Raw genomic sequence first — 50,286 nt, 5'->3', positions numbered from 1 at the left:
TCGCCGAGCTGCGCGCCCAGGCACGCGCTTCATTTGTGCGCCTGGGCTACCGTCACGATGTCCTCGCCGCCTTCTTCGATGACGCGGGCCTGCGCCTTACCGGACTTCCCTGAAGGGGTTTAGGCCCCCAGTCCCTCCGCCCACCTACAGTGTCGTCCGCTGTCCCCCTGTCGCTCAGCGGACAGCGGACCTACCCTGGGATCCGTCCAGGGAAATCTTGCGAGAACGGGCGCTTTTTCGTGGACGTGTTTAGATTCGTCCCGCCCCTCCCCTGCATGCGAGGCCTCTGCTCCATGAAGAACGCGGTCCTGACATCTCCAGAGGGTGAGCCAACCGCGAGCGGTGGGCCCGCTCCCGTGAACGCCAAGCAGCGCGTCCTCGTCGTCGACGACTTCGACGACGCCCGCGAAATGTACGCCGAATACCTGGAGTTCTGCGGGTTTGAGGTGGACACCGCCAAGAACGGCCTGGAGGCCGTGGAGAAGGCCCAGGAGGGGGATCCGGACATCATCCTCATGGACCTGTCCCTCCCCGTCATGGATGGCTGGGAGGCGACGCGGCGCATCAAGCAGGACACCCGCACGCGCGACATCCCCGTGATGGCCCTCACCGGCCACGTGCTCGCCGGCAACGCCGAGCACGCCCTCTCCGTGGGCGCGGACGAGTTCGTCGCCAAGCCCTGCCTGCCCCAGGACCTGGAGAACAAGATCCGCAACATGCTCAAACCCAGCAAGGCGAAGCCCCGCTCGGGTCAGGAGTAACCCCAGGTCCCACCTGGGAGTGTCCATGGATGGACACTCGGGTGCGGCAGCCTGCGCCAGGGCCGGCTCCCGCGGGCCCCCTGGTTGACCCCTGGACGCGGGAAACGTAGGCAACCCTGGTGGGCTCTCCCGCCTCGTCCTCTCCGCCCGATGCGTGGACTCCTCCCGAGGAGTTCGACGAGTACCGCATCGTGCGTCCGCTCGGACGGGGGCGCACGGGCCGGGTGTACCTGGCGCACGACACGCTCCTGGAGCGCCCCGTCGCGGTGAAGTTCATCCCGTCGCTGGGCTCCAACGCGCTGGCGCGCTTCCTGGTGGAGGCCCGCGCCGCCGCCCGCATCCAGCACCCCAACGTCGTCACCCTGTACCGGGTGGGGCAGCTGGAGGATCAGCCGTACCTCATCTCGGAGTTCATCCGGGGCGTCAGCCTGGACCGGCTGGCCCGGCCCGTGCCCTGGGAGCGCGCGCTGGGCATTGGACGGGACCTGGCCCGGGGGCTGGGCGCCGCCCACCGCCGGGGCGTGCTCCACCGCGACATCAAGCCGGGCAACGCCGTGCTCACGGAGAGCGGCGAGGTGAAGCTGCTCGACTTCGGCCTGGCCAAGCTGCTCGACCGCGCCGAAGCCGGCGAGTCCTCCGCGCCGCGCGCGCCCCTGCCGCCGCCGGAGCTGCCCGCGGACTGGGACCCGGAGTCCAGCCCCGCCCTGGGGGCCCGCTCGCTGGACGGCGTCTTCCTGCCGTCCCTGCCGCGCGGCGCGCTGGTGGGCACGCCCTACTACATGTCCCCGGAGGCCTGGGCCGGCGAGGAGCTCTCCGCGCGCAGCGACGTGTACTCGCTGGGCGTCGTGCTCTACGAGCTGTGCGCGGGCCGGGGCCCCTTCCGCGACGTGCCCTGGCGCGAGCTGTCAGAAGCCGTGCGCACCCGTGACGTGCGCCCCCTGCTGGAGGTGGCCCCGTCGGTGGACCCCGGGTTCGCCGCCGCCATCGACAAGTGCCTCCAGCGCGACCCGGCCCAGCGCCACGCGTCCGCCGCGCAGCTGCTCGACGCGCTGGAGGCGCTGACGCGCGAGGAGACGCCGGCCGCCGTGCCGGAGGGCAATCCCTACCGCGGCCTCCAGGCCTTCGAGGCCGAGCACCGCGCCCTCTTCTTCGGCCGCCGCCGCGAGCAGCGCTCCGTGCTGGAGCGGCTCAAGGCGGAGGCCTTCCTGCTGATGACGGGCGACTCCGGCGTGGGCAAGTCGTCCCTGTGCCTCGCGGGCATCCTCCCCGCCGTGGCGGACGGCGCGCTGGAGGACGGCCGGCGCTGGCGCACCGCGCGGCTGGTGCCCGGGCGCAGGCCCGTGTCCGCGCTCGCCGTGGCGCTCGCGCCGGTGCTGGAGGTGGACGAGGAGCCGCTCGCGGAGACGCTGCGCCAGGACCCCACGTCGCTCGGCCGCAGGCTGCGCGCGAAGCTGGGCACGCAGGGCGGGCTGCTCGTCTACATGGACCAGCTGGAGGAGCTGGTGACGCTGTCTCCTCCGGAGGAGGCCGCGCTCGCGGGCGCCGCGCTGGGGGCGCTCACGGAGGCAGCCGGGGGCCTGAGGCTGCTCGCCACCGGCCGCAGTGACTTCCTCACCCGCCTCACCGCCGTGCCCGGCCTGGGCCCGGAGGTGCCGCATGCGCTGTACCTCCTGCGCGCGCTCACCCCGGAGGAGACGCGCGAGGCCATCGTGGGCCCCGCCCGCGTGAAGGGCGTGCGCTTCGAGTCCGAGGGCGTGGTGGACGCGCTCGTCGCCTCCACGGCGGCCTCCGACGGCGGCCTGCCGCTGCTCCAGTTCGCGCTGGCGGAGCTGTGGGACGCGCGCGATGAATCCCGGGGCGTCATGACCCAGGCGGCGCTGGACTCGCTGGGCGGCGTGTCCGGCGCGCTCGCCCGCCATGCCGACGCCGCGGTGGCCCGCCTGCTGCCCGACCAGCGCTCGGCGGCGCGCGGGGTGATGCTGCGCCTGGTGACGGCGGACGGCACCCGCGCGCGCAAGACGGACCGCGAGCTCGTGGGGGACGACCCGCGCTACCGCGCCGCGCTGGAGGCCCTGGTGCGCGCGCGCCTGCTGGTGGCGCGCGAAGGGGAGGGCGGCACCGCGTACGAGCTGGCCCACGAGGCGCTCCTCACCGGCTGGGCCACGCTGGCCCGCTGGCTGGTGGAGGCGGGCGAGCGCCGCGAGGTGCAGGCCCGCCTGGAGGCCGCCGCCGCGCAGTGGGAGCGCCTGGGCCACGCGCGGGAATCGCTCTGGGGCCCGCGCCAGCTGGCGGAGACGGAGCTGCTGGAGCCGTCCGAGCTCACCCAGCGCGAGCAGTCCTTCCTCAGCACGTCCCGCCGCACCGGCGTGCGCAGCCGGCGCCTGAAGCTGGGGCTGGCGCTGGGCTTCCTCGCGTCGCTGGGGCTCGTGTACGCGGGCCTCCAGTGGCGCGAGCGCCACGTCCTCAACGCGCGCGTGCGCGGGGAGCTGGCCGCGGCCGGCTCGGAGCTGGACGCCGTGCGCCGCGAACGCGATGCGCTCCAGGCCGAGCGCGCGGAGGCCTTCCAGCTCTACGACACCGGCCACAAGGCGGACGGCGACCGGACCTGGGCGAAGGTGGCCGGGCAGGGGGCGCAGCTCTCCCACCACTTCGACGCCGTGGCGGACCGGCTGGAGCGCGCGCTGGCGCTGGCCCCCACCCGCACCGACGTGCGCGACGCGCTGGCGGACTTCCTCTACGAGCGCGCCCTGTGGGCCGAGAGCGAGCGCGAGCCCGTGCTGCCCGCGCTGCTCCAGCGCCTGCGCCTCTACGACGTCGACGGCGAGCGCTGGGGCCGCTGGAACACGCCCGCGCACCTGTCCCTCCAGGTGGACGCACCCGATGCCTCCGCGGAGCTGCGCCCCGTGTCGCGCGAGGCCGGCGGGCCGGACGTCCTGGGCGAACCCCTGCCCTCCCCGGGCGCGCTGCCCTGGGCCGACGTCACCGTGCCTCCGGGGGCTTATCAGCTCACCGTGCGCGCGCCGGGCCACGAGGACTCCGTGCAGCCGCTGCTCCTGACGCGCGGGGAGTCGCGGAGCGTCGTCGTGCCGCTCGTGCGCGCGGGCTCGCTCCCGCCGGGGTTCGCCTACGTGCCGCCGGGCGACGTGCGCTTCGGCAGCGCCGCCGAGTCCAGCGTGCGCGACTTCCTCAACGCCACCCCGCTGCACACGGTGCCCGTGCAGGGCTTCCTCATCGCCCGGCACGAGACGACGTACGCGGACTGGCTCCAGTTCCTGGAGGCCCTGCCCCCCGAGTCGCGCGCCCCGCGCCAGCCCCGCGTGGGCACGGGCGGCTACGCGGGGGGCCTGGCGCTGGAGCCGGACGGCGCCGGCTGGCGGCTGCGCTTCCAGCCCGGCGGCGTGCGCTACACGGCGCGGACGGGCGAGCCCGTGCGGTACGCCCGGCGCTCGCAGCGCATGGAGCAGGACTGGCGCCAGTTCCCCGTGAGCGGCATCAGCTTCGCGGACGCGGAGGCCTACGCGACGTGGCTGTCCACGTCCGGGCGGGTGCCGGGGGCGCGGCTGTGCTCGGAGCTGGAGTGGGAGCGGGCCGCGCGCGGCGTGGACGGCCGCGAGTACCCCCACGGCAGCCGGCTGGGCCCGGACGAGGCCAACGTGGACGTCACCTACGGCAAGGACCCGGGCGGCTTCGGCCCGGACGTCGTGGGCAGCCACCCCGCGTCCCGCAGCCCCTTCGGCGCGGACGACATGGCGGGCAACGTGTGGGAGTGGACGCGCTCGTGGCTGGAGCCCGGCCGCCCGGTGGCCCGGGGCGGCAGCTTCGCCTTCAACGTGACGAGCGCGCGGTCCTCCAACCGGGAGCTGCCGGAGCCCTCGCTGCGCGACGTCACGGTGGGCCTGCGCGTGTGCGCGGACGCGCCCGTGTCCGGCGGCTGAGCACCACCGGACACTGGAACCCCCCGGGAACCGTCGGGCTCGCCCCGGGGGCGCTCACAACTGGAAGCCACTGGACGCTGCAAGTGCCCGGACGGGCCTGGCGCGGTTGCCGCTCCCGCCCCCCGGTCTGACCTTGTGCCCTGGAAGACGGTGCGGGTCGGGGTCGGGGTCGGGAAGGGGCATCCAGATGAGGACGTTGCAGCGAGTGGTCGCGGCGTGTTTCGCCGTCGTGGCGGTGGGCTGTGGCACGGAATCGCCGGAGCTCGACGCTCCCTCCCTGCGCACGCAGGTGGCGGAGGTCGTGTCTCCCAACGGGCGCAACCTCAATGGCCGCAACCTCAATGGCCGCAACCTGAACAACAGCGAGCTGGGCGGCATGCTGGTGTCCGTGGCGTACGCGGGCGCCCACTCCGCCTCCGGCAAGCCGCTGAGCAACGTGCGGCTGCAGGGCTCGGCCTTCGTCGGCCTGGACGGCACCACCCCCGTGTCGGGCACGGACTTCACCGGTGCGCGCTTCGTCGGCAAGATGGGGGATGACAGCACCCTGCACCTGCGCGTGGACAGCATCACCCAGGGCAGCGGCGGCGACAGCGACCTGTGGTCCTACCAGGTCTCCTACGAGGGTTCGGACGGCAGCTGGCGCTCCGTGTGCCAGGACGCCAACGGCGCGGCGAACTCCGCCATCGCCGTGGCCGGGCGCTGGAACTACCTCCAGGGCGTGGCCGGCGGCGGTGAGAAGATTGAAGACGCCACCGCCTTCACCTTCGCCTGCGAGGGCGCCGCCATCGCGAAGTGCATGCACTTTGGCTACAAGCCCTGGGCCACCGCCGCCAACGGCGAGAGCCTCGCGGGCCACCACCAGGCCTGCACCCGCATGGTGCGCGCGGACTTCTGCGGCGACGGCGAGTCGCACACCATCGACGGCCAGTGGGTCAACCTCTACGACGGCGTGGGCGTCCAGGCCGACACCGAGTCCTGGAGCCTGGAGGCCGAGTGGAGCGAGGCCGGCGCCCGCTGCTTCACCTCGGAGACCCGCGCCCACGTGCCCGTGACGTGCTCGGGCTTCAACCCCATCCCGGACTGCGGCAGCACCAGCCACTTCGATTCCGGCACCCGCCTCATCAGCGAGTCGCCCTACGGCGCCAGCGGGTTGTAGCCAGACAGGTTACGGCAACCCCAGACTTGTAGCCGCTTAGGTTACAATATCTGGAAGTCGATAATTGTCGGTGTTTCATGTTATGAGAACGCCCCATTCGCCTCCGCGTCGCAAGGACCGGAGGGGGATGGGGCGTTTTCCGCATTCACGGAGGGGGACGGGACCGGGGTGGCCGGGGTCCCGCGAACGGTGAGGGGGAGGGCGCCCCATCGCGCGGCTGTCGCGGTACCCCCGTCGTGAGTGGAGCACACCCCATGAAGCCTGAGCTGTCTTTGCTGTGGAAGCATTCCGGGAAGCTGGGCCGGCGCCTGCCGTTCGCGCTCCTGGCCTCGTCGCTGGTGGTGGGCTGTGGCCAGCCGGCCCCGGAGACGTCCGAGCCCTCCGCGCCCGCGGCGGAGTCCTCCGCCCAGGCCGTGGGCCCGTCCGGCAACCTGGAGGCGGCGCTGAACTCGGTGACGGACGAGGACGACGCGGTGCCCGACCGCCCCGTGGTGGAGTCCCTGTTCGCCATCCCGCAGGGCACGGCCAGCAAGGCCACGGCCGCCGTGTTCGAGCTGAAGCTGGACGCGAAGCGCGCGCAGAACGAGGCGTTCCGGGGCAAGACGCTGACGATGCTGGACGGCACCCAGCAGCTGCTCTTCCGCGACGACGGCCAGGGCGGTGACGAGGTGGCGGGCGACCTGCTCTTCCTCGCCAGCGGCACCTTCGACTTCGTGGCGCTCCAGGCGGAGCAGGAGCGCATCACGCAGGCGCAGTCCCAGTCGCAGACGCAGCTGACGACCGCGGTGTTCGAGGGCCGTGAGCTGGTGCGCACCGTGCCGGTGGCGGCCCTGTCCACCCAGTTCCCGGTGGGGCAGCGCGTGCCCATCCGCCCCATTGGCCTGGCGACGCTGGTGGACCCGGCGCGCTCGCTCATCATCCGGGCGCCGTCCGTGGTGGGGGACCCGACGCGCACGTGGGACCCGTGCACCAACGTGGGCAACCCGAACGGCAAGTGGACGTTCAACTACCTGATGACGGAGATGGCCAACCAGCCGTTCACCGGCGTGGCCCCGTCCACCTTCGTGCGTGAGTGGGTGCGGCAGTGGGAGGCCGCGAAGACGGTCAACGGCTTCACCACCCCGCCGCGCACGAACATCGTGACGAAGCTCGTCAACCCGTGGCCGAAGGTGGGCGGCGCGCTGGACCTGACGAAGTCGCCCTTCAAGCTGGTGGCCATCGTCAACCGGCTGGACCTGGCGGGCAACAACCCCGCCTACGGCTCCGGGCGCGCGGGCGAGGGGCGCTTCATCTTCGCCGCCACCGAGGGCACGGGCACCTCGTGCCACACGGTGCCCTTCCTGGTCATCCTGGAGTACGGGGTGGACAAGAACGACTGCATGTCCATCAAGACGTACGCGCAGCAGTGGCAGGCCCTGTCGTCCATGGCGCTGGGCAGCGCGACGTACAACGCGGCGCTGGAGGCCCTCACCGAGCAGTTCGCCAAACGCGACCTGTCCCCGCGCAAGCCCAACCGCAGCTCCATCAACCAGGTGCGCACCAACGAACTCTGGCTGGGCTCGCCCTGGGAGCTGCGCGAGTTCCGCCTCTGGAACAGCACCATCAACCCGGCGTCGTTCGCCGCGCCGGGCCCCGCGCTGGGGCTGCTCAACAGCCACACCGTGGCCCAGACGCCGGACCGCGCGACGAAGAACACCCTGTTCCCGTCCTACGTGAACGGCAACGTGCCGGCCATCGTCGCCCTGCCGCCCACGTACACCGTCCCGCTCGCGTGGAGCACCGGCGCGTTCCGGGGCGGCCGCGCCGTCGTGACGTCCACGTTCGCCAGCCCGTCCAGCCCTCCGTTCTGGAGCCAGCCCGCGACGACCATCCCCAACCGTCAGGCCCGCCACGTCTTCTCGCTCAACACCTGCGACGGCTGCCACGGGGATGAGATTGGCACGCCCTTCACCCACGTGAGCCAGACGGGCGCCCTGTCGCCCTTCCTGAGCGGCGTGCTCACCGTGCCGGATCGCGCGGACGGTTCGCCCACCCGCACCTTCAACGAGGTGCTGGGGCGCCAGACGTTCCTGGATCAGGTGGCGAACCAGAGCTGCCTGACGCTGTCGTTCCTGAGCTCCAGCGCGGCGGTCCACTAAGCCCGGCCCACGTGCTGTCTTCCGCGGCCTCCGCCCCCAGCACTGGGGACGGAGGCCGTCGTCGTTCAGGGCTTCGTCCGCCCGGCTCCCCGCCCGCCATGGGGACGGGCTCGGGGTGTTCTCCAGGTTCACGCCCGGTGGTGGCATGACTTCCCCGGGCGGGGAGGCGGCACCACGTTTACCCGGCTCCGGAAGACGCCCCTGGGTTGGACCGGGGCAGGCAACGGGGGCCGTGGAGGCAGGCCGTGGGACGCACCGAAACGACAACGGGACGTCGTGCCTGGCGCAGGCGTGCGCGGCTGGGGGCCCTGCTGGCCGCCGGCTGGCTGGCTGGCGCCTGCGGACAGCGCTCCGAAGCGCCCGCCCCCGTCGCGCCCACGGTGGTGTCGCTGGGGCCCGAGAACGTGGTGCGCGTGGAGCCCCTGCGGCTGGAGAGCGGCCCCGTCATCTCCGGGTCGCTCCAGGCGCGACGGGTGGCCAGCGTCCGCGCGGAGGTGGGCGGCAGCATCCTGGACGTGAAGGCGGACCAGGGGCAGGCCGTGAAGGAGGGGGACCTGCTGGCGCGCGTGGACGAGGGCACCCTGCGCGAGCAGGTGCAGGCGGCCAGCTCCACCCTGCGCGTGGCGCGCAATGCCTTGCAGGTGGCGAAGGCGGATGAGCGGCGCAATCAAACCCTCGTCAAGCAGGGCGTCATCACCCGCCGCGACTTCGAACGCACGCAGCTGGCGCGGACGCAGGCGGAGGGCCAGCTGGCGGATGCGCAGGCCCGGCTGAAGCTGGCGCAGGACCAGTTGGGGCGCACGAAGGTGACCGCGCCCTTCACCGGCGTGGTGAGCGAGCGGCAGGTGCACACGGGCGACATCGTCCAGCCGGGCGCGCCCCTCTTCACGGTGGTGGACCCCGCCACGCTGCGGCTGGAGGCCTCCGTGCCCGCGGCGCAGCTCTCCCAGGTGAAGGTGGGCACGGCGGTGGACTTCCGCGTCAACGGCTACGCGGAGCAGGCCTTCAAGGGCGAGGTGGAGCGCATCAACCCGGCGGTGGATCCGGCCACGGGACAGGTGCGCATCTACGTGAGCATCCCCAACAGCGAGCAGATGCTCCTGTCCGGCCTGTTCGCGCAGGGGCGCGTGGCGTCCCAGGCGAAGGACGCGCTGGCCGTGCCGGTGGACGCGCTGGACACGCGCCAGGACCCGCCCACCGTGCAGCGCATCTCCGACGGCAAGGTGGAGCAGGTGGCGGTGACGCTGGGCCTGCGGGACGACGTGGCGCAGACCGTGGAGGTGCGCTCGGGGTTGAAGGCCGGGGACGTGGTGCTGCTGGGCTCCGCGCGCGACCTGACGAACGGCACGCCGGTGAAGCTCACCGCCGCGCCGGAGAGGCCGAAGAAGCAGCGGCCCGCCTCTCCACCGGAGGCCCAGCAGGGCGTGGGCGGCGCGGGCAACGCGTCCGGCGGCGGCGGCGGGCCCACCCAGGCTCCGGCGGCGGCTGGGGTTCCCACGCAGCCCGCCCAGGCTCCCGCGAAGTAGCGCCGGGCGTCTCCACTTCTTGAAGAAGCACCGCAGGAGTCGTCCGTGTTCATCTCCGACTTCGCCATCAAGCGCCCCATCATCACCATCACGGCGATGGTGGCGCTCGTCGTGTTCGGCATCGTCGCGCTGTTCAACCTGGAGACGGACGAGTTCCCGGACGTTCAGCAGCCGGTCATCAACGTCACCATCGCGTACCCAGGCGCATCACCAGACACGGTGGAGCGCGAAATCGTGGAGCCCATCGAGGACGCCATCTTCGCCATCTCCGGCGTGGACGGGAAGAAGACGACGTCCAGCTCCACGGACAGCCTGGCGAACTTCACGGTGTTCTTCGACTTCGAGAAGGACATCCAGGAGGCGTCCCAGGACATCCGCGACGCCATCTCCAGCAAGCGCGCGGACCTGCCGCAGGAGATGGAGGAGCCCATCCTCACGCGCTTCGACCCGTCGGACCAACCCATCGTGTCGCTGGTGCTGACGTCGAAAGCGCTGGACGTGCCCGCGCTGACGCTCATCGCGGACCCGCTGGTGGTGGGGGACTTGCGCTCGGTGCCCGGCGTGGCGCAGGCCACGGTGGTGGGCGGCGTGGACCGGGAGATGACGGTGCAGGTGCGGCCCGCGGCGCTCCAGGCGGCGGGCCTGTCGGTGGCGCAGGTGGTGGCGGCGCTCCAGGCGCAGAACCTGGCGGCGCCAGTGGGCCGGCTCAACACGGAGCTGCAGGAGCGCACCATCCGGCTCAAGGGCCGCCTGGAGACGCCGGAGGACTTCGCGCAGGTGCCCATCGCGGAGCGAGGCGGACGCACGCTGCGGCTGGGCGAGGTGGCGGACGTGTTCGCCGGCACCGAGGAGCCGCGCACCCTGTCGCTCTACAACGGCGCGCAGGCGGTGGGCATCGAGGTCATCAAGGCCAAGGGCCACAGCACCACGGAGGTCGCGGACGGCGTGCGCGAGCGCGTGAAGATGCTCCAGCAGCGGCTGCCCGCCAACGCGAAGCTCGAGATCGTCCGCGACGCGGGCACGCGCGTGGAGAACTCCGTCGTCAACGTGCAGCAGGCGCTGATTGAAGGCGCGCTGCTCACGGTGCTGGTGGTGTTCCTGTTCCTCAACTCGTGGCGCTCCACGGTCATCACCGGCCTGGCGCTGCCCGTGTCCGTGCTGGCGTCGTTCGTGAGCGTGTGGGCGTTCGGCTTCACGCTCAACACGATGTCGCTCCTGGGCCTGACGCTGGCCATCGGCATCCTCATCGACGACGCCATCGTGGTGCGCGAAAACATCGTGCGGCACGTGGAGATGGGGAAGGACCACTACACGGCGTCGCGCGAGGGCACGAGCGAGATTGGCCTCGCGGTGGCGGCGACGACGTTCTCCATCGTGGCGGTGTTCGTCCCGGTGGCGTTCATGTACGGCGTGGCGGGGCAGTGGTTCAAGCCGTTCGCGCTCACCATCGCGTGCTCGGTGCTGGTGTCGCTGTTCGTGAGCTTCTCGCTGGACCCCATGCTCAGCGCGTACTGGCCCGACCCGCAGGTGGAGAAGGGCGAGCGGCGCAACTTCATCTCGCGGGGGCTGGCGCGCTTCAACCACTGGTTCGACCGGCAGGCGGACCGCTACAAGGCCGTCATCGCCTGGGCGCTGGACCACCGGCTCGCGATGGTGTTGCTCGCGGTGGGGTCGCTGGTGGGCGCGGTGGCGCTGCAGGGCTTCTTCGGCGGCGCGGGCTTCGTGCCGGTGAGCGACCGCGCGGAGATCGAGATGCTGGTGGAGACGCCCGCCGGCTCCAGCCTGGACTACACGCGGCGCAAGGTGGAGGAGGTGTCCCGCCTCACGCGCCAGCACCCGGAGGTCGCGTACACGTACACGACCATCGGCGTGCCGCTGCCCCTGCGCTCGCCGGGCGTGGACCAGGCGCTGGTGTACGTGCGGCTCAAGCCGAAGACGGAGCGCAAGGCCAGTCAGGAGGTGCTGGGCAGGACGCTGCGTCAGGAGCTGCTCGCGGTGGGCGGCGCGAACGTGTCCGTGTTCACCAGCGGCTTCGGCGGCGCCATCAAGTCCATCCAGCTGGAGCTGCGCGGGCCGGAGTCCCAGGGGCTCAACCAGTTCGCGCAGCAGGTGATGAAGGAGGTCAAGCAGGTGCCGGGCGCGGTGGACGTGGGGCTGTCCACGCGCGGGGAGAAGCCGGAGCTGGAGGTGGAGCTGAACCGCGGCGTCGCGGGCCAGCTCAACGTGACGGTGGGGCAGGTGGCGCAGTCGCTGCGGCCGGCCTTCGCGGGCCTGGACTCCGGCGACTGGGTGGACCCCATTGGGGAGACGCGCGACGTGATGGTGCGCCTGGCGCCGCAGTTCCGCGAGAACCCGTCCGACCTGGCGCAGCTGCCGCTGGTGGTGGGCTCCACCGCCACGGGGGCTCCGGTGGTGGTGCCGCTGGGACAGGTGGCGAATGTGAAGCAGACCGTGGGCCCGGCGCAGATTGACCACCTGAACCGCGAGAAGGTCATCAACGTGCAGGCGAACGTGGCGGGGCGGTCGCTGTCGGAGGTGATGAACGACGTCCAGACGCGGCTCAAGGCGGTGAAGGTGCCGCCGGGCTACGAGGTCTCCACGGGCGGCGAGTCCGCGGATCAGCAGGAGGTGTTCGGCCGGGTGTTCCTGGCGCTGGGCGTGGCGGTGATGCTGATGTACCTCATCCTCGTCATCCAGTTCGGCTCGTTCATCGACCCGCTGGCCATCCTGGTGTCGCTGCCGCTGTCGCTGATAGGCGTGGTGCTGGCGCTGGTGGTGACGGGGGACACGCTGAACATCATGAGCCTCATCGGCGTCATCCTGCTGATGGGCATTGTCGCGAAGAACGCCATCCTGCTCATCGACTTCGCCAAATGGCAGCACGAGAAGGGGCTGCCCTTGCGCGAAGCGCTGATTGAAGCGGGGCGCATCCGCTTGCGGCCCATCATCATGACGACCCTCGCGCTCATCGCGGGCATGGTGCCGGTGGCGCTGGGGCACGGCGAGGGCGGCGACTTCCGGGCGCCGCTGGGCCGCGCGGTGATTGGCGGCGTCATCACGTCCACGCTGCTCACGCTGCTGGTGATTCCGACGGTGTACGAAATCCTCACGGATGCCCGCACGTGGATGACCGGCAAGCTGCGCCGGGTGTTCAAGTCGCACGGGCAGGCACACGGGCCGGCGCACGGGCCCGCGCAGGGCGGCGGCGAGCCCCGGCCGCAGCCGCAGGCCCGGCAGGACTGATGCGCGGAGGATGCTCGCGTCACCCTCAAGGAACGGTTGGCGCATCGGGCGGGGGGCCATAGGGTCAGGAGTGTGGAGCTCCCGTCCCCGCTGCCCGATTCGCACCGCTCGCTCGTCACCGAAGCCCTGGACGCACTGGGCGTCACCCGCTGGGTCCTGAGCATCCATGACCCCAGCTTCCCGGGCCTCCCCGGAGAAGACCTGGGGCGGGGCTCGCCGTACTCCGAGGGCGCCACGCGCTTCCTCGCCTTCGCCCGGGACCTGGGCTTCACCGGCATCCAGCTGGGGCCGCAGGGGCAGACCACCGCGCACAACCCGTCGCCGTATGACGGCACGTTGTTCTCACGCAACACGCTGAACGTGGCGCTCGCGCCGCTCGCGGATCCGCACGGGCCGTGGGGCGCGCTGCTGTCCTCCGACACGCTGGCCCGGCTCGTCTCCGAAGTGCCCGCGGAGGGTGGACCGGAGACCCGCTACCAGTCCGCGTGCCGGGGCCAGGCACTGGCGCTCCAGGAAGCATGGGACACCTTCCGCCGGGAGCGCGACCGTGCCGACGCTCCCGCGTCCATCCTCGCGCTCGTCCGGCGCTTCGCGGACTTCCGCGTGGAGCAGCGGGAGTGGCTGGAACGGGATGCGCTGTTCGACGTGCTCGCCACGCGGCATCACACGCCGGATGACTGGCGCGGTTGGGCGGATTCGCTGGAGGGGCGCCTGTTCGCGCCGCGCCTCGAAGAGGTGACGCAGGCGGAGGCGCGCGTCCGGGAGCTGCTCAACGTCGAAGCCGAGGCGGTGGAGCAGTACGCCTTCCGCCAGTTCCTCGTGCATGAACAGCACGGGCTCCTGCGCGAGCGCGTGGGGGCGTGGGGCCTCAAGCTGTACGGGGACCTCCAGATTGGTTTCTCGCCCCGGGACACATGGGCGCTGCAGGGGTTGTTCCTTCGCGCGTACCTCATGGGGGCTCCGCCCAGCCGCACCAACCCGGAGGGCCAGCCGTGGAACTACCCGGTGCTGGACCCCGAGCAGTACGTCGCGCCGGACGGCTCCGGCCCCGGACCGGTGCTGAGCTACCTGGACGCGCGGCTGGGCAAGATGCTCTCCGAGTACGACGGGCTGCGCATCGACCATCCGCACGGGCTCGTGTGTCCGTGGGTGTACCGCGCGGGCTCGGCGGATCCGCTGCGCGCGGTGCAGGGCGGGGCGCGGCTGTTCTCCTCGCCGGACCTGCCGGACCACCCGGAGCTGGCGCGGTACGCCATCGTGGCGCCGGAGCAACTGGACCGCTCGGTGCCGCGTCACGCGGATGGCTGGGTGAAGTGGCTCACGGAGGAGCAGGTGGGCCGCTACGCCATCCTGTTCGACTCGGTGGTGCGTACGGCGCGGGAGCACGGCCGGGCCCGTGAGGACGTGCTGTGCGAGGTGCTGAGCACGCTGCCCCATGAGCTGTCGCGGGTGATGGCTCGGGATGGCCTGGGCCGCTTCCGCGTCACCCAGAAGGCGGACCTCCACAACCCGGCGGACGTGTACCGCAGCGAGAACGCGGCCCCCGAGGACTGGGTGATGGTGGGCAACCACGACACGAAGTCGCTCTGGCGGCTCCTCTCCGAATGGCAGTGGAAGCATGCCCTGCGCGCCCAGGCGGACTACCTCGCCTGGCGGCTGCATCCCGAAGCGGAGGGGCGTGAGGACTTCGCGCGACAGCTCGAGCAAGACCCGGGGTTGCTCGCGCAGGCGAAGTTCGCGGACCTGTTCGCCAGCCGTGCGCGCAGCGTGATGGTGTTCTTCGCGGACCTGCTGGGCATGCCGGACACGTACAACGCGCCGGGCTCCGTGGACGCGCGCAACTGGTCGCTGCGCGTCCCTCACGACTGGGCCGCGCAGTATCAGCAGCGCCTGCGCGCGGGGGCCGCGCTCAACCTGCCGCGGGTGCTGGCCATGGCGCTGCGCGCGGGCGGAGCCGAGGCACGGGCCCGGCACTCGGGGTTGCTCGAACGACTGGAGCTCGCCGCCGCCCACCTGCGAAGCGGGGCGAGATGAGTTGCAGCATTCACGCCAGGACATCGCGAGCCCCAAGGGCGACTGCTTGTCCGGGGCGCACTGCACGAACCTGTCCGACAGTCGGACCGGTTTGGACCTTCGCGGCGGGCCCGGTGCTCAGGCGATGCGACGCATGTCGAAGCGTGACTGGAGATTCCACTGGCCGGCTTCGTCCTGCACTTCACCGCGCCAGGTGAAGCGGTCCGGCCCGATGTCGGAGAAGCTCCAGCGGATGGGCTTCCCTTGGTACTCGCCCAGCAGGATGAGCCGGTCCCCCTCGCGGCCACCGGCGAGCCGGTTGATGGCGCCTCCGGTCGGACTCACCCAGGTGATCTGCCACTTCCCCGTGGTCCGGTCGAACGTACGCACGGTGGTGCCGTAGCGCCTGTTCGCTCCGGGGCCTGACGGCGCCGGGGCGTTCCGCGACGGCACGATGAACACGTCCTGCAGGGCCCGCCCCTCCAGCACCCAGTGGAACCACCACTCGCCCTCGCTCTGGCGGAAGCTCCCATCCGCGTCGTGGTCCTGGATGGTCCCCGCCCAGCCTCCCACCAACCACCCGAAGGTGGCCGCCGCGTCGCCCAGCTCCTTCGAAGGTCCCGCGCTCATGAGGGCCTCCACGAACGTCTGAGACACGGACGCTGGCGCGGCGGGCCCTTCCGCGAGCCTGCGCCAGACGTTGGCGTACTCGATGGGCAGCCCCTCCGCGTCCACGTCCAGCAGCGCGTTGAAGCCGCTCTCCAGGCTCTCGTAGCGGTAGCGCGCGAGGCCCACGCGCGCGTACCCCTGCCGCGCGGGCACGACCTCCAGCGCGGGAAACCGCACCCACGCCGCGCGGAGCTCCGCGGTGGCGCCTTCCTGGAGCCGCAGCCGGTTGATGGGCAGCGCGTTGGTGGAAGGGCTCAGGCCCAGGTCCACGTCCGTGCAGCCCTCCAGCTCCTCCGCGGCCTGCCCGTCCTTGCGCCAGTGGCCGTCACCGTCATGCTCCAGCGCGAGCGTCCGGCGTTCGCCACGCCAGGACTGCGTCACGCTCACCCGGCGCGTGCGCCACGCGTCGTCACAGACGACCAGGTACTCCACCCGCAGCGGCGCACCCTGTTCCGCGACGAGAATCACGCCGGACAGCTCCACGCCCTCCTGGCCGCGCCGCACCCGTGCATGCTCGAAACCCAGCTCATCCATCACGCGCCGCCAGATGAGCTCGCGCGTGACTGTCGTTGCTTCCATCGCCATGATTCGGTCACCCCGTTGGAGATGCGGGGCAGGATGGAGGGACGGACCGTGGCCGACTTGGGGAAAGTGGACCTGACCACGGCGCGTCTGCTGGCCTCCGGGGACGGGTGGCGCGTGCGGGAGATTGTCTGCCGCTCCGGCCCCAAGGACCCCGTCTTCGAGGAACGGCACCCGGGGGTGTCCATCTCCGCCGTCCTGTCCGGCAGCTTCACCTACCGCTCCCGCAACGGACGCGTGCTGCTGACGCCCGGCTCGCTGCTGCTGGGGGAGCGGCACGCGTCCTTCTGCTGCGGTCACGAGCCCGGCGTGGGCGACCGCTGCGTCGCCTTCCACCTCGAGCCCGAGCTCATCGAGGAGGTGGCCGGAGGGCTGGCCGGCGTGAAGCGGACGGACTTCCCCGTGCACCGGCTTCCACCGCTCCAGCGCCTCGCGCCGCTGCTCGCGGACGTCCAGGCGCTCGCCGAGCAGCCAGGCTCACGCGGCGCGGAGGAGCTGGTGCTGCGGATGGCGGGCGCGGCGCTGAGCGGCGTCCACGAAGGCAGGGCCCGTCCCGTCACCGGCCAGGACGAACGCCGCATGGCGGACGCGGTGCGGTGGATGGAGGCGCACCTGGAGGAGCCCCTCTCCCTGGGGATGCTCGCGGAGGAGGTGGGCATGGGCCGCCACCACTTCCTGCGCACCTTCCGCAAGGTGGTGGGAGAGAGTCCCTACAGCTACATCCTGGGCAGACGCCTGACACTCGCCGCCGCGCGCCTGCGGACGGACTCCGAGCGCATCGCGGACGTCGCGTTCGCGTGTGGGTTTGGCGACCTGTCGGAGTTCGTCCGCCGCTTCCGTGCCCGCTTCGGCGTCACCCCTTCCGCGTACCGCGCCCGCGCACGACCCGGGTCATCAAGGACAGACGCCGTGGGTACGGCCAGTCTCCTTGGAAATCCTCGTTCTCGATGCTATCGGGTCTAGGCAATTCTTGATCTGGGTGAGGCACGGACCGCGTGGCGAATCATCGTGAGTGGGAGTTCGGAGCGCATCGCGCGTACTTTGAAGCGCCGGACCTGTTGGTGATGAAGTTCAACGGGCCCTCGAAGTTGGAGGACTCGAAGAAGGTGCTGGAAATCTGTCAGGAGGTGTCCGCGAAGGGGCCGGTGTTCGTCATCTCCGACGTGTCGAACTCCAGCATCGACAAGGAAGCGCGCGAGCTGCTGGTGGCGCAGGCGAAGGCCGAGTGGTTCCGCGGCCATGTCTACCTGGGCACGGGCCCGCTGCAGCGCGCGGGCGCCAAGGCGCTGATGCTCGCCCTGTACTTCACGGGCAAGTGGACGGTGGATGTGGACTTCGCGGACTCGGAGCGCGAAGCGCGCGACCTCATCGCGAAGAAGCGCCTGCAGCCGCCGAAGAAGTAGCCGTCACCTGCCGCCTCAGTGCTGGACGTCCAGCACGAGGCGCGTGGGGTTCGTCAGCTCCAGCACGCGGAACGGGGCGCGGCGCGCGGTGCCCAGCACCCACGTCACCTCGCCCTCGAAGTCGCACAGCCGCTCCAGCGCCAGCACGGACGGCAGCGCGGGCTTGAGGGTGCGCTGCGCAACCGTGGCCTGGCCCTGGTCGTCATGCGCGCGCGCCAGCGTGAAGCGCACCTCCAGCGCGGCCTGCCCCGGCGGCGTCACGTCCTCGCCGGAGCCGCACTGCTGCACCGGCGTCTTCACGTAGCCCAGGTGGTAGCCCGGCAGGCGCGGCCCGTCGAACTCGAACACCGTGCGGTCGTAGTCCGCGTGCGTCCCCGTGCGCACCGAGCGCAGCGTGATGGAGGGCGGCTCGCCGCGCGGCTTCTCCACCGCCGCCGTCGTCCACGCCGCGTCCGCCGCCACGTCGGCCGTCACCGTGGGCCTGCCCGCGTCCGTGGGGCCGCCCGCCTTCACGTCCAGCACCTGGTGCACCACGGGGGCGGTGGCCGCCGGGCCTTCGCGGGGCACGGCGTTGGTGGGCGGGGGCACGGCCGGCACGTCCATGGGGACGGTCGGGGGCTCCTGCTTCTGGCACCCCAGGCCCAGCAGTCCGCAAACCACTCCCAGCGCGTACAGCCCCTGTCGCAAGCGCATCCGGTTCCTCCCGTCAAACCCCGTCACCCGGGGACTTCCCGAGTCCTCGCACACCCCGCGCGCCAGGACCATGCCCGGGTGCCTGGAAGATGCGCCCTGCCAGGCCCGTTGCGTATAGGGTCCGGCCGGCCGCGTCCCCCCGGCCCCCCTTCGTGCACTGGAGAGTTCCGCACCATGGCCCTCGACCTGACCTCCCTCCCGCGTCCCTCTCGCGACGACACCACCGTGGGCTCCATGGTGCGCGGACTCGTGGGCAGCGAAATCCTCCGCATCGCCGCGGAGATCCGCGAGCTCGTGGCCAGGGGCACCAAGGTCTGCAACCTCACCGTGGGCGACTTCAGCCCGAAGGAGTTCCCCATCCCGGACGGCCTGCGCGACCAGATTGGCGTCGCGCTCCAGGCCGGTGAGACGAACTACCCGCCGTCCGACGGCGTGCTGGACCTGCGCCAGGCCGTGCAGCGCTTCTACGAGCGCTCCCTGGGGCTGAAGTACCCGCTGGAGGGCATCGTCATCGCGGGCGGCGCGCGGCCGGTCATCTACGCCACCTACCGCGCGGTGCTCGACCCGGGCGACGTCGTCGTCTACCCGGTGCCGTCGTGGAACAACAACCACTACGCCCACATGCTGGGCGCCCGGAGCGTGGTGGTGAAGACGGACGCGGCGGCGGGCTTCATGCCCACGCTGGCGCAGCTGGAGCCGCACCTGTCGTCCGCGCGCCTGCTGTGCCTGTGCAGCCCGCTCAACCCCACGGGCACCATGCTGGACCCGGAGGCCCTGCGCGCCATCTGCCAGCGCATCGTGGAGGAGAACCGCGCGCGCGAGGGCCGCGGCCAGAAGCCCCTCATCCTGATGTACGACCACATCTACTGGGTGCTGAACTTCGGCAAGAAGCACGTCACCCCCGTGGAGCTGGTGCCGGAGATGGCGCCGTACACCGTGTTCGTGGACGGCATCAGCAAGGCCTTCGCCTCCACCGGCGTGCGCGTGGGCTGGGGCGTGGGAGCGCCCACCATCATCTCCCGCATGCGCGACGTGCTGGGCCACGTGGGCGCCTGGGCCCCCAAGGCCGAACAGGTCGCCACCGCCCGCTACCTGGACGACACCCAGGCCACCGAGTCCTTCCTCCAGACCATGCGCCAGCGCGTGGATGCGCGCCTGGAGGCCCTCTACAAGGGCTTCCAGCGCATGAAGGACGCGGGCCTTCCGGTGGACGCCATCGCGCCGCAGGGCGCCATCTACCTCTCCGTGCGCTTCGACGTGGTGGGCAGGGGCGGCCTCGCCACCAATGACGCCATCCGCAAGCACCTCCTGGACAAGGCCCGCTTCGCGGTGGTGCCCTTCCAGGCGTTCGGCCTCGCGGACGACACCGGCTGGTTCCGCCTCTCCGTGGGCGCCACCTCGGTCGCCGAAATCGAGGAGGCCCTGCCCCGCGTCGAGGCCGCCGTGCGGGAAATCCTCGCGGCGAAATAGCCTGTTTCCTCCACAGACCGGCAGTCAGGGAATAGCCTGTCGCCGCGCACGTTGAGGGCGCCGCCATCATGCTCAAGCGCTTCGTGGACGTCCGTGACGAGGAGGTGGGGGCGGTCCTCGGGGCGTTCGTCTACTTCTTCACGCTGATGTGCGGCTACGCCATCCTGCGGCCCATCCGCAACGAGATGGGCACCGCGGGGGACGTGAAGCACCTGCCCTGGCTCTTCACCGTCACGTTCGTCGTGATGCTGCTGGCGGTGCCGGCCTTCTCCGCGCTGGTGGCGCGCTATCCCCGGCGGGTGGTGGTGCCGCGCGTCTACCGCTTCTTCCTGGTCAACCTGCTGGTCTTCTTTGCGCTGCTCAAGTGGGGCGTGGCGAAGGAGGGCGTGGCGCGGGCCTTCTACGTCTGGCTGAGCGTCTACAACCTGTTCGTCGTCTCCATCTTCTGGAGCTTCATGGCGGACGTGTTCGCCAGCGACCAGGGCAAGCGCCTCTTCGGCTTCATCGCCGCGGGCGGCACCACGGGGATGATTGTCGGCCCGTTCCTGGTGGGCCGGCTGGCGGAGCCGGTGGGGCCGGTGAACCTCATCCTCGTGTCCGCCGTGATGCTGGAGGTGAGCGCGCAGTGCGTGCGCCGCCTGGGCCACTGGGCCCGCGACGTGCAGCACCAGCCCGCCACGCGCGAGGGGCCGGTGGGCGGCGGGATGCTCGCGGGCCTGCGGCTGCTGGTGACGTCGCCGTTCCTGCTCGCGCTGGGGTTGCAAGTGCTGCTGTACGCGGCGACCTCCACGTTCCTGTACTACCAGGAGGTGCAGCTGGTCGCGTCCCTGGCGAAGGACGCGGCGGCGCGCACGGCGGCGTTCGCGGACATCGACTTCTGGGTGCAGGTGCTGACCCTGGGCATCCAGACGCTCGTCACCGGCCGGGTCATCTCCCGCCTGGGATTGGGCGTGGCCATGGCGGTGGCGCCGGTGCTGACGTTGGTAGGGTTTGGGGTGCTCGCGTTCGCGCCGGTGCTGACGGTACTCATCGGCGTGAAGTCGCTGCGGGGCGCCAGCCACTACGCGCTGGAGCGCCCGTCGCGTGAAATCCTGTTCACCACGGTGGACCGCGAGGCCCGCTACAAGTCCAAGAGCTTCATCGACACGGTGGTGTACCGCGGCAGCGACACGCTGAGCGCGTGGCTGCAGGGCGGACTCACGGCGCTGGGCCTGGGCATGACGGGCCTGTCGCTGGCGGCCGTGCCCGTGGCCGCGCTGTGGCTCGCGGTGGCCCTGTACCTGGCGCGCCAGCAGCGCACGCGCGCCGCTGAAGTCATTCCGCAGACGCAGACGACCCTACCCGGAGGAACCACGGCATGAAGCTGTCCCGAAGAGGCGTGATTCAAGCAGCGGCCGCGTTGGGCGCGGTCCAGGTGTTGGGCTGTGCCTCGTCCCCCAAGGCGGGCCCCGACGCGAGCAAGGGCGGGGACAACACCGCCCCGGGCAAGCCCCTGAACATCCTCATCCTGGGCGGCACCCGGTTCCTGGGCCCCGCGCTGGTGCAGGCGGCGCAGGCGCGCGGCCACACGCTCACGCTCTTCAACCGCGGCAAGTCCAACCCGGGCCTCTTCCCGGAGGTGGAGAAGCTCCAGGGCGACCGCGACCCCAACAAGGGCGAGGGCCTGAAGGCGCTGGCGGGCCGCAAGTGGGACGCGGTCATCGACACGTCCGGCTACGTGCCGCGCATCGTGAAGGCGTCCGCGGAGCTGCTCGCGCCCAACGTGGGGCAGTACGTCTTCATCTCCAGCGTGTCCGTCTACAAGGAGATGACGAAGAAGGACCTCAACGAGTCCGACGCCGTGGGCACCCTTCCCGACGAGACGGTGGAGGAGGTGGGCGAGACGAGCTACGGCCCGCTCAAGGCGCTCTGCGAGAAGGCCGCCGAGGCCGCGCTGCCCGGCCGCACGCTCAACATCCGCCCCGGCCTCATCGTGGGCCCGGATGACGGCTCCGACCGCTTCACCTACTGGCCGCTGCGCGTGGCGAAGGGCGGCGAGGTGCTGGCCCCCGGTGACGGCGAGGACCCGGTGCAGGTCATCGACGCGCGCGACCTGGCCGCGTTCATCATCCGCAACGTGGAGCGCCGCACCGCGGGCATCTTCAACGTCACCGGCCCGCTGAAGCCCATGAACATGAAGGGCATGCTGGAGGACATCCAGAAGGCGACGGGGAGCGACGCGCGCTTCACCTGGGTGGACACGGCGTTCCTGGATCAGCAGAAGGTGACGGCCTTCGCGGACATGCCCGCGTGGGTGCCGCGCACCGGCCCGGAGAGCGGCATCGGCGCGGTGAGCATCGCGCGCGCCACGCAGGCGGGGCTCGCCACCCGCCCGCTCGGGGACACCGTGCGCGACACGCTGACCTGGTTCCACGGCCTGCCGCCGGACCGCCAGGAGAAGCTGCGCTCGGGCCTGTCCGCGGACAGGGAGAAGGAAGTGCTCGCCGCCTGGCACCAGGCGAAGGGCACCGCCAAGGCGGGCTGAGCTTCAAGGTCGTGACCTTTCGCGCACGCCGGGCGGTCCGCTGGCGTGCGCGAGCACGGGATGGGAACGATGGGATGGCTCCACGACTGCGGCGCGGCCCCGGGCGGCCTCCACTGCGTGCGCGGCACGGTCCGCTCCGGGCGGCGTTGATGCTGGGCGCGCTCTGGAGCCTGCTGTCGGGCTGCAAGCCCGCGTCACCCTCGCTGGGCGTGGCGGCCACGCCGTTCAACCCGAACGCGGCGGGGTGCTACCAGCGCCTGGGGAAGGTGAACCCCGCGTTCCAGCAGGGCTACCGGGACCTGGCGGCGCTCCTGGCGCAGCCGGCGCCGCTCGTGTCGCTGTTGCCCGGCGTGGTGGCCGCGCACGAGCGCGTGCTCCAGGCGGGCCGCGCCGCGCCCCCAAGGTCCAAGCTGCCGGAAGAGGACGTCTACGTCTGCTGCCTGCGTGACACCCTGGAGGGCCGGGTGGCCCGCGAGGTGAAGGCCACGGTGGACGGCGACGCGGGCACCGGGGACCGGCGCGCCCGGCTGGAGGCGCTGCTGGAGGCGCTGCACGGCCTGCCCTGGTCCGGCCCCAGATGGACGGAGCAGGAGCGCCCCGCCATCGAGAAGCACGTGCGGGACGCGCTCGCGGCGCTGCCATGATGTGATGGGCGCGGCACTTCTTCCTCCTGGTGAATCCATGGCGAGCGGCGAGAACGTCGACCTGTCGGCCACCCGGCCGGCGGAGTACCTGCGCGAGGGGCTGCTGTCCCCGGAGGGCAAGCCGCGCGAGGGGCTCAACGGCATGCACTCGCTGGGCATGGCCCACCGGCTGAAGCTGGAGGGCACGAGGCCGGAGGCGGTGGCCGCGCTGCTGGCCAGCCTGGTGAAGGCCTCCGGGCGCTTCATCCCGAAGGACCCGCGCAACGTGGACCTGTCGGACGGCGCGCGGCAGGAGGTGGCCGCGGCGTGGAGCGCCACGGGGCCCACCGGCACGGGCGTCCTGGGGGAGCTGCGCGCGGCGGTGCTTCCGTGCGTGCGCGACACCGCGACCCTGGGCGCGATGCTGCTGCACGTGGAGCGCATCCACCGGCAGCTGCTGCTGGTGTCCGTGACGCCGCCGGCGGACCCCTGACGCCAGGCTGCCTGGCCGTGAGGCGGCCGGGCGTCCAGCGGCGGGGCGGCGAGCAGGCGAGGTACACCGGGCGCTGGCCGGGCGCGTCATGCGTCCGCACCTTCCCGCCATGGAACGCGACCGGGACAGCAGTCATCACGTGGTCATCGTGGGAGCGGGCTTCGGCGGGCTTCAGGCCGCGAAGACCCTGGGCAGGGCGGACAACGTGCGGGTGACGGTGGTGGACCGCTACAACCACCACCTCTTCCAGCCGCTGCTGTACCAGGTGGCGACGGCGGTGCTGAACCCGGCGGACATCTCCGCGCCCATCCGCAGCGTGCTGCACTCGCGCAACACGGAGGTGCTGCTGGCGGAGGCGAAGTCGGTGGATCCGCGCCGCAAGGTGCTCATCGTCGAGGGCGGGGAGATTCCCTACGACTCGCTGGTGCTGGCCACGGGCGCGACGCACTCGTACTTCAAGCACCCGGAGTGGGCGCAGGTGGCGCCCGGCCTGAAGACGCTGGAGGACGCGGTGCGCATCCGCGAGCGCGTGCTGACGGCCTTCGAGGCCGCGGAGCGCGAGTCCGACCCGGTGCGCCAGCGGCAGTGGATGACCTTCGTCATCATCGGCGCGGGGCCCACGGGCGTGGAGCTGGCGGGGGCGCTCTCGTACATGACGCGGCACGGGCTGCCGAAGGACTTCCGGCGCATCGACACGCGCGAGGCGCGGGTGGTGCTGCTGGAGGGGCTGCCGCGCGTGCTGAGCGCCTATCCGGAGGAGCTGTCGGAGGCCGCGAGGCGCGACCTGGAGAAGCTGCACGTCGAGGTGCGCACCGGCGCCCTGGTGACGGGCATCGACGGGGAGGGCGTCACGTTCGGGGACGAGCACATCGCGACGCGCACGGTGATGTGGGGCGCGGGCGTGGCGGCGTCGCCGCTGGTGCGCTCGCTGGACGTGCCCCTGGACCGCGCGGGGCGGGTGAAGGTGTCTCCGCGGCTCACGGCGCCGGGGCTGGACGACGTGTATGTGATTGGCGACGTGGCGGCGGCGGAGCACGACGGGAAGCCCGTGCCGGGCATCGCGCCGGCGGCGATGCAGATGGGGCGGCACGTGGGGAAGACCATCCGCGACCGGCTGGCGGGCCGGCCGCTGAAGGCGTTCCGCTACCACGACAAGGGCAGCTTCGCGGTGATTGGCCGCGGCTACGCGGTGGGCCTGCTCTACGACAAGTGGCGCATGAAGGGGCTGCCCGCGTGGATGGTCTGGGCGGGCGTGCACATCGCCTACCTCATCGGGTTCCGCAACCGTGCCTCCGTGATGCTCAACTGGGGCTACACGTTCTTCACCAAGGGTGGCCGGGACATGCGGCTCATCACCGGCAACGTGGTGAAGCGCATGCCCGCCCTGGCGCCATCCACGCAGGCGCCCGCCCTGCCTGCTCCCGCGCGTCCGGAGCCGCCGGCGTCGCGGCCCGCGCCGGTGCACTGAAGCCGTAGAACCTGCGAAGTGGTGGCGGTCGCCCCGGTGCCCTCTGGTGCCGGGGCGATTTCCGTTTTGATCGGGGCCCCCTGGCCGTTATCGATCCTGTCCGCCGGCTCCTCGGTGGGCATGCGGGCGTGACGGAGCGGGACAGGTGGGCCCTGGCCATGTCAGCCTGCCGCGATAGGGAAGGGTAGGGCTGCGCACTGCGGGGGGCCCGACCCCGCGGGTGGGCGGCCGGGGCGGGGAGGGGACAGGCCATGAGGTGGGATGAGATGGGCGAAGTGCCCGGATGGGACAGCACGGTGTCGCGGGACGGGAGCGTGGACGGTGGGACGGCTCGCGGTGGACGGGGGTCCGTCCTCGCGGTGGTGGCGGAGAAGCCCGCCGTGGCGCGCGACATCGCCCGGGTGCTGGGCGCCACCGAGCGCGGCGAGGGCTTCCTTCGCGGCAACGGCTACGTCGTGACGTGGGCCATCGGGCACCTGGTGGGCCTGGCCCAGCCGCATGAAATCCGGCCCGAATGGAAGAAGTGGCACCGCTCGCACCTGCCCATGCTGCCGGAGGACTGGCCGCTGGTGGTGTCGGACTCCACGAAGGACCAGTTCCAGGTCGTCCGCCGGGTGATGAACGCGCCAGAGGTGTCCGCCGTGGTGTGCGCCACGGACGCGGGGCGCGAGGGCGAGCTCATCTTCCGCTACATCTACGACGCCGCCGGGTGCCGCAAGCCGGTGCGGCGGCTGTGGGTGTCGTCGCTGACGGAGCGCGCCATCCGCGACGGCTTCCAGCAGCTCAAGGACGGCAAGGCCTACGCGCCGCTGGCGGACGCCGCCATGGGGCGCAGCCGCGCGGACTGGCTCGTGGGCATGAACCTGTCGCGCCTCTACACGCTGGCGAGCGGGACCTACGGCAGCATGCTGTCCGTGGGGCGCGTGCAGACGCCCACGCTGGCCATGGTGGTGGAGCGCGAGCTGGCCATCCGCGACTTCGTGCCCCGGGACTACCTGGAGGTCGTGGCCACCTTCGTGCCTCGCGGCAAGGGCGCGCCGCAGGGGGCGCGCTACCAGGGCACGTGGTTCCGCTCGGGGCCGGACGGCAAGCCGGTGATTCCGCCGGGCCATGAGTCCGTGCGCGAGGCGCGCCGCCTGGACGCGGACGGCGTGGAGGCGGGCCGCGTCATCGACCGCGTGCGCGGCGGCAGCGCGGCGGTGGAGTCGCTGGACGCGGAGACGAAGCGGATGCCGCCGCCGCTGCTCTACGACCTGACGGAGCTGCAGCGCCACGCGAACCGGCTGTTCGGCTTCAGCGCGAAGCACACCCTGGAGGTGGCGCAGGCGCTCTATGAGAAGCACAAGCTGCTGAGCTATCCGCGCACGGCGAGCCGGCACCTGTCCGCGACGGTGGCGGACACGCTGCCGGAGGTGGTGCGCGCCATCCAGGCCCCGTACCAGGAGGACCTGGCGCCGGGCACGGGCGAGCGCCCCCTGGGCAAGCGCTACGTGGACGACGCGAAGGTGACGGACCACCACGCCATCATCCCCACGCCCATGCCCGCCTCCGGCGTGCGGCTGTCCCCGGACGAGCAGCGCCTCTATGACCTGGTGTGCCGCCGGCTGCTCCAGGCGTGGCACGAGGACCACGTCTGGAAGGTGACCACGGTCATCACCGCGGTGACGTCGAAGGGGGACGCGGGGCCGGTGGTGGACCGCTTCCACAGCGCGGGCACGCAGGTGGAGAAGGTGGGCTGGAAGGTCCTGGACGTGGGGGGCGGGCAGAAGGCGCCGCGCCTCAAGTCCGAAGGCCGCAAGGGCGCGGACAAGGACAAGGAAGAAGAGCCGGACGACGAGCCGCAGGACCTGCCGCCGGGGCTCGCGCGCGGGCAGCCGCAGACGGTGGCGGACGTGGAGGCGGTGAAGAAGCGCACGCGTCCCCCCCCGCGCTTCACGGAGGCGACGCTGCTGACGGCGATGGAGTCCGCGGGGCGCACGCTGGATGAGAAGGAGCTGATGGACGCGATGCGCGACACGGGGCTGGGCACGCCCGCCACGCGCGCCGCGACCATCGAGCTCCTGCTGGAGCGCGAGTACCTGACCCGCGAGGGCAAGCGCCTGGTGGCCACGGAGAAGGGCATCCACCTCATCGGGGTGGTGCACCCGGACGTGAAGTCCCCCGTGATGACCGGCCAGTGGGAGGCGTGGCTCCAGCGCATCGAGCGCGGACAGGGGGCGCTGGACGCGTTCATGAGCGGCATCGAGGCCTATGTGCGGGAGGTCGTGGGGCAGGCGCCCACGTCGCTGCCGCCCACGCCGGCACAGGCTGGACCGGGGCCCCGGAGTGTGTCCGCGCCCGCGAGCGGACGCTTTGAGACCACCCGGCCGCATCCCGCGCAGGGCCCCGCCGAGGAGCTCTTCCGGACCCGTGAGGCCGCGACCGCCGTCGCGCGGAGCGCGGCCCTTGCCAACACCGCGCGCAATGAGGTCGGCGCCTCCGCGCGCATGTCGCACGGGGGCGCGGGCTCCGGGGCCGCGTTCAGCCAGGGCGCGGGAGGCGACGCACGCCATGCAACGGGCGCGTCTGGAGCAGGAGTCCCCATCGGCGACGCACGTCACGCGGGGCTTTCGACCCACGGTGCCCACGGCGGTGCGGCCCATTTCGGTGATGCACGTCACGCGGGGACCTCCCTCCAGGGTTCCTCGGGTGGCGCCGACGTCCAGGGTTCCTCGCGGTTCGCTCCGGGCGCTCCGGCTCACGGCCTCCACGGGGCCGCGGGCCGCTGGCCTGAGCCGGCCGCCGGGAACACCGCCCGGCCCGCGTCGCTGCGCGGCCAGGAGGCTCCCCCCAACATTCCCCCCGCGGAGGTCCGCTCCGCGTTCGTGCAGGCCTCCTCCGAAGGCTTCGGCCGGGCGAAGCGTCAGCCCCAGGCCGTGAACATGGGCACGGGCCGGCCGGAGCGCGTGCACCGCGCCCCCACGCCTCCGGACAAGCTGCGCGGCCTCCTCAAGGAGGCCTTCGGCTTCAACGACTTCCGCCCGTACCAGGAAGAGGTCTGCCGCGCGGCCACGTCCGGCGAGGACCTGCTGCTCGTCATGCCCACGGGCGCGGGCAAGTCCCTCTGCTACCAGCTCCCCGGCCTCGCTCGCGCGGGCACCACCGTCGTCGTCAGCCCGCTCATCGCGCTGATGGAGGACCAGGTGCTGCGGCTCCAGTCGCTGGGCTTCGCCGCGGACCGCATCCACTCCGGCCGGGACCGCTCCACCTCCCGGCAGGTCTGCGCCGAGTACCTCGAAGGCCGCCTGGACTTCCTCTTCATCGCCCCGGAGCGCCTGGGCGTCCCCGGCTTCGTGGAGCTGCTCGCCCGCCGCACCCCGTCGCTCATCGCCATCGACGAGGCGCACTGCATCTCGCAGTGGGGGCATGACTTCCGTCCGGACTACCGGCTCCTGGGCTCGCGCCTGCCGCTCTTGCGTCCCGCCCCCGTGGTGGCCCTCACCGCCACGGCCACGCCGGACGTACAGAAGGACATCGTCCAGCAGCTGGGCCTGCGCGGCTCCCGGGGCGGCGCCGCGCACACCTTCATCCACGGCTTCCGCCGCACCAACATCGCCATCGAGGTGCGCGAGCTGAACCCGGGCGCTCGCGGCGACGCCATCCTGTCGCTGCTGAAGAACCCGGAGCACCGGCCCGCCATCGTCTACGCGTCCACGCGCAAGCACGCGGAGCAGTACGCGGACCTGCTCGCGCACGACTTCCACACCGCGCCGTACCACGCGGGCCTCCAGCCCCAGGAGCGTGACCGCATCCAGGCCGCGTTCCTCAAGGGCCACCTGGAGGTCATCGTCGCGACGACGGCGTTCGGCATGGGCATCGACAAGCCGGACGTGCGCACCGTCATCCACGCGGCGCTGCCGGCCAGCCTGGAGGGCTACTACCAGGAGCTGGGGCGCGCGGGGCGCGACGGCAAGGACTCGCGCGCGGTGCTGCTCCACGCCTTCGTGGACCGGCGCACCCACGAGTTCTTCCACCGCCGTGACTACCCGGACCCCTCCGTCCTGGAACGCATCTACCAGGCCACCTCCAACGAGCTGGAGCCCAAGGCCTCCATCCAGGCCCGCGTGCGAGGCGACCCCGAAATCTTCGACAAGGCGCTCGAGCAGCTGTGGATCCACGGCGGCGTGGAGATGACGCCGGATGAAGACGTGCGGCGCGGCCGCGCGGCCTGGGCCGTGGCGTACATCGCGCAGCGCGAGCGCAAGCAGCTGCACCTGGAGCAGATGGGCCGGTACGCGGAGGCGCACGACTGCCGCATGCGGCACCTCGTCGCGCACTTCGGCGACGTGCAGGACTCCGGCGCGGCCTGCGGCCTGTGCGACGTCTGCGCCCCCGAGTCCTGCGAGGTGGTCCGCTTCGAGGAGCCCTCCGCCATGGAGGCGCACGCGCTGGGCCGCATCCTGGAGGCCCTGCACGCCCGCGACGGCCAGGCCACCGGACGGCTCCACCGCGAGCTCTTCGGAGAGCAACTCCACCGCCGTGACTTCGAGCGGCTCGTGGGCGGACTCGTGCGCTCGGGGCTGGTGCGCCTGGACTCGGACTCCTTCGACAAGGACGGCCAGGTCATCCTCTTCCAGCGGCTGTCCCTGACGGACACCGGCCGCCGCGCGCGCGTCATCGCCCCCGGACAGGTGGTGCTGCCCCAGGCGCGCGAGGTGCCCTCCAAGAAGCGCAAGGGCCGCACCGCGGCCGGTGGCACGAAGCGCACGTCCCGCAAGCGCGCGGCCAGCACGGAGGCCGCGCCCCGGGGACGCGGCAAGAGCCGCCGCGGTACCGACTCCTGGACGCCGCGCGAGCCCGCGGTCGACGCGGACTTCCACCAGGAAGCCTTCCCCACGGACGCCCCCCCTCCGGCCCGGAGCGGCTGGCGGGCACGCACCGCGTCCGAGTCGTCGCCGGGCCCAGGGCCCCGGGCGTCGTGGAACGCGTCCCGCAACGCGCCGCCGGAGCCGGGCTATTCGGCGCCACCGGCGTCCCCCGCCCTGGTGGAGTCCCTCAAGGCCTGGCGCCTCACCGAGGCCCGCAAGCGCAAGGTGCCTGCCTTCCGCATCCTCACCGACCGCGTGCTGGACGCCATCGCCAGCGCCCGGCCCTCCAGCGGCGCGGAGCTGATGTCCATCCACGGCGTGGGGCCCACCCTCACGGAGCGCTACGGTCCGCAGATCCTCTCGCTCGTGTCCCGCCGCTGACGGCCGCCCCGTGTCTCGCGGCGGACAGGGGACAGGCGGATCCCCAGTCCAGGCCGCGACACGGCCTCGCGGATCCGCCCGGAACCGCCTGACAAGGGAAAGCCTTTTCCTGGGCCGCAGGCGCGGAGGGCATGCGGCCGGGCGTGAAGCTTGTTTCCCAAGCTTGTAGGCAAAAGTCCGGGTGCCACCTTCTCACCCACACGCGCATTGGGAGCAGCGTGGGGGTTCAAGGGGGCGCGCACAATGGAACTGGGTTTCGAGACGATCGGCAACGCCACACTCATCTGTCACGACAACGGGCCGGTGCTGGTGACCGACCCCTGGACGGACGGAGACGCCTACTTCGGCAGCTGGACGCTGTCCCACGAGGTTCCCGAGGAGCAGCGCCAGGCCATCCTCGACTGCCCCTTCGTGTGGCTGTCGCACGGCCACCCGGACCACCTGAGCATGGCGTCGCTGGAGAAGCTTCGCTCGCGCACCCTCCTGGTCCCCAACCACTTCGGCGGCCGCATCCGCGATGATCTGCGCGAGGCCGGCTTCCGCGTCCAGGTGCTCGCGGACCGTCAGTGGACGCGCCTGTCCCCGCGCATCCGCGTGCTGTGCCTGCCGGACGTGAACCAGGACGCGGTGCTGCTGGTGGAGGTGGGCGGCCGGCTCATCGTCAACCTCAACGACGCCGGGGACCGCGGCCAGGGCCGCTTCGTGCGCCGGGTCATCAAGGAGTACAGCGAGACGTACCTCCTGGCCCTGTCCGGCTACGGCGACGCGGACATGATGAACTTCTTCACCGAGGACGGGAACCGCATCCTCCCGTACGCGGCGGCGAAGACGCCCGTGGGGCAGACCATCGCGCGCATGGCGGAGACGTACGGCGTCCGCTACTTCGTGCCCTTCAGCTCCATGCACAAGTACCAGCGCGCGGACAGCGTCTGGTGCTCCGAGTACACCACCACGCTGCCGGACTACGCGCGGGGCTTCGCCTCCAACACCTGCGAGATGCTCCCGGCCTTCCTGCGCCACGACTTCACCAACGACTCCTCCGTCTCCATCAACCCGAAGGAGCGCGCCATCAAGCCGGTGGACCCCAAGGACTACGGCGATGACTGGAGCGAGTGCCTGGACGCGGACGAGGCGAAGCAGCTGGACCAGTACTTCCGCGCCGTCGAGCACCTGGGCACCGTGCTGGACTTCGTGCGCTTCCGCGTGGGCGGCAAGGACCACGTCATCGATTTCAACACGCGCCGCTTCCACAAGGGCATCACCTTCGAGGCGCCCCGCGGCTCGCTGATGACCGCCGTGAAGTACCAGGTGTTCGACGACCTGCTCATCGGCAACTTCATGAAGACCACCGTGCACGGCGGCTTCGGCAAGGGCAGCCTCTACCCGGACTTCAGCCCCTACGTGGCCAAGTACGCGGACAACGGCAAGGCCCGCACGGCCGCGGAGCTGCGCAACTACTTCAACGAGTACCGCGGCCGCGACATGGTGGGCTACCTGCGCCACCAGCTGGATGCCCACTGCGTGCGCCCCCTCCAGACCCAGTCCGCGGAGCTGCTGCGCACCCTGCTGCCCCCGGGCTCCAACACCTTCCGCATGGCCAAGGAGACCTACTGGAAGATGCGCCGCGCCATCCTCTAGGGGCTCCAGAAGCTGACTGGAATCAGGACATCTCGCTGTCCCTTTCTCGGACAGCGGGAATCCCCAGGTAAAACATTTGTGTTTCCAGGGATTTACCGTTGTGAACGTCACGTGAAGTGACGGTTGACGAGGGAAGGGCTGGAGCGGGAGCGCTCCAGATATCCCCGCGTTTCCTGTTTTTCTCCTCGGGAGCCCCGTTGGCCCGGCAGTTGCTGAATGGCCCGGCGCGCGGCTGGCCGCGGCTGGCGGGAAGGCCAGGCGGTGGCCGCGCATCCCCCGAAGGACACAGGAAGAGTTCCCCGATGCTCAAGTTCCGCTCTGTTGCGATGCTGGCCGGTGTCTCGCTGCTCGGTGCCGCGTGTGGTGGTCCCGAGACGGCGCAGGAGTCCGAGGCGAAGCCCACGTGGGAGGAGTTCCAGGCGAACGCCTACCGCGAGCCGTGGGCGGGCGGGAAGATCATCGTCAACGGTGACGAGGCGCTGGAGTCCGAGGACGAGCTCAAGGCCTACTTCCAGAACGTCGTCGAGGCGCAGCTGGGCAAGTCGCAGGACGGGCTGGCCGTCTATTACATCGGCGGCGACATCAAGTGGAGCAGCACCCAGAAGCTGAACCTCACCTACTGCATCAGCGACAGCTTCGGCTCCAACAAGACGAAGATGGTGAACGCGATGGCGAGCGCGACGGCGGCCTGGGAGGCCACCGCGAGCGTCAACTTCACCTACCTGTCCCAGTACGACGCGTCCTGCACCGCGTCCCAGACGGGCGTGCTGTTCGACATCCGTCCGGTGAGCGGCCAGTCCTACGTGGCGCGCGCGTTCTTCCCGAACTCCAGCCGCTCCGGCCGCAACGTCCTCGTGGACAGCAGCGCCTTCGGCAACCTGGGCGCCTGGACGCTCACGGGCGTGCTGCGCCACGAGCTGGGCCACACGCTGGGCTTCCGCCACGAGCACACCCGCTCCACCGCGAGCGGCTGCTACGAGGACAACCAGTGGCGCGCGCTGACCTCCACCTACGACCGCGCGTCCGTGATGCACTACCCGCAGTGCAACGGCACCCAGACGGGCGACCTCGTGCTGACCACCCTGGACAAGCAGGGTGCCCGCGCGCTGTACCCGTGAGCTGAGCGTCACCCTTGAGGGGGCAGGGGCTGGTGGGAGCGTCCGTGGGACGCCCCCGCTGGCCCCGTGCCGTTTCTAGAAGCGGGCGGACACTTCCTCGGCCTCGGTGGGGCGCTCGAAGAAGATGAGCGTCTTGCCGCCGCGCTCGCCAATCTCCAGGCACTCCAGCGCGCCGCTCTGGCTGTCCACCTCCGCGACGAGCAGGTCCGGTTCGAGGATGCGGTGGGTGATGCGTCCGTCCTCGCGGCCCACGATGATCTGCACCGCGCCGGAGTCGCTGCCCTTCGTCTCCAGGGAGATGTCCACCAGGGGCAGGCGGTCGGCCAGGGGCTGGTCGCCGCTCTCCGCGTCGATGGACTCCACGCGCACCCACTGGGTGGCGTCCTGCTTGCTGATGCCGGCGAGGTAGCTCGCCCACTGCTCCCGGGGGATTTCCTGGTTGATGTGTGCCATGGGCCGCCTCCGCGCGCCTGTCGTGTGCCTCAACCGTAAGGCGTCTGACTCGCGGGTGAAGAACGGGCCCGGCTGAACGACGCCCCGGGGACCCCGCGGACCGGGCCCCGGCACGTCGGCCGCCCTGCGTCAGCCGCGCTCGGCGTGCACGGCGTCGTCCTTCAGCACCAGGCGCACCGTGGCGGCCTTCCCGTGGCCGAAGTGCTCGTAGGCGGCCTGCTCCAGCACGGGGGCCAGGGCGGTGCGCAGGCCGCGGGCGCCCGTCTCGCGCTTGATGGCGCGGGCGACAATCCACTCGCGCACGCCAGCGTCCACGGTGAGCTGCAGCCCCTCGTGGGCGAACTCGCGCTCCCAGGTGCGCAGCACGTTGTCCTGGAGGATGTCCCCCAGCGTGGCCGCGTCCAGCGGCGCGAAGGACACCAGCCGGTTGAAGCGGCCGATGAGCTCCGGGATGAAGCCGTAGCGGGAGAACGCGGTGGTGTTCTCCAGGTGCTCCTCGGTGATGCGCGTGGCGATGGACTCCAGGTCCTTCAGGCCGCCCTTGCCCGGCTCGCGGCCGAAGCCCACGCGCTCCACGTGGGCCATGGTCTCCGCGGTGCCCCGGAAGCCGCTGAAGGCGCCGCAGGCGATGAAGGTGATGCAGCCCATGTCCAGGGATTCGGAGCGGATGCGGCTGGTGAAGCCGAAGTCCGGCGGGAAGGTGGCCTGGGCCGCGGAGAGCAGGTGCAGCAGGCTGCGCTGCACGCCGAAGCCGCTCACGTCCTTGGTGGTCTGCTGGCCGGAGAAGCGGCTGTCGGAGCGGCTGGTGGCGAGCTTGTCGAACTCGTCCATGCAGATGACGCCGCAAGAGGCCCACTCCGCGTCGCGCTCCGCGGCCTCGTAGAGGCGGGACAGGAGCGTGCTGACGTCGTCGCCCACGTAGCCCGTCTCGGAGAACTGGGTGGCGTCCGCGAGCACGGTGGGCACGCCCAGGATTTCGCGGAACATCAGCTCCACGAGGAACGTCTTGCCGGAGCCGGTGGGGCCCAGGAACAGGGCGTTCTCGCGGGTGCCGGGCTCCGGCTCCAGCCCCTCCAGGTACAGCCGGCGGATGCGGCGCAGGTGCCGGTACGCGAGCACGGACGCGGCGCGGCGGGCCTCGGGCTGGCCCCGGTAGCCCAGGTCGCCCAGGCGCGCGTCGATCTCCTTCGGCGACAGCACCTCCAGCGCGGCCACGCGCTCCTGGATGGGCGGGCCTTCGGGGAAGGCGGAGGGTTCGACGCCGGAACGGGGAGACATCGCGGTGGGCTCCAGGAGGGGGCGGGCTTTGGCGGGGCGCCCCATCATCCGGGACGTGCGCGAGCGCGACAAGCCATCCCCTCGCGGCCCCAGGGCGTGCGGCCCTCCGTCCGCCGGTCCGCACTCGTGGGCCCCCGGAGGTCGGCCCGTGAACAGCGGTGTCCCGGTGTCGCACGGGGTGCTCCCCGTGTCCCTGCTGGCGCATTAACAGGGACACGACATGGCTCATACGACTGAAGCACGGTCCCAGGCGCCCCGGCTGGGCGCGTGGGTGGAGGGTGGTTCCACGGTGCGCTGGCGCGTCTGGGCGCCGGGCCACCAGGGCGTGGACGTGGTGCTCTACGACGCGGAGGACCGCGTCCTGCGCAGGCTGCCGCTCACCCCGGAGGCGGACGGCTGCTTCGGCGGCGCGCTGCCGGACCTGGGCGAGGGCGCGCGCTACAAGCTCAGCGTGGACGGCGGAGACCCCTTCCCCGACCCGTGGTCGCGCTCGCAGCCCGGGGGCGTGCACGGCCCGTCGGAGGTCGTCAGCTCCGACCACGGCTGGACGGACTCGCACTGGAAGGGGCCGGATCCGCAAGCGCTGGTCATCTACGAGGTGCACGTGGGCACCGCCACGCCGGAGGGCACCTTCGAGGCGTTCATCCCGAAGCTCGCCCACCTGCGCGAGCTGGGCGTGAACACGCTGGAGCTGCTGCCGGTGGCCAGCTTCCCGGGCGCCCGCAACTGGGGCTACGACGGCGTGGACCTCTTCGCGCCGCAGGCCACCTACGGCGGGCCGAAGGGGCTGCGCAGGCTCATCGACGCGGCGCACGCGCACGGGCTCGCGGTGCTCATCGACGCCGTCTACAACCACTTCGGGCCGGACGGGAACTACCTGCGCGCGTACTCGCCGCACTACTTCACCGGCAAGCACCACACGCCCTGGGGCGACGCGGTGAACTACGACAGCGAGGGCAGCCGCTTCGTGCGCTCGCTGGTGCTCTCCAACGTGGAGATGTGGATCCGCGACTACCACGCGGACGGCCTGCGCCTGGACGCCGCGCACGCCCTGGTGGATGACGGCCAGCCGCACCTGCTGGCGGAGATCGTCGAGCGCGCCCACGCCGCCGCGTCCGGCCGCCGCGTCGTCGTCATCGCGGAGGACGAGCGCAACGAGCGCAAGCTCGTCACCCCCGCGTCCGAGGGCGGCTACGGCCTGGACGGCGTCTGGGCGGATGACCTGCACCACCAGCTGCGGCGCGCCTTCGCGGGCGACCACGAGGGCTACTACCAGGACTACACCGGCAGCGCGGAGGACCTGGCCGCGACGCTGCGTCAGGGCTGGTTCTACACGGGCCAGAAGTCCAGGAACCTGGGCCACGCGCGCGGCACGGACCCGAAGGGGCTGGGGCCGTGGCACTTCGTCCACTGCATCCAGAACCACGACCAGGTGGGCAACCGGCCCTTCGGCAACCGCCTGTCGGAGGACGTGTCCCCGGCCGCCTACCGCGCCATGAGCACGCTCCTGCTCCTGTCGCCCTTCACGCCGCTGCTCTTCATGGGCCAGGAGTGGAACGCGCGCACGCCGTTCCTCTACTTCACGGACCACAACGCGGAGCTGGGCAAGCTCGTCACCGAGGGGCGCCGCAAGGAGTTCTCCGGCTTCTCCCGCTTCAAGGGCGAGCAGGTCCCGGATCCGCAGGACCGCGACACCTTCACCCGCTCCACGCTGGACTGGGATGAGCTGGACGGCGCGGACGCCCGGGGCGTGCACACGCTCTACAAGGAGCTCTTGCGGCTGCGCGCCACGGAGCCCGTACTCACCAGCCGGCAGGGCACGCACGACGCGCGCGCCCTGGGCCCGGACGCGTTCGTGCTGGAGCGCCGCGCGGAAGGGGACACGCTGCTCGTCATCGTGAACGTCCGGGGCTCGCTGGTGCACACGCTGCCCCCGCACGCGAGCGCGGGCATCGTCGCGTGGAGTGAGAACCCGCGCTACGGCGGCACCGTGGAGGGCTCCCCGCTCACTGGCAACGTCGTGCGGCTGGAGGGCCCCTCCGCCGCGGTGGTGAGGCTGCGCGAGTAGCCCGCACGCAAAGGCAGACATGATTTCACGCGCGGCCCGTCACCTTGGAAGCAAGGGGGCGGGCCGCCGCTGCTTCCCTCCGTGAAACATGCAACGACAAGGAATGCCCTCGGGGGCGAGCCGGTACTCGGCCGCCAGGAGGAAACACCTTGTCCCAATCCCATACGTCGCCGTCGTCCCGGGGGGGATGGAAGCGTCACGTCACCACCACGAGCGCGCTGCTGCTGCTCGGGGCCGCAACACCGGCGCTCGCCGCGTCGGGCTTCACCGCCGTCACCGCCAGTGGGAACGACGGCAACCCGCCGTCCGCCACCATCGACGGCAACCTCACCACCCGCTGGTCCAGCGACGGCGTGGGGCAGTGGCTCCGGGGCGACCTGGGCAGCGTGAAGTCGCTGTCCGCGGTGGACATCGCCTGGCACCGGGGCGACGAGCGCACCAACACGTTCGTCATCGCCACGTCCACGGACGGCGCCACCTGGTCCACCGCCGTCTCCAAAACGTCGTCCGGCACCACCGCCAACTTCGAGCGCTACGCCTTCACCGCGCGCGACGCCCGCTACGTGCGCGTCACCGTCAACGGCAACTCCGTCAACACGTGGGCCAGCATCGCGGAGTGGGCCGCCATCACCTCCGCCGCCACGCCCACGGCGGGCAAGGACCGCTTCGGCGTCACCCAGCTCTACCCCTCGAAGTCCGGGGGCGAGGCGTGGACGCTGGCGGACAACGCGCTGGCGGATGCGCGCTTCGACCCGCAGGACACGATTACCCGCAACAGCGACGGCTCCTGGAAGATGCGGGACTCGGCGGTGCGGATGAGCGTCTTCACGTCCACGGGCTACGACGACCGGAAGATTCCCACCTACGACCGGGACGTGCTCGCGAGCCGCGGCTACATGCAGGCGGCCAACGACTGGAAGAACATCGAGATGACCGGCTTCGTGAAGGTCAACGCCGTGTCCGACGTGAAGGACAACTTCGCGTGGTACGCCCGCGGCGGGAAGCACAACAACGACCACTCCGGCTGCGAGGGCAGCAGCTACAAGGCGGGCCTGCACTACGACGGCCGCGCGCGCTGGGAGAAGGAGACGTGGCACGTCTCCTACGATCAGACGCCCTACGTCACGGCCACCGCCGCGCTCAAGGGCCGCTGGGTGGGCTTCAAGGCCGTCATGCGCAACGTCACCGTCAGCGGCCAGCAAGCCGTGAAGCTGGAGCTGTACGTCAACGAGAACGCGGACAAGGTGACGTGGAAGAAGGCCTACGACTACACCGACGCGGGCAAGTGGGGCGGCGACGCCGGGCACTGCGGCGGCGCCGTGGCGGGCATGCCCATCACCTGGGGCGGCCCCATCGCGGTGTTCCGCTGGGACAACGCCACGGACGTGGACTTCAAGTGGCTGAGCGTCCGCGAAATCCAGCCCTGAACCCCGCGTGAAATCCCACCCGCACGCGGCCTGACGCAGGACGGCAGGCCGCGCGCCGGGCGGGCGGGGAGGCCCGGGGCGGGGTGCCCCGGGCCTTCGGACGCGGGGCTTTCCATCGACAGCGAGCGCCGGGGTGGGCAGCATGGCGCCGCCATGAACGTCGACCAAGCCCTCGCCTCGTCCGAGCGCATCTGGGAGCAGGAGATCCTCCCGGCGCTGGAGCGCTACATCCGCATCCCCAACAAGTCGCCCTCGTTCGATCCGGACTGGGTGAAGACCGGCCACATGGAGCAGGCCGTGCAGCTCATCTCGGACTGGTGCCGCGCGCAGGCCGCGCACCTGCCGGGGCTCACGGTGGAGGTGGTGCGGCTGAAGACGGCGGACGGCAAGGACCGCACGCCAGTCATCTACATGGAGGTGCCGGGCACGCGCGCCGACGACACCGTGCTCTTGTACGGCCACCTGGACAAGCAGCCGGAGATGACCGGCTGGCGCGAGGGCCTGACGCCGTGGACCCCCGTGCGCGAGGGCGACAAGCTCTACGGGCGCGGCGGCGCGGATGACGGCTACTCCGCGTTCGCGTCGCTGTCCGCGCTGCGGCTGCTCAAGGAGCAGGGCGTGCCGCACGCGCGCTGCGCCATCGTCATCGAGGCGTGCGAGGAGAGCGGCAGCTACGACCTGCCCGCGTACATCGAGGCGCTGGCGCCGCGCATCGGCAAGCCATCGCTGGTGGTGTGCCTGGACTCCGGCTGCGCGAACTATGACCAGCTCTGGATGACCACCAGCCTGCGCGGCATGGTGGCCGGCAACCTGCGCGTGGACATCCTCACGGAGGGCGTGCACTCCGGCGACGCGACGGGCGTGGTGGCCTCCTCCATGCGCATCATGCGGCAGCTGCTGTCGCGCGTGGAGGACGAGGCCACGGGCCACATCAAGGTCCAGGCGCTGCACACGGAGATCCCGGAGGGCCGGCGCGAGCAGGCGAAGGCCGCGGCCCGGACGCTGGGCGACGAGCTGTACACGAAGTTCCCCTGGGTGGAGGGCGCGCGCCCGGTGACGACGGACGGCGCGGAGCTGGTGCTCAACCGCACCTGGCGTCCGGCGCTGGCGCTGACGGCCGTGGACGGCGTGCCGGGGCTGGCGAGCGCGGGCAACGTGCTGCGCCCCTTCACGACGTGGAAGCTGTCCATGCGCATCCCGCCGCGCGTGGACCCCAAGGCGGCCGCGACGGCGCTGAAGGAGACGCTGGAGAAGGATCCGCCGTACGGCGCGAAGGTGACGTTCGACGGGGACAAGGCGTCGGTGGGCTGGGACGCGCCGCCGCTGGCTGGCTGGCTGTCGCGCGCGGTGGAGTCCGCGTCCAAGTCCTGCTTCGGCAATCCCGCGATGGCGATGGGCGAGGGTGGCACCATCCCGTTCATGGGCATGCTGGGCGAGCGCTTCCCGGAGGCGCAGTTCCTCATCACGGGCCTGCTGGGGCCGGGCAGCAACGCGCACGGGCCCAACGAGTTCCTGCACATCCCCACGGGCAAGAAGCTGACCGCGGCGGTGGCGAGCGTCGTCGCGGATCACTTCAAGCGGTAGTGCCTCACCGGAAGGACGGGGCCTTCGGGTGCCCCGTCCTTCTTGGAGCTTGGCTCCCGGAGCGTCCCATGCCCAGCAAGCCCCGCCGCACAGGCCACGTCCGGGCGCAGCCCCTCATCGCGGTGCGCGACGTCGAGGCGAGCAGCCGGTGGTACCAGGCGGTGCTCGGCTGCGAGAGCGGGCACGGCGGGCCCGAGTACGAGATGCTGCTGAACAACGGCGAGCTCGTGCTCCAGCTCCACGCGTGGGACCTGGACGAGCACGCCAACCTGATGGGGCCGGACGCGGCGCCGCGAGGCCACGGCGTGCTGCTGTGGTTCGAGACCACGGACTTCGACGCGTGCGTGGACGCGGCGCGGGCGCTGAAGGTGGAGTGGGTGGAGGCGCCGCACGTGAACCCGAACTCGCGCCGCTGGGAGTTCTGGGCGAAGGACCCGGACGGCTACGTGGTCGTCGTGGCGGCGGAGTCGCGGGCCAAACGCTCCTGAGGAGGCTTCAGCCTGGCGCGGGCGGTCGCTGCGGGTCCGCCGGACCGGCGGCACGGGGAGGCGCCTCAGCGCCCCGTCTTGATGCCCAGCGAGGCCCCGGACGGCGGCTTCTTCGGCTGCGTCGCCGGCCGCGTCGCCCGGCGCTGCAACGCCACCGCCACCCCGGGCGCGTCCGCCGCGGACACCTGCCGCGTCACCGGCTCATAGCCGTTGAGCGCGAGCGTCAATGCCACCGACGGCTCCCCGGGCACCAGCGGCAGGGCCACCGGCGTGACGCCGCGCTCCTCGCCCGCCACCTGCACCGTGGCGCCGGGCGGCTCGCTCGTCACCATCAGGTGCACCGGCTGGGGCGCGGCGCTCTGCGCGGGCGGCTCCGGCGGCGTGGGGCGCGTGGCCGTCTCCGGCGTGCGGCCCTGCAGGTCCTCCGGGGGGCGCGTGGCCACGACCGCGGGCGGCGTCACCGTCTCGGTGCCACCGCGCACCAGCACCACCGCCGCGCCACCCACCACCAGCGCCACGCCGCCCACGACAAAGGGCAGCCACGCGCGACGCTTCGGAGGCTCCGGCGCCAGGGCCGCGGTGTTGCGCGTCTTCTCCGGCCCCACGCGCGTGGGCGGGCGGGACGGCGGCCCCACCAGCTGCGACGCGCGCGACGAGGCCTGTCCCCGCGCCCCCGACGTGGGCATCCCATCCCGCGAGGAGTTGGACTGCGAGTCCAGGTCCACGTCCTCGGCCAGCTGGTCCAGCTTCGTCGGATCCGCTTCCGTGGCGATGCGGTCCGCGTACAGCTCCCGCAGGTACGCGGCCAGGTGCGCGCTGCTCGAAGGCAGGCGCAGGTTGAGCGCCCAGTCCTCCAGCGCCAGCCGGAACGCGGCGCAGTCCGGATAGCGGCCCTCCGGCGTCGGCGCGAGCGCCTTGAGCACGATTTCGTCCAGGCCCGGCGGCAGCTTCGGGTTCAGCTGCGACGGCGGCGGCACCTGGCAGTCCCGCACCAGCCGCAGCGTCATCAGGTCCGTGTCGCCCTTGAAGAGGCGCTTGCCCGTGAGCAGCTCCCACATCACGACGCCCAGCGCGAACTGGTCGCTCCGGCCGTCCACCGCCATCCCGTTGGCCTGCTCCGGCGACATGTACGGGTACTTGCCCTTGAGCACGCCCGTCGCCGTCTGCTGCCCGCTGGTGGCCGCCTTCGCCACGCCGAAGTCGATGACCTTCACGCCGCCGTCGAACCCGACGAGCACGTTCTGCGGCGACACGTCGCGGTGCACCAGCTTCAGCGGCTGGCCGTGCCCGTCCCGCGCGCCGTGCGCGTAGGACAGCCCCGCCGCCGCGTCCGCGATGATGCGCACCACCAGCCCCACCGGCAGCGGGCGCTCCTGCTTGCGCGCGAAGCGGTCCAGCCGGCGCACGTCCTCGCCCTGCACGTACTCCATGGCCAGGCAGTGCCGGCCCTCAATCTCCGTGAGGTCCAGGATGGTGATGAGGTTCGGGTGGGAGAGCCGCGCCACCAGCCGCGCCTCGTCCAGGAACATCTCCAGGAACTCTTCGTCCTCGGCGAGGTGCGGAAGGATGAGCTTGAGGACGACCAGCCGCTCGAAGCCCGTCCCGTGCTCCCGGGCGAGGAACACCTGTCCCATTCCGCCCGACGCGATTTTTCGAAGCAGCTCGTATTTCCCGAAGACCACCGCCATGGGTGTCCGGGAGGATACCGCGCTTTCTCAGCGGGCGGGAAACAGCCGACTTCCAAAAAGACAGAGGTTCTGTCTAGCAGGGAGGAGCCCGCCTCCCTACCCGTGAAGGAGGCAGGCGGGCTACTGAGGCCTAGGCCTTCATCTTGTAGCCGGAGCGCAGCACCACGTACGTGACGCCCGTCGCGACCGCGGCGGTGACGGCGAGGATGGCGCCGCCCACCCACGGTGAGAACAGGCTGCTGCCGAGCATGCCGTAGCGAAGCCCCTCCACCATGTAGACCATGGGGTTGAAGAGGCTGACCTGGCTCCACGGCGAGGGCAGCTCGCGCACCGAGTAGAAGACGCCGCCCAGGAACGTGAGCGGCAGCATCACGAAGGTGGGGAAGAAGTTGATCTGCTCGAACTTCTCCGCCCACACGGCGGCGAGCATGCCCAGCACGCTGAACACGTAGCTGGACAGCAAGAGGAAGTAGAGCGTCGCCAGCGGGTGCTCCAGGCTGAAGCCGGAGAACACCGCCGCCACAATCCACGTGAGCAGGCCCACCACCAGGCCGCGCACCATGGCGCCGCCGATGAAGCCCACCATCAGCTCACCGGGCCCCAGCGGCGCCACCAGCAGGTCCACCACCGTGCCTTGAATCTTGGTGATGAACAGCGACGAGGAGCTGTTGAGGAACGCGTTGTTGGCGATGCCCAGGAACACGAGGCCCGGCACGATGAAGTGCAGGTACGGGTGGCCCTCCACCTCGTGGATGCGGCCGGAAATCGAGTAGCCGAAGACGATGAAGTACAGCGTGGTGCTGATGAGGGGCGACAGGACGGTCTGGCCCGGCACGCGCATGAAGCGCCGGACCTCCTTCGCGAACAGCGTCTGCATCCCGAGGACGTTCATGGGGTGTTTTTCGAGGAGGCGGGGGTTCAGGCGGCCTGCGAGGGGCGGCCACGGAGGATTTCGATGAGCACGTCTTCCAGGCGCGACCGCCGCGTCTCCACCTCGGAGATGGGCAGCCCGTCGGCGTAGAGCGAGCGGAGCAGCTCACCGGACGGGGCGCAGTTGTCGCGCTCCACGTAGGTGAGCGTGCGGCCGTCGGCGGAGAGGCTCGCGGCGAAGCGCACGCCCGCGGCGGGCATGGCGGCCTGCGGTTCGGAGAAGGTGACGACCAGGCGCTTCTCGCCGAAGCGGCGCAGCAGCGCGGCCTTGTCCTCCGTCATGAGCAGGCGGCCCTCGTTGATGATGCCCACGCGGTCCGCCAGCTCCTCCGCCTCCTCCAGGTAGTGCGTGGTGAGGACGATGGTGGTGCCCTCGCTGGCGATCTTCTTCACGTACGTCCACAGGTCGCGGCGCAGCTCCACGTCCACGCCCGCGGTGGGCTCGTCCAGGAACACCAGCTTCGGCTTGTGCACCAGCGCCTTGGCGATGAGCAGCCGGCGCTTCATGCCGCCGGACAGCGCGCGCGTGAGCGAGTCCTTCTTGGCCTGGAGGTTGAGCGCGGTGAGGACTTCATCGATGCGCGCGTCGTCGCGGGGCTGGCCGTAGTAGCCCTGCTGGATGCGCAGGGACTCCGCGACGGAGAAGAACGGGTCGAAGTTGATCTCCTGCGGCACCAGGCCCACCTGATAGCGGGGCCCGGTGGGGTCCTGGTCCAGGTCCTTGCCGAAGACCTTCATGGTGCCGGCGGACTTCTTCACCAGGCCGCACACGCTGCCGATGAGGGTCGTCTTGCCTGCGCCGTTGGGGCCCAGGAGGGCGAAGATTTCGCCGGGGCGGATGGTGAGGTCCACCGCGTGCAGGGCGGTGAACTTGCCGTAGGCCTTGGAGAGGCCCTTCAGCTCCAGGGCAGGGGTCGTGGGCTCGGACATGGGGCGCTTCCTCTAACACCTTCGAAATGGGTTCGCAGGTCAGCGAGCAGGCGTTTTCGCTCCTGGACGCGTGACGCGCCCCGTCCAACCGGACACGGGCCCGGTGCAGGCGCCTTGAGCCGGATGGGGCTCCCTGCTATCCGCTGGCACCGCTTACGTTTCAGCGAATCCCGAGGAGGCCGCCATGGCCCAGAATTTCATCTTCACGATGCAGGACCTGCGCAAGGTCAAGAACGGCAAGGACATCCTCAAGGGCATCTACCTGTCCTTCTTCCCGGGCGCGAAGATTGGCGTGATTGGCCCCAACGGCTCCGGCAAGTCCACGCTCCTGCGCATCATGGCGGGGGTGGACACGGAGTTCTTCGGCATCGCGAAGCCGGACCCCACGGTGAAGGTGGGCTACCTGGCGCAGGAGCCGCAGCTGGACACGACCCTGGACGTGAAGGGGAACGTGGAGCTGGGCCTGAAGGAGATCCGCCAGGCGCTGGACCGCTTCAACGAGGTCAGCGCGAAGTTCGGGGAGCCCCTGGACGACGCGCAGATGGAGAAGCTGCTCGCCGAGCAGGGCAGGCTGCAGGACTTCATCGACTCCACGAACGGCTGGGAGCTGGACCGCACGCTGGAGATGGCGATGGACGCCCTGCGGCTGCCGCCGGGTGACGCGGACGTGACGAAGCTGTCCGGCGGTGAGAAGCGCCGCGTGGCGCTCTGCCGCATCCTCTTGGAGAAGCCGGACCTGCTCTTGCTGGACGAGCCCACCAACCACCTGGACGCGGAGAGCGTCGCGTGGCTGGAGCAGGCGCTGAAGGAATACAAGGGCACCATCGTGTGCATCACGCACGACCGGTACTTCCTGGACAACGTGGCGGAGTGGATCCTGGAGCTGGACCGCGGCGAGGGGGTGCCCTGGAAGGGGAACTACTCCAGCTGGCTGGACCAGAAGCAGAAGCGGTTGGAGTTGGAGGAGAAGTCGGAGAGCCACCGTCAGAAGACGCTCAAGCGCGAGCTGGAGTGGGTGCGGGCGTCTCCGAAGGCGCGTCAGGCGAAGAGCAAGGCGCGCATCTCCGCGTACGAGGACTTGCTCAACCAGTCGCAGGAGAAGCGCGAGCCGACGGGCGAAGTGGTGATTCCGCCGGGCCCGAAGCTGGGCGGTCTGGTGGTGGAGGCGAAGGGGCTGCGCAAGGCCTATGGGGACCGGCTGCTCGTCGACGACCTGAACTTCAAGCTGCCGCCGGGCGGCATCGTGGGCGTGATTGGTCCGAACGGCGCGGGCAAGACGACGCTGTTCCGGATGCTGACGGGCGTGGAGAAGCCGGACGCGGGCGAGCTGCGCGTGGGCGAGACGGTGAAGATGGCGTACGTGGACCAGAGCCGCGACGCGCTGAACGGCGAGCAGTCGGTGTTCCAGGAGGTGAGCGGCGGGTTGGATCACCTGGACCTGGGCAGTGCGGGCCAGATGCCCAGCCGCGCGTACCTGGCGGGCTTCGCGTTCAAGGGGCAGGACCAGCAGAAGCGGGTGAAGGACCTGTCGGGCGGCGAGCGCAACCGGGTGCACCTGGCGAAGATGTTGAAGGCGGGCGGCAACCTGCTGCTCCTGGACGAGCCCACGAACGACCTGGACGTGGAGACGCTGCGGAGCCTGGAGGACGCGCTGCTCAACTTCGCGGGCTGCGCGGTGGTCATCAGCCACGACCGCTGGTTCCTGGACCGCATCGCCACGCACATCCTGGCGTTCGAGGGTGACAGCAAGGCGTTCTTCTTCGAGGGCAACTTCGAGGACTACGAGGCGGACAAGAAGAAGCGCCTGGGCCCGGACGCGCTGGAGCCGCACCGGATCCGGTACCGCCCGCTGCAGAAGAACTGAGTCACGGTGTGCTGTGCTCCGCCCTGTGAGTGATTCCGGGGCGGAGGTGTCGTCGGGAGGAGGGTGCACGCGTGATCGAGAAGGTGCAGTTCCGCAACTTCAAGGCGTACCGCTCGCTGGACCTGGAGCTGGAGCCGTTCACGGTGCTGGTGGGGCCGAATGCTTCGGGAAAGACGACGCTGCTGGATGGCTTGCGGATGCTGGCCATGCTTGAACGACACCAGACACACACCATCCCAGCGCAGTATCGCTCATTTGGAACGAGTCAATCAGCTAGCTTGGTTTTTCAGGGGCACCTGGAAGGGATATCTGCTGAGGTGATTCTCAGCTCTGGTGCGCAAAACCTTTCCAATAATATATATGCAGAAGTAGATCAGGAGACTCGTCAAAAAATCTTGAGAGCCAATAGGGCATTGTATCAGTGGCTGCTTGATGCGAGTTTGTTGAGGCTCGAATCAAGAAAGCTGGCGGATGCCTCGTATAGCGAGGAGCAGGTGCCCACGGTAGCGAGTGACGGCTCGGGATTGGCTTCCACGATTGCATTCCTCAAGTTGAGTCACGAGGATCTATTCGGAGAGATTGAATCCGCGCTGAAGCAGGTCGTGCCGTCCGTACGGAAGATTCGTGTCGAGCGTGCGGCAGTCGAGCAGAGCAATATGCGAACGATTGCTCTCGATGATCAGACGACTCATGTGTCCGAGAAACGGACGCTCTGGGGAAATCGAGTTGTGCTGGACATGCAAGGGGCGAAGGGAGTGCCAGCGGACTCTGTAGGGGAGGGCACCCTGATGGCGCTGGGCCTTCTTACCGTGCTACTCGGCCCCCAGCGACCTAAGCTTCTTCTTCTTGATGATATCGAGCTGGCGCTCCATCCCGTAGCTCAGGGGAAGCTCATTGATGTTCTGCGCGCCATCCAGAAGAACGATCCCGAACTTCAGATCGTGGCGACCAGCCACTCTCCCTTCATTCTGAACTACCTGAAGCCAGAGGAGATCCGGATGACCTTCCTGGCCGAGAACGGGTTCGCTCGCTGCGAGAAACTCACGGCGCATCCCGAGTTCGAAAAGTGGAAGGACCTGATGAGCCCTGGAGAATTCTGGAGCACCGTGGGCGAGAGCTGGATTGGCAAGGTGCCCGCGTCCGCGCCGCATGAGTGAGCCCGCGTACGACTTTGGCGTGGTCTGCGAGGCCCGTGCGGACCGGGACACGGCCTGCGTACTTGCGGACCGTGTACTGGTGGATGCCATCGATTGGCTCGACGAGGAGTTGCTCGACACCCAGCGCCGCTGGCGCGGGCTGACGCCTTCGGAGCCCTTCCTTCGGTGGGCCTCCGTACGAGAAGAAGCAAAGAAGGCCGGGCTCAAGGGCCTCTTTGGACACTTTGGAGACAAGCCTGGTGAGCCTGATGCTCTTGTGGCTCGACGCGCCCTCTTGCTGTTCGTGGATTCGGACACAAAGCCGCAAGCGGTGATGCTGGTTCGCGACAGTGATGCGGACGACCGTCGGCGCATCGGGTTGGAGCAGGCTCGCGGAGACAAGCCCTGGCCCTTCGAAGTCGTCATCGGTGTCGCCGAGCCCAAGCGGGAGTGCTGGGTTCTTACCGGCTTCGAGGCGAAAGCCCACGAAGAAGAAGCACTCCACGACCTTGAGCAGCGGCTCTCCTTCCATCCTATTCGCGATGCACACCGGCTGACGGCGAGTGAGCACGGTGCGAAGAACGACGCCAAGAGGGCGCTGGAAGAACTCACCTCGGGGAACCTGGAGCGTGAGCGCGAATGTCTGCGCGAGACTCCATTGGAAACTCTGCGGCAACGCGGTGAACGGGTCGGACTGACGCAGTTCCTGTCCGAAATCAGCGAACGACTGGTCCCCGTGATGGACGGCTCCCGGCACGGTGGAAAGTAGACTTCAGGGTTTCCATCCACTGCCGTCCCGAGAAGCGAAGTCCCATGAGCCTCCCACCCAGCCTTGAGAGCACAGCCAGCCTGGTCCACAGAGCCTTCCCTGAAGGTGTGACGGAGGCTGATTATCTCCCCCTGCTGACCGTGCTGTACCCACATATGTCGGACAGGGGCCTTGCGATGGTTGTCGGCCACTTCGTGGGGCAGGATTATCCGCTCGTCCTGAATGACATCTACGGCGTAGGGGGCGGTTATGCAGCTGCAAGCCCAGATGCAGTTGCCGCCGTTCAAGCCCGGCTTGTTGCCGCGGGTCTTGAAGAGTGGATCAAGGAAGACTGAGCCGTGCGGCAGCTGGAATGCGGGAGGCTGGAGCCTGAATCATGGCGCGCTGGACGCTAACGGTTCCGCTGGACTCGCGGTCACCGACGCCGCGCTTCGTGCAGATCGCGCGGGCGCTGGCGGAGGACGTGCGGCGCGGACGGCTGCGTCCCGGAGAGCCGCTTCCCGGGAGCCGCGCGCTCGCGGTGTCGCTGGGCGTGCATCGCAACACCGTGCTCGCGGCGTATCAGGAGCTGGAGGCCCAGGGGTGGATCGTCACCACTCCGGGGCTGGGCACCTTCGTCGCGGAGGTGGCTCCGGAGGATGCGTCCGCCGTGCCTTCCGCGCAGGCGGCTCCGGACGTGGGCTTCGTGATGCCTCCCGCCGTGGAGACCCGTGCGCTGCCTCGCGGAGCCTCTGCGCCTCGCGGCATGTTGTCGTTGCTGACCGGCAGCCCGGATGTGCGGCTTCTTCCTTCGGAGGTGCTCGCGCGCGCGTACCGGCGTGCGCTGAAGCGCGGGGGACAGCGGCTGCTCGACTATGCCGCGCCCCTGGGCCATGCAGGGCTGCGTGAGGCATTGGCCGGGATGTTGGCTTCGCTTCGCGGCATGGCCGTCACCGCCGATACGCTGCTCATCACCCGGGGCAGTCAGGGGGCGCTGGACCTCGCGGCGCGCACGCTGCTCCGCCCTGGTGACACCGTGGCCGTGGAGTCCCCGGGCTACCTTCCCGCGTGGGATGCCTTCCGTCTCACCGGCGCGAACGTGGTCCCCGTGCCCGTGGACGCAGAGGGCCTTCGCGTGGACGTGCTGGAGCAACTGGGCCCGGTGCGCGCCGTCTATCTCACGCCGCATCACCAGTACCCCACCACCGTCACGCTCTCCGCTGAGCGCCGCCAGCGGCTTCTCGCGTGGGCTCGGGCCTCGCTCGTCGCGCTCATCGAGGACGACTACGACCACGAGTTCCACTTTGACGGTCCTCCCGTGCTGCCGCTCGCGAGCCAGGACCGCGACGGGCTCGTGCTCTACGTGGGCACGCTGTCCAAGGTGCTCGCGCCTGGACTGCGGCTGGGCTTCCTCGCCGCGCCTGCGTCGTTCATCAGCCGCGCGGCCTCTGTGCGCGCCGCCGTGGATCGTCAGGGCGACGGAGTCACCGAGGCCGCTGTCGCCGAATTGCTCGAAGAGGGTGAGGTCCAGCGCCACGTCCGCAAGATGCGCTCCGTGTACCGCTCCCGCCGCGATGCGCTGGTGGAGGCGCTGCGCACGTCCCTGGGCTCCGCGCTCGATTTCACCGTGCCCGCGGGCGGCATGACCCTGTGGGCTCGCTGCGCTCCCGGCGTGGACGCCGCCCTCTGGGCTGAACGGGGCCTCCGCGAGGGCGTCGGCTTCGTGCACGGCGGCCACTACACCTTCGACCGCGCGCCCCTGAACGCGCTGCGGCTGTGCTTTACTTCGCTCCAGGAGGATGAGTTGTGCGAAGCCGTGAGACGCATGGCCCGCGCGCTTCCTCGTTAGAGACTCTTGCACTCACCCGAGATGTGACGAACAGGAGAGAGCCATGCGAGAGCGTTTGCTCATTCGTGCAGTGGTCAGGCTCTTGACGCCTGAAGAGAGAGGCTCCCAGGGACCGCTGGGAAAAGAGTTCAGGCCATCCTGGAACATTGGAAGCCGAGCCGAAGATGGCCGGATGGCATTGGATGGGGGCTCTGTCACGTTGGACGACGCAGGACCGCTGGTGCCGGGACAAGAGAAGGAGGCCGTCATCGAGCCGTTTCTGTCCGAGCCTTGGCAGCACGTGGCTCAAGGGATGGAAATTCCGATGCATGCTGGGGACCGAGTCATCGGTTCTGCTCGAATCTTGGAGATCATTCGGCTTTGACTCATGAATGACGTGAGTCAGGGGGCTCTTGGGCTCGTGTGACTGAATGCCTTGCAGCCCCGGTCTTTTGCTCTCAGCCTGACGAACTACTTCCTGCCCGGGCCGAATCACCCTCCTTCCCGGGCGGGAACGACTCATGGCCTTCAATCGGTCGAACCGGCGCACACCTGGTCGCGGATCAACTCACGCTCGAACTCCACTAGAGGCTGTAATGACGACCATCATGTTCCGAGTACTCCATGTGCAGAGGCTGCCCACCCTGGGGTTGACGATTGCAGCGGTGGAGATCCTGTCTGGAGTGGTGGAGCCCGGCGCGCGTGCCTACGGGACGGTCTCCGGTAGGCCTGTGGAGATACTTGTGCGCTCCGTCGCGCTTGAAGGTGGACGCTCTCACCTGGACGGAACGGGAACGCTTCAGATCGAGTTGATCGGAGCAGAGCCGCCCGAAGCTGTGGAAGGAGTGGTCTTCGAAGTTCGCTAGCAGCGGCTACCTCAGGCCCGCTCGCCCCAGCGCTTCTTGAACGTGTCCCGGTGCGCGGTCCACCAGCCGCGCCACTCCTTCACCGCGGCCTCCCTTTCTTCCCGCGGACCCGCGGGCTGGAAGTGGAGTCAGGTGGACGTCGCGTCCCTCAGGCACATCTCCGCCAGGAACCGGGTGCGGACGTCCTCGCTCTCCAGCAGGTCGATGAGCTCCGGGATGGTGTGCCTTCCCATCGCCTCCCTCGCCTGTGTGAACCCCTTGGAATCCTCCGCCATGGCGCGAGTGTTCCCAGGCCAGGCCCCCGGCGCGAGCCCCGC

At 70.7% G+C, this 50,286-nt stretch carries 35 protein-coding genes; 28 read left to right on the top strand and 7 right to left on the bottom strand.

Features of this window, described 5'->3' with window-relative positions; genetic code table 11:
• Positions 1-293: 293 nt before the first annotated feature.
• The 7 genes from AABA78_RS24300 to AABA78_RS24270 all read left to right on the top strand — a co-directional run bounded on the left by AABA78_RS24300 (position 294) and on the right by AABA78_RS24270 (position 14,793).
• Positions 294-761, top strand: coding sequence for a response regulator (locus tag AABA78_RS24300; protein WP_338266224.1), 468 nt, complete (start codon positions 294-296; stop codon positions 759-761).
• A gap of 119 nt (positions 762-880) precedes the next feature.
• The gene (locus tag AABA78_RS24295) at positions 881-4,696 is read left to right on the top strand and encodes an nSTAND1 domain-containing NTPase (protein WP_338266222.1); all 3,816 of its coding nucleotides are present in this window, start codon (positions 881-883) and stop codon (positions 4,694-4,696) included.
• 187 nt (positions 4,697-4,883) lie between these two features.
• Positions 4,884-5,852 (top strand): ADYC domain-containing protein, encoded by a 969-nt coding sequence (locus AABA78_RS24290; protein ID WP_338266220.1) that lies wholly within the window; start codon positions 4,884-4,886, stop codon positions 5,850-5,852.
• A 254-nt stretch (positions 5,853-6,106) separates the two neighbouring features.
• Positions 6,107-7,990, top strand: coding sequence for a hypothetical protein (locus tag AABA78_RS24285; RefSeq protein WP_338266217.1), 1,884 nt, complete (start codon positions 6,107-6,109; stop codon positions 7,988-7,990).
• A gap of 245 nt (positions 7,991-8,235) precedes the next feature.
• A complete protein-coding gene (locus AABA78_RS24280) occupies positions 8,236-9,516 on the top strand; it encodes an efflux RND transporter periplasmic adaptor subunit (protein WP_338266215.1) in 1,281 nt (426 codons plus the stop codon).
• Between the two features lie 45 nt (positions 9,517-9,561).
• On the top strand, positions 9,562-12,759 hold the full coding sequence (locus tag AABA78_RS24275; protein WP_338266214.1) for an efflux RND transporter permease subunit: 3,198 nt from the start codon (positions 9,562-9,564) through the stop codon (positions 12,757-12,759).
• 72 nt (positions 12,760-12,831) lie between these two features.
• Entirely contained in the window at positions 12,832-14,793 is a 1,962-nt protein-coding gene (locus AABA78_RS24270; protein WP_338266213.1) for a 4-alpha-glucanotransferase, read from the top strand.
• A 117-nt stretch (positions 14,794-14,910) separates the two neighbouring features.
• On the opposite strand, the gene AABA78_RS24265 is transcribed toward AABA78_RS24270, so the two are convergent.
• Positions 14,911-16,026 carry a putative glycolipid-binding domain-containing protein gene (locus tag AABA78_RS24265; protein WP_338266211.1) on the bottom strand — a complete coding sequence of 372 codons (1,116 nt, stop codon included), beginning with the start codon at positions 16,024-16,026 and terminating at the stop codon, positions 14,911-14,913.
• Between the two features lie 48 nt (positions 16,027-16,074).
• On the opposite strand from AABA78_RS24265, the gene AABA78_RS24260 reads away from it, so the two are divergent.
• On the top strand, positions 16,075-16,986 hold the full coding sequence (locus tag AABA78_RS24260) for an AraC family transcriptional regulator (protein WP_338266209.1): 912 nt from the start codon (positions 16,075-16,077) through the stop codon (positions 16,984-16,986).
• A gap of 32 nt (positions 16,987-17,018) precedes the next feature.
• The gene (locus AABA78_RS24255) at positions 17,019-17,426 is read left to right on the top strand and encodes a hypothetical protein (protein WP_338266208.1); all 408 of its coding nucleotides are present in this window, start codon (positions 17,019-17,021) and stop codon (positions 17,424-17,426) included.
• Positions 17,427-17,441: 15 nt separating this feature from the next.
• Here the strand turns inward: AABA78_RS24255 and AABA78_RS24250 are convergent, their stop codons facing one another.
• Positions 17,442-18,119 carry an AMIN-like domain-containing (lipo)protein gene (locus AABA78_RS24250; RefSeq protein WP_338266206.1) on the bottom strand — a complete coding sequence of 226 codons (678 nt, stop codon included), beginning with the start codon at positions 18,117-18,119 and terminating at the stop codon, positions 17,442-17,444.
• A gap of 174 nt (positions 18,120-18,293) precedes the next feature.
• On the opposite strand from AABA78_RS24250, the gene AABA78_RS24245 reads away from it, so the two are divergent.
• The 9 genes from AABA78_RS24245 to AABA78_RS24205 all read left to right on the top strand — a co-directional run bounded on the left by AABA78_RS24245 (position 18,294) and on the right by AABA78_RS24205 (position 32,681).
• Positions 18,294-19,589, top strand: a complete 1,296-nt coding sequence (locus AABA78_RS24245) for a pyridoxal phosphate-dependent aminotransferase (protein WP_338266204.1) — start codon at positions 18,294-18,296, stop codon at positions 19,587-19,589.
• 68 nt (positions 19,590-19,657) lie between these two features.
• Positions 19,658-20,950 carry an NTP/NDP exchange transporter gene (locus AABA78_RS24240; RefSeq protein ID WP_338266202.1) on the top strand — a complete coding sequence of 431 codons (1,293 nt, stop codon included), beginning with the start codon at positions 19,658-19,660 and terminating at the stop codon, positions 20,948-20,950.
• Positions 20,947-22,113: an NAD-dependent epimerase/dehydratase family protein gene (locus AABA78_RS24235; protein ID WP_338266200.1), complete on the top strand. Its 1,167-nt coding sequence runs from the start codon at positions 20,947-20,949 to the stop codon at positions 22,111-22,113. The genes AABA78_RS24240 and AABA78_RS24235 overlap by 4 nt, the downstream gene beginning before the upstream one ends.
• A 74-nt stretch (positions 22,114-22,187) precedes the next feature.
• The gene (locus AABA78_RS24230; protein ID WP_338266199.1) at positions 22,188-22,757 is read left to right on the top strand and encodes a hypothetical protein; all 570 of its coding nucleotides are present in this window, start codon (positions 22,188-22,190) and stop codon (positions 22,755-22,757) included.
• 37 nt (positions 22,758-22,794) lie between these two features.
• Positions 22,795-23,229, top strand: a complete 435-nt coding sequence (locus AABA78_RS24225) for a hypothetical protein (protein ID WP_338266198.1) — start codon at positions 22,795-22,797, stop codon at positions 23,227-23,229.
• 88 nt (positions 23,230-23,317) lie between these two features.
• Positions 23,318-24,697, top strand: coding sequence for an NAD(P)/FAD-dependent oxidoreductase (locus AABA78_RS24220; RefSeq protein WP_370469481.1), 1,380 nt, complete (start codon positions 23,318-23,320; stop codon positions 24,695-24,697).
• 251 nt (positions 24,698-24,948) lie between these two features.
• Positions 24,949-29,925 carry a DNA topoisomerase 3 gene (locus AABA78_RS24215; RefSeq protein WP_338266194.1) on the top strand — a complete coding sequence of 1,659 codons (4,977 nt, stop codon included), beginning with the start codon at positions 24,949-24,951 and terminating at the stop codon, positions 29,923-29,925.
• 243 nt (positions 29,926-30,168) lie between these two features.
• Positions 30,169-31,563 carry an MBL fold metallo-hydrolase gene (locus AABA78_RS24210; RefSeq protein WP_338266193.1) on the top strand — a complete coding sequence of 465 codons (1,395 nt, stop codon included), beginning with the start codon at positions 30,169-30,171 and terminating at the stop codon, positions 31,561-31,563.
• Positions 31,564-31,865: 302 nt separating this feature from the next.
• A complete protein-coding gene (locus AABA78_RS24205) occupies positions 31,866-32,681 on the top strand; it encodes a matrixin family metalloprotease (RefSeq protein ID WP_338266191.1) in 816 nt (271 codons plus the stop codon).
• A 75-nt stretch (positions 32,682-32,756) separates the two neighbouring features.
• Here the strand turns inward: AABA78_RS24205 and AABA78_RS24200 are convergent, their stop codons facing one another.
• Together AABA78_RS24200 and AABA78_RS24195 are read right to left on the bottom strand one after the other, a co-directional pair.
• On the bottom strand, positions 32,757-33,134 hold the full coding sequence (locus AABA78_RS24200; protein WP_120526272.1) for a DUF5335 family protein: 378 nt from the start codon (positions 33,132-33,134) through the stop codon (positions 32,757-32,759).
• A gap of 129 nt (positions 33,135-33,263) precedes the next feature.
• Positions 33,264-34,412, bottom strand: a complete 1,149-nt coding sequence (locus AABA78_RS24195) for an AAA family ATPase (protein WP_338266189.1) — start codon at positions 34,410-34,412, stop codon at positions 33,264-33,266.
• A 220-nt stretch (positions 34,413-34,632) separates the two neighbouring features.
• Here AABA78_RS24195 and treZ point away from each other — a divergent pair, with 220 nt between their 5' ends.
• The 4 genes from treZ (at position 34,633) to AABA78_RS24175 (ending at position 39,979) form a co-directional block, all read left to right on the top strand.
• Positions 34,633-36,480: a malto-oligosyltrehalose trehalohydrolase gene (gene treZ, locus AABA78_RS24190; RefSeq protein WP_338266186.1), complete on the top strand. Its 1,848-nt coding sequence runs from the start codon at positions 34,633-34,635 to the stop codon at positions 36,478-36,480.
• Positions 36,481-36,629: 149 nt separating this feature from the next.
• A complete protein-coding gene (locus AABA78_RS24185; RefSeq protein WP_338266184.1) occupies positions 36,630-37,907 on the top strand; it encodes a discoidin domain-containing protein in 1,278 nt (425 codons plus the stop codon).
• Between the two features lie 153 nt (positions 37,908-38,060).
• Positions 38,061-39,491 carry a M20 family metallopeptidase gene (locus tag AABA78_RS24180; protein WP_338266181.1) on the top strand — a complete coding sequence of 477 codons (1,431 nt, stop codon included), beginning with the start codon at positions 38,061-38,063 and terminating at the stop codon, positions 39,489-39,491.
• 68 nt (positions 39,492-39,559) lie between these two features.
• Positions 39,560-39,979 (top strand): VOC family protein, encoded by a 420-nt coding sequence (locus tag AABA78_RS24175; protein WP_338266179.1) that lies wholly within the window; start codon positions 39,560-39,562, stop codon positions 39,977-39,979.
• A 65-nt stretch (positions 39,980-40,044) separates the two neighbouring features.
• Here the strand turns inward: AABA78_RS24175 and AABA78_RS24170 are convergent, their stop codons facing one another.
• The 3 genes from AABA78_RS24170 to AABA78_RS24160 all read right to left on the bottom strand — a co-directional run bounded on the left by AABA78_RS24170 (position 40,045) and on the right by AABA78_RS24160 (position 43,527).
• The gene (locus tag AABA78_RS24170; protein WP_338266177.1) at positions 40,045-41,667 is read right to left on the bottom strand and encodes a serine/threonine protein kinase; all 1,623 of its coding nucleotides are present in this window, start codon (positions 41,665-41,667) and stop codon (positions 40,045-40,047) included.
• Positions 41,668-41,797: 130 nt separating this feature from the next.
• The gene (locus tag AABA78_RS24165; RefSeq protein WP_338266175.1) at positions 41,798-42,559 is read right to left on the bottom strand and encodes an ABC transporter permease; all 762 of its coding nucleotides are present in this window, start codon (positions 42,557-42,559) and stop codon (positions 41,798-41,800) included.
• Between the two features lie 26 nt (positions 42,560-42,585).
• Positions 42,586-43,527: an ABC transporter ATP-binding protein gene (locus AABA78_RS24160; protein ID WP_171414166.1), complete on the bottom strand. Its 942-nt coding sequence runs from the start codon at positions 43,525-43,527 to the stop codon at positions 42,586-42,588.
• A gap of 184 nt (positions 43,528-43,711) precedes the next feature.
• Between AABA78_RS24160 and ettA the strand changes: the two genes are divergently transcribed.
• The 6 genes from ettA (at position 43,712) to AABA78_RS24130 (ending at position 49,969) form a co-directional block, all read left to right on the top strand.
• Entirely contained in the window at positions 43,712-45,391 is a 1,680-nt protein-coding gene (ettA, locus tag AABA78_RS24155; RefSeq protein WP_338266173.1) for an energy-dependent translational throttle protein EttA, read from the top strand.
• Between the two features lie 71 nt (positions 45,392-45,462).
• Positions 45,463-46,548 (top strand): AAA family ATPase, encoded by a 1,086-nt coding sequence (locus AABA78_RS24150; RefSeq protein ID WP_338266170.1) that lies wholly within the window; start codon positions 45,463-45,465, stop codon positions 46,546-46,548.
• A complete protein-coding gene (locus AABA78_RS24145) occupies positions 46,541-47,296 on the top strand; it encodes a hypothetical protein (RefSeq protein ID WP_338266167.1) in 756 nt (251 codons plus the stop codon). The genes AABA78_RS24150 and AABA78_RS24145 overlap by 8 nt, the downstream gene beginning before the upstream one ends.
• Positions 47,297-47,340: 44 nt before the next feature.
• Positions 47,341-47,631, top strand: a complete 291-nt coding sequence (locus AABA78_RS24140) for a hypothetical protein (protein WP_338266166.1) — start codon at positions 47,341-47,343, stop codon at positions 47,629-47,631.
• Between the two features lie 41 nt (positions 47,632-47,672).
• Positions 47,673-49,124 carry a MocR-like pyridoxine biosynthesis transcription factor PdxR gene (gene pdxR / locus AABA78_RS24135; RefSeq protein ID WP_338266162.1) on the top strand — a complete coding sequence of 484 codons (1,452 nt, stop codon included), beginning with the start codon at positions 47,673-47,675 and terminating at the stop codon, positions 49,122-49,124.
• 575 nt (positions 49,125-49,699) lie between these two features.
• On the top strand, positions 49,700-49,969 hold the full coding sequence (locus AABA78_RS24130) for a hypothetical protein (RefSeq protein ID WP_338266161.1): 270 nt from the start codon (positions 49,700-49,702) through the stop codon (positions 49,967-49,969).
• The last annotated feature ends 317 nt before the right edge of the window (positions 49,970-50,286 follow it).

The organism is Corallococcus caeni (genome assembly GCF_036245865.1).
Lineage (GTDB): Bacteria > Myxococcota > Myxococcia > Myxococcales > Myxococcaceae > Corallococcus > Corallococcus caeni.
The sequence above is the reverse complement of the archived record's forward strand: the minus strand, read 5'-3'. Positions and strand labels throughout refer to the sequence as shown.

Coding starts and splice junctions, on each gene's coding strand:
- AABA78_RS24240 (WP_338266202.1), top strand. CDS start 19,658: ATGCTCAAGCGCTTCGTGGACGTCCGTGACGAGGAGGTGGGGGCGGTC.
- ettA (WP_338266173.1), top strand. CDS start 43,712: ATGGCCCAGAATTTCATCTTCACGATGCAGGACCTGCGCAAGGTCAAG.
- AABA78_RS24165 (WP_338266175.1), bottom strand. CDS start 42,559: ATGAACGTCCTCGGGATGCAGACGCTGTTCGCGAAGGAGGTCCGGCGC.
- AABA78_RS24290 (WP_338266220.1), top strand. CDS start 4,884: ATGAGGACGTTGCAGCGAGTGGTCGCGGCGTGTTTCGCCGTCGTGGCG.
- AABA78_RS24230 (WP_338266199.1), top strand. CDS start 22,188: ATGGCTCCACGACTGCGGCGCGGCCCCGGGCGGCCTCCACTGCGTGCG.
- AABA78_RS24180 (WP_338266181.1), top strand. CDS start 38,061: ATGAACGTCGACCAAGCCCTCGCCTCGTCCGAGCGCATCTGGGAGCAG.
- AABA78_RS24215 (WP_338266194.1), top strand. CDS start 24,949: ATGAGGTGGGATGAGATGGGCGAAGTGCCCGGATGGGACAGCACGGTG.
- AABA78_RS24220 (WP_370469481.1), top strand. CDS start 23,318: ATGCGTCCGCACCTTCCCGCCATGGAACGCGACCGGGACAGCAGTCAT.
- pdxR (WP_338266162.1), top strand. CDS start 47,673: ATGGCGCGCTGGACGCTAACGGTTCCGCTGGACTCGCGGTCACCGACG.
- AABA78_RS24170 (WP_338266177.1), bottom strand. CDS start 41,667: ATGGCGGTGGTCTTCGGGAAATACGAGCTGCTTCGAAAAATCGCGTCG.
- AABA78_RS24265 (WP_338266211.1), bottom strand. CDS start 16,026: ATGGCGATGGAAGCAACGACAGTCACGCGCGAGCTCATCTGGCGGCGC.
- AABA78_RS24200 (WP_120526272.1), bottom strand. CDS start 33,134: ATGGCACACATCAACCAGGAAATCCCCCGGGAGCAGTGGGCGAGCTAC.
- AABA78_RS24250 (WP_338266206.1), bottom strand. CDS start 18,119: ATGCGCTTGCGACAGGGGCTGTACGCGCTGGGAGTGGTTTGCGGACTG.
- AABA78_RS24245 (WP_338266204.1), top strand. CDS start 18,294: ATGGCCCTCGACCTGACCTCCCTCCCGCGTCCCTCTCGCGACGACACC.
- AABA78_RS24145 (WP_338266167.1), top strand. CDS start 46,541: ATGAGTGAGCCCGCGTACGACTTTGGCGTGGTCTGCGAGGCCCGTGCG.
- AABA78_RS24130 (WP_338266161.1), top strand. CDS start 49,700: ATGACGACCATCATGTTCCGAGTACTCCATGTGCAGAGGCTGCCCACC.
- AABA78_RS24175 (WP_338266179.1), top strand. CDS start 39,560: ATGCCCAGCAAGCCCCGCCGCACAGGCCACGTCCGGGCGCAGCCCCTC.
- AABA78_RS24140 (WP_338266166.1), top strand. CDS start 47,341: ATGAGCCTCCCACCCAGCCTTGAGAGCACAGCCAGCCTGGTCCACAGA.
- AABA78_RS24160 (WP_171414166.1), bottom strand. CDS start 43,527: ATGTCCGAGCCCACGACCCCTGCCCTGGAGCTGAAGGGCCTCTCCAAG.
- AABA78_RS24210 (WP_338266193.1), top strand. CDS start 30,169: ATGGAACTGGGTTTCGAGACGATCGGCAACGCCACACTCATCTGTCAC.
- AABA78_RS24225 (WP_338266198.1), top strand. CDS start 22,795: ATGGCGAGCGGCGAGAACGTCGACCTGTCGGCCACCCGGCCGGCGGAG.
- treZ (WP_338266186.1), top strand. CDS start 34,633: ATGGCTCATACGACTGAAGCACGGTCCCAGGCGCCCCGGCTGGGCGCG.
- AABA78_RS24195 (WP_338266189.1), bottom strand. CDS start 34,412: ATGTCTCCCCGTTCCGGCGTCGAACCCTCCGCCTTCCCCGAAGGCCCG.
- AABA78_RS24205 (WP_338266191.1), top strand. CDS start 31,866: ATGCTCAAGTTCCGCTCTGTTGCGATGCTGGCCGGTGTCTCGCTGCTC.
- AABA78_RS24285 (WP_338266217.1), top strand. CDS start 6,107: ATGAAGCCTGAGCTGTCTTTGCTGTGGAAGCATTCCGGGAAGCTGGGC.
- AABA78_RS24300 (WP_338266224.1), top strand. CDS start 294: ATGAAGAACGCGGTCCTGACATCTCCAGAGGGTGAGCCAACCGCGAGC.
- AABA78_RS24235 (WP_338266200.1), top strand. CDS start 20,947: ATGAAGCTGTCCCGAAGAGGCGTGATTCAAGCAGCGGCCGCGTTGGGC.